Raw genomic sequence first — 56,726 nt, 5'->3', positions numbered from 1 at the left:
CGCAGGTGCAAAAGAAGATGGACCACAAGCTGGAATTCACCGAGGAAGGGTGGGAAGAACTCAGCCACTTCCACGCCATGGTTCTGGCCAATGCGCATCTGGCGTTCAACGTGGTCGTCTCGCGTGACGGGCGCACGGCGCGCCAGCTCGTTCAGGAAAAGGATCGCCTGCGCGAACTGGAAAAGCAGACCAGCCTGCGCCACTTCTCGCGTCTGCGCGAAGGCTCAACCCGCAGCATCGAGACCAGCACAATCCATCTCGATACCATCCGCGACCTGAAGCAGATCAATTCGCTGCTGGCCTCGATGGCCTATCCCGTGCTGGAAGAACAGGGCCTCCTGAGCGAAACGCGACTCAAGACCGCCAAGCAGAGCTAACGCCGTTAAAACGCGATATCGGCAGCGTTAGCCGTGCGTCCGCGGGTGCTTCCTGCCCGGAACCCGTTAAGCGTTTCATTGTGATGCGCCACGATATCGGCGAACTGCAAGCTCGCCGTATCGCCCGTCGTGTGCCCGTCGGCAATCAATGTCACATCATAGCCGAGCGAGATCGCGTGACGAACCGCTGTATCAACGCAATATTCGGTCTGGCAACCGCCGATGACCAGATGCGTTATCGCCAACGCACGCAGCCGGTCCTGAAGCTCTGTTTCGTGGAATGAGTCGCAGCTCGTCTTTTCAACCACAATGTCGTTGGCCAGCGGCGCCAGTTCGGTCCGGATTGCCCAACCCGGAGTGCCTTTTTCAAGCACGTCGCCCGGCCCGCCGTCATGTTGCACGAGAATCACGGGAATGCCCGCAGAACGCGCCCGCGCTTTCACGTCGCTCAATCGGGCGACAACTTCCTCCAGCGCGCGATCAATCACAGGCTGACGCTCAGGCGTACCCATCCCGGCTACAATATCGTTTTGGACATCAATGATAAGCAGAGCGGTGGCCATGACAAACAATCTCGCTGACTGATTTCGATTGCGCCCGCATAACATCCAGATAGCGCGAACAACAAGAAGGCCCCGCTTTGAACGGGGCCTTCTTATTGCAGTATCAGAACAGCTTTCTACTGCAAAAGCGATTTCACCAGTGCGCTTGCCTTGGTGAAGTCCATCTGGCCTGCATAGCGTTCCTTGAGGATCGCCATGCACTTGCCCATGTCGCGCAGCCCCTGCGCGCCGATTTCGGCGATAACGTCCTCGCAAGCCTTCTTCACTTCTTCCTCGGTCATCTGCTGCGGCAGAAACTCGGAGATAATGACGATTTCCTCGCGCTCGGCTTCCGCCAGCTCAATGCGGCTGCCTTCTTCATAGATGCGCGCCGATTCTTCGCGCTGCTTGACCATCTTGCCGAGAATACCCAGCAATTCCTCATCTCCGACCGGGTCCTTGCCGGCGGAACGGTTGGCGATATCGCGGTCCTTCACGGCGGCCAGGATGAGGCGCAGCGTCGATGTGCGGCGCTTTTCATGCGCCTTGAGCGCGGTTGTGAGGGCCTGGGAAATCTCCTGGCGAAGCATCGAATGTCTCCTGACGGTGTTTGTCTCTTATTACCCGCAACGTGATCGATAAAGCAATCGCGTGCTGCTACGAGCTGTCCGAACTACCCGCCCGTAGAACAATAATGCGATAATTATCGCGATTATTTCCCGATTGGGTGCGCTCGGACGATTGACCCGGCAACCAAGTTTCTTTATTGATCAAGGCTTAGCAGGACATCGGTACATGCTGGCAGTGGGAGGTTTGAAATCCCCGCTGCTTTTTGGCGCATATATGATCCCGTCGCCCGTTGGCGCGTATATGACCATTGACGCCCCATCTTTCAAGCCATTCGCCCGGTAACAGGGGTGGAGCTGGCGGGTTGGAACGCGAGCGTGTGCGGAAGCTAAAACATTAAACGTGGCACGGATTTAGGTGCTGCAATTTAAACAGGAGTGCAAACATGACCGAAACGACCCCGAAAACCGCACCCTGGACAACCGAAAAGCGAACCGCCGTTCTGGTTCTTGCCGACGGCACCGTGATCGAAGGCAAGGGCCTCGGCGCGACCGGCGCAATCGAAGCGGAAGTTGTCTTCAACACGGCGCTTACCGGTTACGAAGAAATCCTGACCGATCCGTCCTATGCCGGACAGATCGTGACCTTCACCTTCCCCCATATCGGCAATGTCGGCACCAATATTCAAGACATCGAAGACCTGACACCAGCCAACCGCCACGGCGCAGTCGGCGCGATCTTCAAGGCCGATATCACCGCACCATCCAATTATCGCTCGAGCGAAGATCTTGACGCATGGCTGAAGGCGCGCGGCGTCATCGCGCTGGCAGGCATCGACACCCGCGCCCTCACCGCGCTGATCCGCGAACGAGGCGCGCAGAATGCCGTCATCGCGCATGACCCGAACGGCAAGTTCGACATTGACGCCCTGAAAGCCCGCGCGGCTGGCTGGAGCGGTCTGGAGAATCTTGATCTCGCCAAGGATGTCACCATCGGCCAGAGCCAGGTCTGGAACGAAACGCCCTGGATCAAGGGCGAGAGCTTCGGCGAGCTGAACAACCCGCAATATCATGTGGTCGCGCTCGATTTCGGCGTGAAGCGCAACATTCTACGTCTGCTCTCGGGCCTCGGCGCCAAGGTCACGGTTCTGCCCGCAACGGCAACCGCCGACGACGTGCTGGCTTATAATCCCGATGGCGTGTTCCTGTCGAACGGCCCCGGCGATCCGGCAGCCACCGGCGAATATGCCGTGCCGACCATCCGCAAACTGGTCGATAGTGGCCTGCCGGTTTTCGGCATCTGCCTCGGTCACCAGATGCTGGCACTGGCGCTTGGCGGTCGCACCGAGAAGATGCATCAGGGCCATCACGGCGCCAACCATCCGGTGAAGGACTACACGACCGGCAAGGTGGAAATCGTCTCGATGAACCACGGCTTTGCAGTCGATTCCGAATCGCTGCCGGAAGATGTCGAAGAAACCCATGTCTCGCTGTTCGACGGCACCAATTGCGGCCTGCGCGTCATCGGCAAGCCGGTCTTCTCCGTCCAGCACCATCCGGAAGCTTCGCCCGGCCCGCAGGACTCGCACTACCTCTTCCGCCGGTTCATCAATCTGATCCGCGAAAAGAAGGGCGAAGCTCTTCTGCCGGAACGCGAACAGGCTGCGTGAATCCAAAACTGAGGTTTCGCGGTTAACTTATTGTGAGAAAAATAAAAAGCCGGGGCAAACACCCCGGCTTTTTTCATACTCCAATGTGGGCGTCTAAGCGTCCACAGGCTTCGACTTTGGCTTCGGATGCACCCGCGCCACCACCACGACCAGCGCAATGAAGATCAACCCAGCTGCAACCGCATAGGGCATACCGGCGAAGTCGAACGGGGCATTCGCGCCGGTAAAATGGCTGAACAACTGCGTGAAGAGCAGCGGCCCGATAATCGTCGTGATGCTCGAAACGCTGGTCAGCGCGCCCTGCAACTCACCTTGCGCGGAAGGCGGCACCTTGCCCGCAGCGATACTGCGCAGCGGTGGATCGGCGAAGCCTTCCAGAGCGGTCAGGAAGATGACCGCATAGACCATCCAGCCCTCCCAGGCGATTGCATAGCCCGTCAGACCGAGACCGGCAAACAGCACGCCGATGATCGCCGTGCGCCGTTCGCCCAGAATAGGCAGAGCGCGCGGCAGCACGACTGCCATAACGAACGCTGTACCGATACCGAACATGCCAAGCGACAGGCCGATCTGTGCCTCGTTCCAATTATAGCGATAGGCGCCGACAAAGGCCCAGACCGACGGATAGACCGCATGGGCCAGCCAGTACAGGAAGAAGACCGCCATCACCCAGCCGATGCCGGGATAGCTGCGCAACTGCTTCAGCGCACCGAGTGGGTTGGCGCGTCCGATCTGGAAACTGCGCCTGTTTTGCAGGGATAGCGTTTCCGGCAGCAGGAAGTAGGCCAGCACGAAATTGATGAAGGACAAGAGCGCCGCCCCGTAGAACGGAACGCGCGGACCGAATTCACCAAGCAGGCCCCCGAGAACCGGCCCAAGCGCAAAGCCCACGCCGAAGGCAATGCCGATCAGGCCGAAATTGCGCGCGCGATTGCTGTCATCGCTGACATCCGCAATATAGGCGGATGCGGTCGCAAAGCTTGCGCCGCTGATGCCCGCCAGCACACGTCCGACGAACAGCATCCAGAATGAGGTTGCCAGCGCGCATATGAGATTGTCGATTGCAAATGTCAAAATTGAGGCCAGCAGAACGGGCCGCCGTCCGAAACGGTCGCTGAGATTTCCGATCAGCGGCGCGAACAGAAACTGCATCGCCGCATAGACCAGAAGCAGCCAACCGCCATCGACTGCAGCGGTGCTGACATCCGCGCCGGTCAGTTCTTCGAGATAGGCTGGCAGAACCGGCATGATGATCGCGATCCCGATAATATCGAGAAACAGCGTCATGAAGACCAGCCAAAGGCCCCGCTTTACGAATTTGGGGTCAAGCATTGGAACACCTGAAATATGCTCATGCGGATGTGCCGCAGAAAGCATCATGTTTTGATTGTTGGAAAGGATCGCGCGTCATCGCCGCTCAAAACTGAGCGTCACGCATGATTTGGAAAAGGGCCGCGCCGATGCAGACCCTTTATAGGGAAAATTATTCTACGACAAGCCTGCTTGATGAAAGTCGGCAGAATTGCTGCCAAACACCGCTTAAGCTGCAAAGAAAAAGGCGGCCGTAGCCGCCTTTTACCGCATATTTCGAGCGGATTAGACGTCGCCGCTGAATGTATCGCAGGATTCGAGCTTGCCTGTATCAAAGCCGCGCTTGAACCACTTGGCCCGCTGAGCCGATGTGCCGTGGTTGAAACTTTCCGGCACGACATAGCCCTGACTGCGGCGCTGCAAGGTATCATCGCCGATCTGGTGCGCCGCATTAAGCGCATCTTCAAGATCACCCGTTTCCAGAATGCCCTTCTGCTCGGTGTAATAGCCCCAGATCCCGGCGAAACAATCAGCCTGAAGCTCGACGCGTACCGACATCTGATTGGCCTGCACTTCGTTCATCTGCTGACGCATCTGGTTGAACTTCGGCAGAATGCCGAGCAGGTTCTGGACATGGTGCCCGACTTCATGCGCCAGCACATAGGCCTGCGCGAAATTGCCCGATGCGCCGAAACGGTTCGCCAGTTCGTCATAGAAGCTCAGATCGATATAGAGCTTGCGGTCGCCGGGGCAGTAGAACGGCCCGGATGCAGCCGAAGCGAAACCACAGGCCGAACGCACCTGCCCGCTGAAGAGAACCATGGTCGGCTTGGTATAGGTCTGGCCACGCGACTGGAAAATACCGCTCCAGACATCTTCTGTTTCGGCAAGCACCGTGCGGGCAAACTGGGTCATCTCGTCATTGGCGACGGCGCCGCCCTCGGCAGCCGTGCGACCACTGGACTGCTGTTGCGTCTGCACGGACGAGTCCATGCCGCCGCTGCCGAACAGAATCGGTATCGGATCGATACCGAAGGCGCGCAGCACGAAGAACATCACGACCAGAATGAGAATGCCGGAAAGCCCGCCTCCGCGCACGACCTTGAAGCCCGGCCCGCCACCGCCGAAACCGCTGCCCTGGCCACCGCCTATGCCGCCACCGCCGCTACGCTGGTCTTCCACATTGTCACTTTGCCTACGACCTTGCCAGCGCATGCACCCACTCCCTCAACACCGGCCGCTGTAAACCCCGCGGCGCAAAATATTATCTCGTATAATTGTCGCATAAAGAGTTGCCACCGCAATATAAAAAGTAAATGGCACGCAAATCACAAACGGCAACTCCGGCGTAACAAAACCACACCAATTATGGCACGCTAACACGCCATCTGTCATGGCTGGTGGCTGATCGTGATCGAACTCGACCGGCATAAGACAGATAAATGACGAAGATTTTTCGTGAATGCCCGCATTTTCTTTGAAATAAGCGTATTTGTGGGGTTCCGCTTTGGGTCATCATTGCCTATAAGGCCCGCTTAGCCCACAGAATTCATAAGCTGCCAACCCGCCGGAAAACCGTGCGGGCTTTTCTGGCAGGCTAAGCAGCATGTCTCTCGAAAGTGGGAACCGGTTTCGAGACCACGACATGCGTGAAACAAGAGCATGATCCCGAAAATGGGAACCGGTTTTCGGACAAGATCATGCGCGCGAAGAAGATAGGATGAGCGCCCATGCCGAAACGTACAGATATCAAATCGATCCTGATTATCGGCGCGGGCCCCATTGTCATCGGCCAGGCTTGCGAATTCGATTATTCGGGCACGCAGGCTTGCAAGGCGTTGAAAGAGGAAGGCTACCGCATCATCCTCGTCAACTCCAATCCGGCCACGATCATGACCGACCCCGATCTGGCGGACGCGACCTATATCGAGCCGATCACGCCGGAAGTCGTCGCCAAGATCATCGCCAAGGAACGTCCGGACGCGCTGCTGCCCACCATGGGCGGCCAGACCGCGCTGAACACCGCATTGTCGCTGCGCCGCATGGGCGTGCTGGAGCGCTACAATGTCGAGATGATCGGCGCCAATGCCGAGGCCATCGACAAGGCCGAAGATCGCGCGCTGTTCCGTGAAGCCATGGACAAGATCGGCCTCGATACGCCGGAATCCCGCCTCGCCAACGCCACCGAAATCAAGGACGAAGACCGCAAGCGTCATGAAGCCAAGCGCGCTGAAGTGAAGTCGCAATATTCGGGCGACGCGCTGGACAAGGCCCTCGACAAGCTGGAAACCGAATGGCAGCTCGGCGAAGTCGAACGCAAGCAGCGCTACATGACCCACGCGCTCGCCAAGGCGGCGCAGGCGCTCGACGTGGTTGGCCTTCCGGCCATCATCCGCCCGAGCTTCACGCTCGGCGGCACCGGCGGCGGCATCGCCTATAACCGTCAGGAATTCTTCGAAATCATCGAACGCGGTCTGGACGCATCGCCGACCACCGAAGTTCTGATCGAAGAGTCGGTTCTGGGCTGGAAAGAATATGAAATGGAAGTCGTCCGCGACAAGGCGGACAACTGCATCATCATCTGCTCGATCGAAAACCTCGATCCGATGGGTGTACACACCGGCGATTCGATCACGGTCGCGCCTGCGCTGACGCTGACCGACAAAGAATACCAGATCATGCGTAACGCCTCGATTGCGGTGCTGCGCGAGATCGGCGTTGAAACCGGCGGCTCCAACGTACAGTTCGCGATCAACCCGGCCAATGGCCGCATGATCGTCATTGAAATGAACCCGCGCGTCTCACGTTCTTCGGCGCTCGCTTCCAAGGCTACCGGCTTCCCGATTGCCAAAGTCGCGGCCAAGCTCGCTGTCGGCTACACGCTGGACGAACTCGACAACGACATCACCGGCGGCGCGACGCCAGCCTCGTTCGAACCGTCGATCGACTATGTCGTCACCAAGATCCCGCGTTTCGCTTTCGAAAAATTCCCCGGCTCCTCGCCGATCCTGACCACCGCCATGAAGTCGGTCGGTGAAGTGATGGCCATTGGCCGCACTTTTCAGGAAAGCTTGCAGAAGGCGCTGCGGGGTCTTGAAACCGGCCTGACCGGCCTTGACGAAATCGCCATTCCCGGCATCGAGGACGGCGACGAGAAGAACGCCATCCGCGCCGCCATCGGCACGCCGACGCCGGATCGTCTGCGCATGGTCGCGCAGGCCATGCGCCTCGGCCTGACTGTCGAGCAGGTGCATGACGCCTCCAAGATCGACCCATGGTTCCTCGAACAGATCGAAGCCATCGTGTTGACCGAGGAGCGCATTCGCGAACATGGTCTGCCGCAGGACGCTGAAAACCTGCGCATGCTGAAGGCAATGGGCTTCTCCGACGCGCGCCTTGCCAGCCTGACGAACAAGGACGCTGCGGACGTGGCCAAGCTGCGCGCCGATCTCGACGTGCATCCGGTCTATAAGCGCATCGATACCTGCGCCGCCGAATTCGCTTCGCCGACTGCTTACATGTACTCGACCTATGAAACGCCCTTCGTCGGTCAGCCACGTTCGGAAGCTGAAGTTTCGGATCGCAAGAAGGTCGTCATTCTCGGCGGTGGGCCGAACCGTATCGGTCAGGGCATCGAGTTCGATTATTGCTGCTGCCATGCTGCCTTCGCGCTCGGCGACGCCGATTATGAAGCCATCATGATCAACTGCAACCCGGAAACGGTTTCGACCGATTACGACACCTCGGACCGCCTCTATTTCGAACCGCTGACGGCGGAAGACGTGCTGGAAATCCTGCGTGTTGAACAGGAAAAGGGCACCCTGCACGGCGTGATTGTCCAGTTCGGCGGCCAGACCCCGCTCAAGCTCGCCAATGCACTTGAAAAGGCCGGCATTCCGATCCTCGGCACCTCGCCGGACGCCATCGACCTTGCGGAAGATCGCGACCGCTTCCAGAAGCTTCTGGTCAAGCTCGACCTGAACCAGCCGAAGAACGGCATTGCCTATTCGGTCGAACAGGCTCGCCTCGTCGCCGCTGACCTCGGCTTCCCGCTGGTCGTTCGCCCGTCCTATGTTCTGGGTGGCCGCGCCATGCAGATCATCCATGACGAGCGCACGCTGCAAGCCTATCTGCTCGACACCGTGCCGGAACTGGTCCCGGAGGACATCAAGGCGAAATATCCGAACGACAAGACCGGCCAGATCAACACCCTGCTCGGCAAGAACCCGCTGCTGTTCGATACCTATCTCACCCAGGCCATCGAAGTGGACGTCGATTGCCTCTGCGATGGCAAGGACAGCTTTGTGTCGGGCATCATGGAGCATATCGAAGAAGCCGGTATTCACTCCGGCGACAGCGCCTGCTCGCTGCCGGTTCACTCGCTCTCGGCTGAAACCGTCGCCGAACTCGAACGTCAGACCGAAGCATTGGCCAAGGCGCTCAATGTCGGCGGCCTGATGAACGTGCAGTTCGCGATCAAGGATGGCGAAATCTTCATCCTCGAAGTGAATCCGCGCGCTTCGCGTACGGTGCCGTTCGTTGCCAAAACCATCGGCACCCCGATTGCCAAGGTCGCGGCCCGCATCATGGCTGGCGAAAGCCTTGAAGCAGCGCTCGGCGCTTATGGCGGCAAGCCGCAGGCCCCATCGCGCCCGCATATCGCGGTCAAGGAAGCCGTGTTCCCGTTCGCTCGTTTCCCCGGCGTCGATACGCTGCTCGGACCGGAAATGCGTTCAACCGGCGAGGTCATGGGCCTCGACTACGACTACGCACTGGCTTTCGCCAAGGCGCAGCTTGGTGCCGGCGTGGAACTGCCGCGTGAAGGCACGGTGTTTGTGTCGGTGCGCGACGAAGACAAGGAACGCGTTCTGGCACCTGTGCGCAAGCTCGCAAGCCTCGGCTTCCGCGTGATGGCAACCGGCGGCACGCAGCGTTTCCTCGCTGACAATGGCGTCGAGGCGATCAAGGTCAACAAGGTCATCGAAGGCCGTCCACATGTGGAAGATGCGATCCGCAACCGTCAGATCCATCTGGTCTTCAACACCACCGACAGCGCCAGCGCCGTGTCCGACTCCAAGTCGATCCGCCGCGCAACGCTGATGCAGAAGCTGCCTTACTACACCACGATGGCAGGCGCAGAATCAGCGGCCGAAGCCATCGCGGCGCTGAAGGCCGGTTCGCTGGAAGTGCGTCCGCTGCAGGATTACTTCCGCGCATAATCTGTTTTACAGATAATGAAAAAAGCCGCCGGAGCGATCCGGCGGCTTTTTTCATGCGCTCTTTAAAGCGGGAATTTCCAGCGGCTTGCCATCGGGATCATCTTCCAGATTGACCTGCCGGGAGAAAAACCCGTTATGCAGATGCGGCTTGCCCAGATGGATCACAGCAGCGTCTTTCAGCTCAGTGGTCAAAATGTCCCGGATGCGATCATAGGCTTCGGCATCGAGACCATCCAGCGCGCCATCGATGATGATCCATTGCGGCTTTTGCAGAATGAGGCGGGCGAAAGCGAGACATTGCCGCTCGTCATCGGTCAGCACCCGTTCCCAGCGTGTGGCGTAGTCGAGACTGCCGATAAGCCGGTCAAGCCCGGCGCGCTGCAACACGCCCTCCAGCGCTTCGGGCGAGAATTTCTTCAGGTCGAATGGATAGACGATGACGCTCTTCAATGTCCCGGGCGGGAAATAAGGCGCACGTGGCATGAAGGCTACGCCGTCATTGGCTGGCATGCCGATCCGCCCCTCGCCCCATGGCCACAGACCGCCAAGCGCCCGAAAGAGCAAGGTGCGTTGGGTTTCGGTGCCGCCGGTTACCAACACCCGTTCGCCCGGCTTGACCGCGAAGGCGCTCTTCGACAGGCGCAAACAGCCATCGGGTGCCGCAATCGACACATCATCGAGACTGATCCTATCGCCTTCGTTGACGGCCAGATCGACGTGCCGGTCGAGATGACCCAACTCATCCATGCGCAGAATTGCCTGACGGAAAGTGGCGACACGAAGCAGTGTGGCGCGCCAGTCGGCAATGGCACAGAAATTATCCACGAACCAGCGCAGTGAATTATGCACCTGCGTAAACGCGCCGACGGCCATCATCAGACCACCGAAGGTCAGTCCGCCAGAGAAATACACCGGTGCGGCGACCAGAATCGGCGCGACGATGGTGAGCCAGCCATAACCAGCCGTCACCCATGTCAGTCGCGTGGTCGCATAGACGATCTTGCGGATCGCAGCCAGCACGGCGTCGATATCGAGGTCGAGACGGCGGCGCTCATCCGCCTCACCGCGCGAAAGGGTGACCGAATCGAGATGCTCATTGACGCGCATCAGCGAGGCGCGGAAATCCGCCTCGCGCGCATAACGATTGGCATTGATATTGACGAGGTTGCGCCCGACGATCCATGTCAGCCACGATGCGGACGCGGCATATATGATCACCGCCCACACCATATAGCCGGGAATCGGGAAGCTATAACCGCCAATATTGAAAATAAATCCGCTCGACAGCGACCACAATACGCCGACAAAGCTCAACAGAATGACGGTCGATTGCAGCAGGTTGATACCGAGATCGCAGGATGTTTCGGCAAGGTGGCGCGCATCTTCATGCAGGCGCTGATCGGGATTAATGCCGATCTCGCCCGCATTGGCGAGCCGAAAGGCGCGCCCCGGCACCAGCCATTGACCAACGAGATCGCGCGCCAGCCCTTCACGCATCTTCAGCTTGAACATCTGGTTCAGCCATGTCTGGGCGACATTGAGCACCAGCAATGTGCCCGCAATACCGAAGAACACCATCAGCTGCTGGAAGAACGCCTGCAAATCCTTGCGCGCCAGCGCATCGTAAAACGGCTCGTTCCAGCGGTTGATGGCCACCTGCCCAATCGCAATCAGCACGATCAGCACGAAAATGCCGGTTCCGAGTGCAATCAGCGTGGTGCGCACTGGCGAATTCCAGAAAGCGCCGGTCATCATCGAGACCTGTGAGAACAGATCATTGCCGTCCCGGACCGGCTGACGGGTGAGCAAGCCCTTGATACCAACGCGCTGGGACTTCCCTCGCTTGCGGCTTTTCCTTTGCGCGCTGCGCTTCGGCTGCTTCTGTTCCGGTTCAGACGTCATATTTGCCTCGCCACGTGCCGTTCGCGAATCCCTGTGACGAAATCGCGGGCCATTCGCAACATGCGCATTATGCATATCACGCAAAAGTCAAAGAAAAGCGATGTCTCGTTCGGGCTCTGACTTTAGATCTGTCTTTTCTGGCAGGACCGATCTATTGCCCGTCTTAATAGTAAGGTCGCAACACCTTCAAAAAAGAGCGACCATGCGCGCAATCGCTGATACGGCGGCGTTTTAGATAAAAAATACCTAGCGTTGACGTTAAAGCTGCGATTTTTTTAGCAAAACCATGGCCAGACACACATCCTAGCTCTCTTGTGCTGGTCAAATTTGTCGCATATAGTCCGGCAATCGATTTTTCGGTCGAGTGACTTTGAGACCCGTGCGGCCTGCCGTGCTTCCTGACGATCTCCTGTCCATAAATTCGATCCACAGGGACGTATGCGGAGCATGCGGACTAAAAATTACTATCGTTACAAAGGACATTCCCATGGCTACGGGAACAGTTAAATGGTTCAACACGACCAAGGGTTTCGGCTTCATTCAGCCTGACCAGGGCGGCACGGACATTTTCGTTCACATCTCTGCCGTTCAGCGCGCTGGCCTTGCCACGCTCAACGAAGGCCAGAAGGTCACCTACGAGATCGTGCAGGACCGCCGTTCGGGCCGTTCGTCTGCCGACAACCTCGTCGCAGCCTAAGACATTTTGCCGCCGGATGTTTCATCTGGCTTGTGCACGAATGTGACATGAAAACATTGGAGCGCCGGTCTGACCGGCGCTCTAATTTTTTGGAATCAGAGAAAATTCTCCGAGCCTGAATCAAAAAGCGGCATGTGTGTGCGAAAATGGTGATTTTCGAGTACCGGAGCGGAGCGTACTTTGGGTACGTGAGCACCGGAATGGAGAAAATTGCCATTTGCAGCCACACAGGGCGACTTTTAGAACAGGCTCTCAAGGCAGCCAGTCGAGCGCCACATGGCCCGGATGGGCCGCAACGCGCTTGAGCCAGGCCTGAACCGCGGGATATTGCTGCATGTCGAAGCCGCCCAGATGCGCCTCATGCGTATAGGCATAGAGCGCGATATCGGCGACCGTATAAGTCTCGCCCGCCAGATAGGGCGTCTTTTCAAGCTGTGTTTCCATGACGCCAAGCGCCTTGTTGCCACCGGCGAGCGTTGAGGCCAGACGTTCCGGCGTCGCATCCCGTGCCCGCTCCGGATAGAGCATCAGCGCCCGGCGCACGGCCACATGGGGCTCATGGCTATATTGTTCGAAGAACAGCCATTGATAGACAAGCCCCCGCTCATAGGCGTCCTTGGGCAGAAACGGCGTTCCTTCCGCCAGATAGAGCAGCATGGCGTTCGATTCTGCCAGCAGTCGCCCGTCCTCCAGCTCCAGCAATGGCACCTTTCCGTTGGGATTTTTGGCGAGATAGTCCGGCTTGCGCGTCGAGCCGTCGAGCGACGAAACCGTGACATGCCGAAAAGGCCTGCCCAGCAAGGCAAGCAGAAGGCGGGGCTTGTAGCAATTTCCTGAATCGGGTTGGGCGTAAATGGTCAGCATGAAAATCTCCTGTTTCAAAAAACCATATCGACGCGCGGACAGCATCCTGTCTAATCAGTTTCATTGAGATATTATGTCAGCAAGACTGATCTATCCGACACTTTTCGCAACACAATTTCGAGAAAACCCGGATTCACGGGCGAAAAGTCAATCCATCTGTTGCGATTCCCGTGCCGATGCGACATAGAAAATCCGCAAAACCGCGCCGTTCCCAGTGCGGTTAACAGAGCCTGCCATCTATGGAGATCTATCATGGCATTTCTCGCCGACGCCCTTTCCCGTGTAAAGCCATCTGCGACCATCGCGGTCAGCCAGAAAGCACGCGAACTGAAAGCCAAAGGCAAGGACGTGATCGGTCTTGGTGCGGGCGAACCCGATTTCGACACGCCGGACAATATCAAGCAGGCCGCCATCGACGCGATCAATCGCGGCGAAACGAAGTACACGCCTGTGGCCGGTATTCCTGAGCTGCGCAAGGCCATCGTCGCCAAGTTCAAGCGCGAAAACGGCCTCGACTATACGCCGGATCAGGTCATCGTCGGCACCGGCGGCAAGCAGATTTTGTTCAACGCCTTCATGGCCACGCTGAACCCCGGCGATGAAGTCATCGTGCCTGCCCCTTACTGGGTCAGCTATCCGGAAATGGTTGCGATCAACGGCGGTACGCCGGTGTTCATCAACACCAAGATCGAAGACAATTTCAAGCTAACCGCTGCCGATCTGGAAAAGGCGATCACGCCGAAGACCAAGTGGCTGATCTTCAACTCGCCGTCGAACCCGACGGGCGCTGCCTATACGGAAGCCGAGCTGAAGGCGCTGACAGACGTTCTTGTGCGTCACCCGCAGGTCTGGATCCTGACCGACGACATGTATGAGCATCTGGTCTACGGCGATTTCGTCTTCACGACCCCTGCTCAGGTCGAGCCGTCGCTCTATGACCGCACGCTGACCATGAACGGCGTTTCCAAGGCCTATGCCATGACCGGCTGGCGCATCGGTTACGCCGCTGGCCCGCTGCAACTCATCAAGGCCATGGACATGGTGCAGGGTCAGCAGACTTCCGGTGCCTGCTCGATCGCCCAGTGGGCAGCGGTTGAAGCGCTGAACGGCACGCAGGACTTCATCCCGAAGAACAAGGAAATTTTCCAGGCTCGTCGCGATCTGGTCGTATCGATGCTCAATCAGGCCAAGGGCATCCAGTGCCCGACACCGGAAGGCGCATTCTACGTCTATCCGTCCTGCGCTGGCCTGATCGGCAAGAAAACCGAAGCTGGCAAGGTCATCGAAACGGACGAAGATTTCGTCACCGAACTGCTGGAAGCAGAAGGCGTTGCCGTGGTTCACGGTTCGGCTTTCGGTCTTGGACCGAACTTCCGCATTTCCTATGCAACGTCCGATGAGCTGCTCGAAGAAGCCTGCACCCGTATCCAGCGCTTCTGCGCCAGCCTGCGCTAAGCATTTCTCCCGAAAGTGGGAACCGGTTTCGAGACAAAGACATGCGTAAGAACAAAAGCTTCTGAATAGCGAATAACAAAGGGGCCGCAAGGCCCCTTTGTCGTATCCGCACTTTCACGGAAAAACAGCACGTGGCTTCGCCCTGTCAGAACAGACAGCTGGAAGGTGATCAGCATTTGTAGTTTGTTGTGTTCAGCCGTCGCGGCCAATAACAGGCGAAAAGCCAAAAAAAAAGCCAGACAAATGTCTGGCTTTGAGTTTTGAAGGTGCCTTTGAGGCAAACCTCCAGAGGGGAACACTCAGCCCGCGCAAATGGGAGGAGGAAACGCGGCGCTGAGATGATTGTTATATGCTCCCTGCTCATCATTTTTGCAATGCAACTTTAGCGCAAAGCTGCCATGCATCCTGCGCATAGCTCGTTCAGGCACTTATTTTAAATACAATCAAATAGTTAGCTAAATCTTGCCCGCCCAATGAGCGGTTGGATGCAAATCAGAGCGCCTATGGAACAGGCATCGATACAACCTAACTGCCTGCAAAATCAGCAAATCACCTTCCGCTGATTCCCCACAGAAGATGTCATCCAACTGTCATTGCGGCGCATCAGGACTGTCACAAAACAGGCCTAAAAGCCCCGGCAGAGCCGATGCGGGGAGAACGCATCCGGCGTGAAGCGGCCACCGGAGAAGACGGTGATCGCTGCGAACATCTCACAAGCCATGAGGGAGCGCGCCCATGCGGATCGTTCAAATCACCGACACCCATCTCAGCCCGATCAAGACACATTTCAACCCGAACTGGGAACCGCTCGTGGCGTGGATCGAGCAGCAGAAGCCCGATCTCATCATTCACACCGGCGATCTTGCCGTCGATGGCGCCGATATCGAAGCTGATCTCGAATTCTGCCGCAGTTGTTTCGAACAGCTCTCCGCGCCCGTCCTCAGCGTGCCGGGCAATCACGACATCGGCCATCTGCCGGAAAGCCACCAGCCGGTCAATGCCGAGCGCCTTGCGCGCTGGCAGCGCCATATCGGTCCAGACCGCTGGGCCAAGGACCTCGGTGACTGGCTGATCGTCGGCCTCAACAGCCTTATCATCGGCACCGGCAGCGAACAGGAAGAAGACCAGTTCCAGTGGCTGGAAAACGTTCTGGAAAACGCAGACGGCAAGCCCGTCGCCGTTTTCGCGCACAAGCCACTCTTCGTCGACGATCCGGAAGAAGGCGACAGCGGCTATTGGGGCATCCGCCCGGTGGCGCGCCAGCGTCTCTATGATCTCTTCGCGCAGTATAACGTGCAGCTTCACGCCAGCGGCCACCTGCACCGGGCATGGAAGGGCGAAGCGTTCGGCACGCGCTATGTCTGGGGACCGGCGGCGGCCTTCATCGTCGGCGCGATGGAACGCGATCTGCCAGGCGAGCGTATTCTCGGCGCTGTCGTGCATGAACTTGGCGAAGCAGCCACCAGCGCCATCGTGCGCATTGATGAACTGACGCCCTACGTGATCGACGATGTGGTGCATGAGGTCTATCCGCATCATGCGGGCGACGGCGCGAAAGTCACGGAAGAGGCAACCCAATGAGCACGCTTGCCATCCGCGATATCGGGAAGTCCTATGGCGGCAACCGCATTCTGGACGGCATCAGCATCGACGTGGCGGAGGGCGAATTCATCGCCCTCGTCGGCCCGTCTGGCTGCGGCAAGAGCACGCTTTTGCGCATTCTTGCCGGGCTCGACCATGCCGATGAAGGCAATGTCGCGCTGGCTGGCCGCGACATCACCGGCGCGCATCCCGCCGACCGCAATATCGCGATGGTCTTCCAGTCCTACGCTTTGTATCCGCATCTGACCGCCGCGCAGAACATCGCCGTGCCGCTCGCCATGCGCGACATGACGACGACCGAACGCCTGCCCGTCGTTGGACCACTGGTTCCAGGCCAGCGCGCCAAGCGCGCCGCGATCCAGAAACAGGTGAAAACCACCGCCGCCAGCCTGAAAATCGACCATCTTCTCGACCGCAAGCCCGGCCAGATGTCGGGCGGCCAGCGCCAGCGCGTTGCACTTGCCCGTGCGCTCGTGCGCCAGCCCGGCGTTTTCCTGATGGACGAGCCTTTGTCCAATCTCGATGCCAATCTGCGCGTTCATACCCGCGCCGAGATTGTGGAACTGCACCGCCGCGCTGGCGTGCCGACGATCTATGTCACCCACGATCAGGCTGAGGCGCTGAGCATGGCCGACCGTGTGGCGGTGATGATGGGCGGCAAGCTGCTCCAGATCGACACGCCCACCGCGATCTATAACGATCCGCGCCATATCGAAGTGGCCCAGTTCATCGGCACCCCGCGCATCAACATTCTGGACGCCTTGGTCAGCGATCAGGGCAGTGTCCATTTCGCGGGCCGCCCGATCCTGCAAAACGTCGCCGCCTATGCGGGCACAACGATCCGTGTCGGCATCCGCCCGGAACATTTCCGTCTGCGCCCGCATGACAAGACCGGCATTAGCGGAACCGTCTCGCGCATCGAATTCCTCGGCTCCGAAGTGTTGGTTTACCTGAAAGCGCCCGGCTCCGCGCAGGAACTGATCGTGAAGCTCGCCCCTGTCAAGGCCGATCACATTGCACCCGGTCTGCCTGTCGGCCTGCATTTCGATGCGGAAAACGCCTATCTCTTCGGCGATGACGGCGCGCGCCTGCGCCAGCCTGCCGGAAATGTGGTGACCCTCGCACCGGCGGAAAAGGCTCCGGCTCATGTCTGATCTCGCTCTTGCTAGGCCCGGCGCAGTCAGCGCCCGCACTGCCGCCGAAAATGCGCGGCGGCGCGAGGAGCGACTGGCCTGGAAACTCGCCTCCCCCGCCATTCTCCTGACGGTGCTGCTGATCCTTCTGCCGACCGCAGCAGTCTTGTTCTGGAGCTTCACCAATTACGAACTCGGCTATGCCGGTTTCGAATTCATCGGCCTCGACAATTATGTCGAACTGTTTAGCGACCGCACTTTTCTCATCTCTTTGAAGAACACGGCGATCTATACGGCCATTGTCGCACCGGCCTCGGTGTTTCTCGGCCTCGGCGTCGCGCTTCTCATCGAAGGCGAAGTGCGCGGAAAGTCTTTCTTCCGCACTGTCTATTTTCTGCCTGTTGCCTCGCTTCTCGTCGCCATGGCGACCGTCTGGCAATATCTGCTGCATCCGACCCTTGGCCCCGTGAACACCCTTCTCGGCATGGTCGGCATTACCGGCCCCAACTGGCTCGGCTCCAGCGATACGGCGCTATTCAGCCTTGCGCTGATCGGCGTCTGGCAGAGCGTCGGCTTCAACATGGTGCTGTTTCTGGCCGGGCTGACTGCCATTCCGCGCGAACTCTATTCCGCCGCCGAAGTGGACGGCGTGAAAAGCAGCTGGGAGCGCTTTCGTCTCGTCACATGGCCGCTGCTCGGCCCCACGACGCTCTTCGTGACGACAATCAGCATCATCAATGCGGTCAAGGTGTTCGAAACCGTCAAGACGCTCACCGAAGGCGGGCCAAACAAGGCCACCGAAGTCCTGCTCTGGAGCATCTATCAGGAAGGCTTTGTGTTCCTGCGCGTCGGTTACGCCTCGGCCATGACCGTGATTTTCCTCGCCGTGCTGATCGTCCTGATGCTGCTCCAGTTCCGTGTGCTGGACCGCCGCACGCATTATTGAGGAAACGGATATGTCATTCGCCCGCTCGTTTCGCCTCGGCCTTCTCTCGTTCGGCGCGCAGCTTTTCCTCGCGCCATACATCTTCATGCTGTCCACCGCAGCCAAGTCGCAGCAGGACATTTTCTCGTCGTCGCTCTCGCTGATCCCGCAGAACTGGGCGCTTTGGGACAATGTCGCCAAAGCCCTCACCCGCGTACCCATGGGGCTGCTGCTCTTCAACGGCGTTGTGGTCTGTGGACTGGTGCTGGTGGTGCAGGTGGTGATCGCCATTCCATGCGCCTATGCCATGGCGAAACTCAACTTTCGCGGCCAGCGCACCATGATGGTTCTCGTCATGCTGGGACTGCTGGTGCCGATCCACGCAACCGCGCTGCCCATCTATGTCGGCTTCAACCAGCTTGGCGTGCTGAACAGCTATTTTGCGCTCAGCGCACCGTTCTTCATCTCGGTATTCGGCATATTCCTGTTCCTGCAATTCTTCCGCGCCATGCCCGACGATCTCATCAGCGCCGCCCGCCTCGACGGCATGTCGGAAGCAGGCATTGTCATGCGCGTGATCGTGCCAAATGCATGGCCTGCTATCACGGCATTCTCGATCTTCTCGGTTGTTGCGCACTGGAACGATCTGTTCTGGCCGCTGATCGTCGTCAACGGCATGGAACGCGCCACGCCGCCGCTCGGCCTGCTCTATTTCCGCGCCGCCGAAGCCGGTGACGACTACGGCGCGCTGATGGCGGCAACGCTCATCATCACCTTGCCTTTGCTGCTGGCCTTTCTCGCCGCCCAGCGCCGCTTCATCGAGGGCATCACCCTGACCGGTCTCAAAGGCTGACCTCTTTCGCCTATCTCACATACAGGAGTTATCCATGAAACGACTCGCAAGCACTTTTGCCGCTCTGGCCATCGCAACCGGCCTCGGCTCGCCCGCTTTCGCAGACACCACGCTCAATGTGCATTATCCGATGCCCGGCTTCTTCAAGGATGTCATGGCCGACATCTCGAAAAAATTCATGGAAGAAAATCCGGACATCAAGATCAACTTCGTCAGCCCTTCCGCCACCTATGAAGAAGGCATCCAGACGATCATGCGTCAAGCTGGCACGTCGGAAATGCCGGATATCACCTTCACCGGTCTCAATCGCCTGCGCGTTCTGGCCGAACGCAATATCGGCGTCGACATGAAGCCACTGGTCGAGAAGGAAAAGGATATGGAAGCGCAGGGCTTCACTGATCATATCCTCAGTCTCGCCCGCGTCGGCGACCGTCAGGTCGGCCTTGCTTTCGCGACCTCCAACCCTATCATGTACTACAATGCCGATCTGGTGCGCGCTGCCGGTGGCAACCCCGACACGCCGCCCACCACCTGGGACGAAGTGATCGCGCTCGGCGGCAAGATCAAGGCGCTCGGCAACGGCAATGAAGGCATCGACTTCCGCTGGCAGGGTGACGACTGGATGTTCTCCGCTCTTCTATTCGGCGCAGGCGGCACCATGCTGACCGAAGACGAGAAGAAGGTCGCTTTCGACGGACCCGAAGGCCTTGCTGCGCTGAAGCTCGTTGACCGCATGGTCAAGGAAGGCGGCATGCCGGTTCTGACCAAGGCTGCGGGCGAACAGGCCTTTGCCGCTGGCAAGGTGGGCTTTGCCTTCCAGACCACCGGCGCACTGCGCAACACGATCAAGAATGTCGGCGACAAGTTTGATCTGCGCACCGCAAAGATCCCGCTCATCAACCCGGAAAAGGGTCGTCTGCCGACCGGTGGCAACGCGGTCGTAATCCTCACCGAAGACCAGTCCAAGGTCGATGCCGCCTGGAAATTCGCCAAGTTCGCCGCCGGTCCTTATGGCGCTTCGGTCGTGGTTCCGGGCACCGGTTACGTGCCGAACAACGATCTCGCCGCCAAGTCGGATGAATATCTCGGCAAGTTCTACGAAGAAAACCCGCTCTTCAAGGCCGGTCTCAGCCAGATGTCGATCATGGTGCCGTGGTATGCCTTCCCCGGCTCCAACGGCGTGAAGGTAACGCAGACCATCGTGGACGGTCTCTCCCGTCTGGTCGAACAGTCCGCCACCCCGGAAGACATCCTCGCCGACACCGCCAAGGACGTGCAGCGCCTCCTGCCGCGCAAGTAACGCAAACGGGCGCTCCGCGTCAACGCACGCCCTCATCCTGAGGTGCGGAGCGGAGCGAAGCCTCGAAGGGTGAGGTGCGGAGCGGAGCGAAGCCTCATACTGAGCCCGTTGAAGGATCGAAGGGGGAGGTCCAGTCTAGGCTCCCTCGCCCTTCGAGACGCCGCCTTCGGCGGCTCCTCAGGATGAGGGAGCGCGGGCGGCGGTGTCAGCTCTGCCTTAATAGCTGGCCAGCACATCAGCAGCCACACCAAAAACAAAAGGCCGCGTTGGTTGCTCCAACGCGGCCTTTTGCATTCATATGGATGAGATCAATAGGTCCAGTTGCGCGCCTTGGAGAACAGGAAATCCCTGAACGCATGCAGCTTGGCGGAATTCTTCAATGCTTCCGGGTAGCAGAAGAACGTATCGAAGGACGGGATTTCCTCCAGTTCCGGCACGAGCTGCACCAGACCGGATTCCTTGTCGGCCATGTAATCCGGCAGCACGGCAATGCCGACGCCACGCTGTACGGCGCGGCGCACCGACAGAAGATTATTGACCTGCAAGGCCGGGATGCGCGTGCTGCCATCGGTGCGGCCTGCCACTTCCAGCCAGTTCAGGCCGGTCAGATAGCTCGGAGCCGGTTCGCCAAATGTCACGATGCGATGCTGGTCGATCTCATCGATCGAGTTCAGCTTGCCGTATTTCGAGACATAGCCCGCCGAAGCGTAAAGGTGCATATGCACTGTAAACAGGCGGCGCTGGATGAGGTCCGGCTGCTGCGGCTGACGCAGACGCAGAGCGCAATCCGCATGGCGCATCGTCAGGTCCAGCTCTTCATTGTCGAGAATGAGCTGGAGCTGGATATCCGGATAAAGCTCGACGAATTCCTGAATACGCTCGATCAGCCAGCCGGAGCCGAGCCCCACCGTCGTGGTGACGCGCAGGCGTCCCGTCGGCTTTTCCTTGCTCTCGGCCAGTTTGGAGCGAACATTTTCCAGCTTCATCAACACGTCATGCGCCGTGCGATAAAGCGTTTCGCCCTGTTCCGTCAAAATCAGCCCGCGCGCGTGGCGGTGGAACAGCGGCACGCCGACATCCTGTTCCAGCGCACTGACCTGACGCGAAATGGCCGATTGCGACAAATGCAATGTCTGCGCGGCATGGGTGAACGACCCTGCTTCTGCCGCAGCATGAAAAATGCGCAGTTTATCCCAGTCGAGCGGTGCGACCACGATTTCCCCCTCGTTACTCCGCTGCTTCGTGCAGCGGTTCCTGTGCGGCCAGCCAGCGCTCGGCTTCGAGCGCTGCCATGCAGCCCATACCGGCGGCGGTCACGGCCTGACGGTAGATATCGTCGGTGACGTCGCCAGCGGCATAAATGCCCGGAACATCCGTGGCGGTGGAATCGGGCGCCGTCCACAGATAGCCGTTCGGCTTCTGCTTCAGCTTGCCTTCGAACAGCGACACGGCAGGCGCATGACCGATGGCGACAAAGACGCCATGTGTATCGACTTCCGTGGTCTCGCCCGTCACGACATTCTTCAGCCGCACACCGGTAACGGTCGCGCCCATCGGAGGCTTGGCCTCGGTACCGAGAATTTCATCGATCACGCTGTTCCAGACCACACTGACATTGGCGCGCGACAGGAGACGATCCTGCATGATCTTTTCGGCGCGGAAACCGTCGCGGCGATGCACCACGGTCACGCTCTTGGCGATATGCGACAGGTAAAGCGCTTCTTCGACAGCCGTATTGCCGCCGCCGACCACAACCACGTCCTTGCCGCGATAGAAGAACCCATCGCAGGTCGCGCAAGCCGAGACGCCACCGCCCATGAAGGTCTGTTCGCTGTCGAGGCCAAGCCACTTGGCCTGCGCACCAGTCGCGATGATCAGCGCGTCACAGGTATAGACTGCGCCGGAATCGGCCTTCAGGCGGAACGGGCGCACCGTGGTTTCAACCTCGGTGATGATGTCGTGCACGATTTCCGCGCCGACATGTTCTGCCTGCTTGGCCATCTGTTCCATCATCCATGGGCCCTGCACCGGCTCGGCATAGCCCGGATAATTTTCCACATCGGTGGTGATCATCAGCTGACCTCCCTGCTGCAGACCGGCAATGACGATAGGCTTCAACATGGCGCGCGCTGCGTAAATCGCGGCGGTATAACCAGCAGGACCTGAGCCGATAACAATAACGGGCGCATGACGCTGTGACATGAGGTTCCTCTCCGGTCCTAAAATCGATTTAAAGCAGCGGGTGCACGACTGACCGGAATCGCCTGCGCACCCGGCCTAACTGTGCCCTGATATTATGGCCAAGGTAGGTCTGCCCTTTTCCGTTTGCAAGGTTTGACGGGCATTTGCTGCGCTTTAGCCACAGCTTGTGACAGTTAGGCGATAGGAAGCGCCTCCCCGCATTGCGACCGGGTCGATCTCGCGTTAAACAGACAGGAAAAACAACGCTCAACTGTCCGCCAATCGCCCCACAAACGGCCGGAGACGACCGCCATCTATAAGACTGTCGCCAACATATGCGCGCGCTTCGGCCTCATCATGGCGGCCGCCATGCTTTTGCCCGCCGCAATCGACTTGCGCGACGGCAGCGACGACTGGCTGATTTTCCTGCGTTCGGCAGCAACGACGGGCGCGCTTTCCGCGCTCATCCTTTTTGCGACGCAGAACCAGTCCGTGCGTTTCACGCCCCGCCTCGGTTTTCTGCTCACGGTCTGCATCTGGCTGACCGCAGCTTTCCTCGGCTCGATACCGCTTTATTTCTCGCATCTGCCGATCAGCTATGCCACCGCTTTTTTCGAAGCCATGTCCGGCGTGACCTCCACTGGCGCAACGGCGCTGACCGGCCTGGATAATATGCAGCGCGGCATTCTGCTCTGGCGGTCGCTGCTCTGCTGGATCGGCGGTATCGGCTTCATCGGCCTGGCGCTTCTGATGCTGCCGTCGCTGCGCGCCGGTGGCCTTGCGCTCTTTCACATGGAAAATTCCGACAAGTCAGAAAAAATCCTGCCGCGCATGAACCAGATCGCGCTTGGCATTATTCTCGCCTATCTGAGCCTGACGGCTGCCTGCATCATCAGCTATTTCATGATTGGGATGAGCGTGTTCGACGCCATCAACCACGGCCTGACGACGGTGGCCACGGCTGGCTTTTCCACGCATGACAACTCGCTCGGTTTCTACCACGGCAACCGCCTTCTGCTGGTTGTCGCGACGGTGTTCATGATTCTCTCGGCCTTGCCCTTCGTGCTCTACATCAAGGCTTTCATGCCCAAGCGGCTGGAATCGCTGGCAGATCCGCAGGTCAAACTGTTCTTCAGCATCGTCATCGGCTTCAGCTTCATCCTCGCCGTCGTCTTGCGGCTTGGTCTGGACGTGCCTTTTGGCGACGCGCTAATTTCGGCCTCGTTCCATTTCGTGTCCGTCATCACGACCACCGGCTATGCGACCGAAGACTATTCGCTCTGGGGGCCACCCGCTCTCGGCATTTTCTTCCTCGCCTCGTTTCTGGGAAGCTGCGCGGGCTCCACGTCGGGCGGTATCAAGATGAACCGCCTCATCATCCTGTGGAGCCTGACACAAGCGAGCCTGTCGCGCCTAATCGTGCCGCATGCCGTCACCAAGATGCGCTATGGCTCATCGGAAATCTCCGGCGAAATCGCCCAGAACGTGCTGCTCTATCTCTTCCTCTATTGCGCATCGCTGGTGATCGGCGCGGTGCTGCTGGCGTCACTCGGCCTCGACTTCGTATCGGCCTTCACTGGCGCACTGACCGCCCTGTCCAATATTGGCCCCGGCCTTGGTGAAACAATCGGTCCGGTTGGCAATTTTTCCACCATCCAGGACCCGGCTCTCTGGGTGCTGTCCTTCCTGATGCTGGCAGGACGACTGGAGCTTGTGACGGTATATATCCTGTTCACACGCGCTTTTTGGGTGCGTTGACAGAGCTTTAGACGGTTTACACGCCACGGATTCATTTGATATTAGCATGATTAGATTGCGCCATGACGGCGTCACATATTCTATAATTACCCTTGAATGAAATTTCCTTGCGCGCGGAGTCATGCATGCCGATCAAGGCCGATCTGGACGAAATCGATTGGAAAATCCTGCGGGAGCTCCAGAACAACGGGCGCATCACCAATGTCGAGCTGGCCGAACGGGTCGGCATTTCGGCACCTCCCTGCCTTCGCCGGGTCCGTAAACTCGAGGAAAGCGGCGTCATTCGGGGCTATCGCGCCATTCTCAACGGCAATGCGCTGGGTCAGGATCTGGTCGCATTCTGTTCGGTCGGTCTGCACCGTCAGGCTGATGCCGATCTGAAGGCTTTTGCGGAGAAAACCAAGCAGTGGCCGCTGGTACGCCGCGCATGGATGGTTTCGGGCGAGTCCGACTTCCTGCTTCATTGCGTTGCACGTGATCTGAACACGTTCCAGACCTTCGTGATCGAGGAACTGACCGCAGCACCAAATGTGGACTCCGTCCGCACCGCGCTGACCATTCGTCCGGTCAAGGACGAACCGCTGATGATTCTCTGAACACCACGGCCTTTAAAGCGCGTCGCGTTTTATCCCACCCATACGACGCGCTTTATCTATTTGTTTCTACGCATGTCGGTACCGGAAAACCGGTTCCCACTTTTCCGCGACATGCTTTAGTGTCTGAATCAAAAAGCGGCAGGCCGTGGCGAAAATGGTGATTTCGAGAACCGGAGCGCAGCGTACATTGGGTACGTGAGCACCGGAAGCGCAGAAATCGCCATTTGCAGACCGGCATGGCAACTTTTGGATCAGACACGCCCGGCGAATACGCGCTCATAGACACCGCTGATCGCAGCCGCTTCCTTCTCGAGCGGGAAATTGGCGCGCACATGCGCAAGAGCGGTTTCGCCGTCACGCTCGGCCATGGCCGGGTCTGCGAGATAAGGCTCAATAGCCTCGCGCAAGGCTTCGCCATCTCCAGCGGGCACGAAACTGCCGGTTTCGTCGACGATCATTTCGGCATAGGCCCCGGCATCGCTTGCCACTACAGCGGTCTTCGACGCCATGGCTTCCAGCGGCGTCAGGCCAAATCCCTCATTGCGCGACGGCGCAACATAAAGCGTCAGGCGGCGATACCAGACCCGAATATCGGGGACTTCACCCAAAATGAGAATACGATCCTGCAAACCGGCGGCGGCAATCTTCGCCTTGAGGTCATCCTCGAAAGATTGATGCTCAGCGGTGGTTCGTCCGGTGATGATCGCCGTCCATTCAGGATATTTCGGCAAAAGCGCAATCATCGCATCGACGAAGAGATCGGTGCCCTTGGAATGCCGCACGCGCCCGAAACAACCGACAGCATATTTGCCCGGAAGACCAGAGGCGGCAAACATGTCTTCCTCACCAACCGGGGGATGAAAGCGTTCCAGATCGACGCCATGCATGATGACCTCATGCGGCACTTCCAGAAAACTGCCCGAGCGCCCGCTGGTGGCGATGACCGCATTCATGCGGCGGATGAGCCATTTGGTGAAAGGCTTGTGGTTGCGCTGGGCAGCCGAGGTGAACACCAGCCGCAGCTTCATGCGCAAGACATCGCGCATGAAAATACCGGCAAGCATTTCGATATTACGCCGCGCATGCCAGATCCGGAAGCGGCGGTTTTTCGGTGCTGACCAGAAGGACAAAAGCGCGCCCCAGCCCAAATGCGGCAGGCTTTCCGGCAAACCCGGTCCCATTGTGGCAATGTTCAGCCCCTTCGCACGTTGCAAAGGAATGAGCTGCACAATCGTCGAGGTCACGCCGGAAAGGCGCTGCTTGAAGTTGGGAGCTACAACCTCGACGCTCTCAACCGGAACCGGATTTGAATGGGGCACGGTGATCAGATGAACTTCAGTGTCACGATCTCGTAGGAACGCGAGCCGCCCGGTGCATTGACCTCGATCGTATCGCCTTCGGTCTTGCCAATCATGGCGCGCGCGATTGGCGACGAAATCGAAATGCGGCCTTCCTTCACGTCAGCTTCCTGGTCGCCAACGATCTGGTAGATTTTCTCATCTTCGGTGTCTTCGTCGATCAGCGTGACCGTCGCGCCGAATTTGATTCGGTCGCCGCTCAGCTTGGTAACGTCGATCACTTCGGCACGCGCAACGACATCTTCCAGTTCGTTGATGCGGCCTTCGTTGAGGCTCTGGGCTTCCTTGGCCGCGTGATATTCGGCGTTTTCCGACAGATCGCCATGGGCACGCGCTTCTGCGATAGCCTCGATGATCCGAGGACGCTCGTTTTGCTGACGCCAGCGGAGCTCTTCCTTGAGCTTTTCGAAACCGCGAGGGGTCATAGGGAACTTTTCCATACCCAGTCCTTTCCTTCGCCCGGCGCCCGTCTCTTCCCAAGAACTGAACGCGCCGGCAGTTTGGTTGCCCGCCGCACCCTGCCTGCACAACCGCGCTGCAAGGTGCCCTTCCGGGAGCTGCAACACCCCCCGATACACAAAAAGAAAACGGTCACCGAAACACCCGTTTCGGAACCGTTCAAACGACTAATTCGCCGAACTATAGCATTTCTGGCGATCTTTTCACGCGGAAAAATCGAACCCTGTCAAATCTCCAGACAAGAAGCCAGCTCAGAGCCTGAATCAAAAAGCGGCATGTGTGTGCGAAAATGGTGATTTTCGAGTACCGGAGCGGAGCGTACTTAAGGTACGTGAGCACCGGAATGGAGAAAATTGCCATTTGCAGCCACACAGGGCGACTTTTGGAACGGGCTCTTAAAGACGCATCTGCACCATTGTCGCAGAATACAGACGCCGCTTGCCGCGAGGCCCGGCTAATGCCTATAGGACAGACAATTTCCGGCGATCCTATGGGGCCGGACCTTCTTCTTCGCAATCCGAGGCCATGATGACGCGCACGCAAGCCAATATTGTCCTGCTTCTGGCTGGCGTGATCTGGGGCATGGGCTTCGTCGCCCAGTCGACCGCCATGGCCAGCATCGGCCCGTTCCTGTTTATCGGCGTTCGTTCCGGCATTGCCGCTCTCACCGTGCTGCCCTGGGCGCTTGCCGAAGGCCGCCGCTCGTCCGCCCGTCTGAAACCTTCCGACTATCGTTCCTTCATGCTGGTGGGCGCCGTGCTTTTCACCGGCCTGCTGCTGCAACAGATTGGCCTCATCACCACCTCGGTCACCAATGCCGGTTTTCTGACTGGCCTTTATGTCGTGATGGTGCCGGTTCTGGGGGTGTTGCTGTTCCGCACATGGCCGCACCCGGTTGTCTGGCCCTGCGCCGTCATCTGTCTGGCGGGGATTTTCCTGCTGTCGGGCGGTGAACTGACCGCGCTCAAGACCGGCGACTGGCTGGTCATCTGCGGAGCAATTTTCTGGGCCATGCAAGTGCTGCTGATTGGTCGCGCCAACCGCGCCGGACGCCCGATCATGCTGAGCTGCGTTCAGTTTGCCACCGCAGCCATTATCGGTCTGGCTAGCGCATCGCTGCTCGAAGGCTTCAACTGGAACGCCATCGCCCTGACATGGAAGGAAATCCTGTTCACCGGCGTGATGTCGTCCGGCATTGCCTTCACCCTGCAAGCCATCGGCCAGCGTTATACGACCTCGGCGCAGGCTGCGATCTTCCTGTCTTCGGAAGCGCTGTTTGCGGCGTTGTTCGGCGCGATCTTCCTCGGCGACCGGCTGACCTTCATCGGCTTCATCGGCTGCGGCATGCTCTTTGCGGCCATGCTAGCCGTCGAACTTGTCCCGATGTTCTGGAACCGCAAGGCGGAACCGGTCCCGGCAGCGGAACCGGCAGAATAACCATCAAGCCTTGAAAATCAGCGCCGCGCCGCCTGCGATGAAGGCAAAGCCCAGCAGGTGGTGCCAGGTGAAGGCTTCCTTCAGATAGAACACCGAGAACAGGCTGAAGATCACCAGCGTGATGACTTCCTGTATCGTCTTGAGCTGGGCCGCCGAATAAACTTCGTGCCCGATACGGTTGGCTGGAACCGCGAGGCAATATTCGATCAGCGCGATACCCCAGCTGATGAAAATCACCGCAACCAGCGGCGTGTTGGTGAATTTCAGATGGCCGTACCAGGCAAAGGTCATGAAAATATTCGAGCCGACCAGAAGCAGGATCGGCAGGATGCTTGGCGAAATCAGTGCTGACATGGGTGAAACTTTTGGGACCGGGAGGATGGTCTGATGCGCGGTTTGGCCCTGAACCACGGCGGTAAGCGATAGAACATTTCCGACAAAAGTGGGAAGCGATTTTACATGGCGCAGTGCAAAAAACAGCCGTGCCGTCAGTCAAAAGATAGAGAGCATCACAAGCTCGCCCTTTCGTTGCCCTGATTGCGCCACAGCGCTTAACAGAGGCACTGACTCTTCCTTTACGCTTCTCTCATAGGATACAGGAAACACCGCCCCACAAGCAGAAGGCAAGGACATGAGTTTTGCGTTGTCCGCCACAACAGATCACGATCATGCGCGTTCGCGATTGCGCCGTCTTGGTCCGGCGGCGTCCGTGCTCCTGCTGATACTGGCCGCTGGCTGTTCCGGCGACCGCCCGCCGCGCCCGCAAGCCGATGTGGGAAACTCGGATATCATGGTGCCAAGCACCGACGTGGCCAGCGCTCCGATGCCATCCGCTCGCTTGGCCGATGCACCGATGCAAGCCGCGCCGGTAATGAGTTCGCCGATACCCGAGCCCCCCATGACGCATACGCCGCAGCAAGACCGTGTTGTGGGGCTGGCCGAGGAAGAAGAAACCCACACCGCGCAGCCAGCACCGCAAAGCGAGCCGCAATATGCAGGCGATTACGGCTTTGCGACGCCGGTTCAGAACCCGGTTACGGCGGCTGAAAACATCTACACCAGGTCGAATTCCGAAGCGGCGTGCCGCACACGCCTTAAAAAACTCGGCGTCGTCTTCAAGGAAAAGCCGCCGATCTATCGCAGCGCATCCTGCAATATCGGCAATCCGATTGAGGTGTCGGGCTTCAACAGCGGCTCCATCGCCTTCAAACCGGCGGCAACGCTGAACTGTCAGGTGACGGAAGCCTTTGCGCGCTGGATCAAGGGCGATCTGCAACCGGCGGCGCGCCTGCGCTATCTGTCCGGCATCAACACGATCTATAATGCGGGCGGCTATTCCTGCCGCACGATGAATCATCGTCGCGGCGCGAAAATGTCGGAACATTCACGCGGCAACGCCATCGACGTGACGCGGATCAAGCTGAACAACGGCAAGGATATTTCGGTGCGCAGACCCGGTTTCTTCGCTTTCCGCGAAAAAGGCCTGCTCAACAGCGTTCGTTCCGACGCCTGCGATTATTTCACCACGGTGCTTGGGCCGGGCTATAATCCTGAACATGCAGATCACTTTCACTTCGACCTGATGCAGCGTCGAAGCGGCTATCGCGCCTGCAAATAAAGCCCGGTCGAAACCGGGCTTTTCTGCGATGTAGATGGAGAGCGGCTATTCTTCCGGGACCGGAGACGGCTTGCCGTCCTTGTCCAGCGCCACCATGACGAATTCGCCATGCGTCACCAGTTCCATGCGCTGCTGGGATGCGCGCTGCGCCCAGGCTTCGACACGCAAGGTGATCGAAGTGCGGCCCACCTTGGTGATTTCCGTATAGACGCACAAAACGTCGCCGATCTTGACCGGCTTGGCAAAGGACATCTCGCGCACGGCTGCGGTGACGACGCGGCCACGGGCGCGTTCTTCCGCACGAATGCCGGAGGCCGAGTCCATCTGTGACATGACCCAGCCGCCAAAAATATCGAATGCCGAATTGGCGTCCTTCGGCATGGCCGGAACGCGCAAGGTCAGTTCGCCTTTGGGCTTATCTGCAACGCTCATCAATCAATCCTTTAAACACAAATGATTCTGCCGGAGTATGGGACAAACCAATCCTGAAAAACATGCGGCATCGCAACCTGCATTTATCGGGCGCGACTTCCTGACAACCTTCTGTCAGGAGCCACCTGCCAGGATCCGGCAACAGGGCTGATTTTGCCGCCGTGCTCTTTTCATTTGCATGTCGAAATTCCATATTAGCGACATGGCTTCCTCCAAAGACAAATACACACAGGATTCGCACGATACGGCTGACGGCTTCAGCGAAATGCCGCAGGCCGAGCTTTCTGGCGCGCCGTTGACCGGCTCCATCGCCGACTGGGCGAAGGAAATCGGCGACGAAGCGGCAAAGCCTGCTGCCAAAGCAACCAAATCCGCCAAGACGCCGAAGAAGATCCCCGAACGCAGCAAGGAAGCATCCCGCAGCGGTCGCGGTACGTCGATGGGCGGTGCGGCTTCCGCCAAGGAGCGCGCAGCCGCAGGGCTCAATCCGGTCGCCGGGCTGGATATCAGTCTGGAAGATGCTGCCGGGCTCAATGCGTCGGGCGCCACTGCCACCGTGCAGGCGCTGTCCGATCTGATCGAATCTGGCAATCCGCTGTTCAAAAACGGCCAGCTCTGGACACCGCACCGCCCTGCCCGCCCGGAAAAATCCGAAGGCGGCATTTCCATCGAGATGGAGACGCCATTCGAACCGTCCGGCGACCAGCCGACGGCGATTCGTGATCTGGTCGAAGGGCTGACCAATGACGACCGCACACAGGTGCTGCTCGGCGTCACCGGCTCCGGCAAAACCTTCACCATGGCCAAGGTCATTCAGGAGACCCAGCGCCCGGCGCTGATCCTCGCGCCCAACAAGACGCTGGCGGCCCAGCTTTACGGCGAGTTCAAGAGCTTCTTCCCGAACAATGCGGTCGAGTATTTCGTATCCTATTACGATTATTATCAGCCGGAAGCCTATGTGCCGCGCTCAGACACCTATATCGAGAAGGAATCCTCGATCAACGAGCAGATCGACCGTATGCGCCACTCGGCCACGCGCGCGCTGCTTGAGCGCGACGACGTGATCATCGTCGCTTCGGTCTCGTGCATCTATGGTATCGGTTCGGTCGAAACCTATACGGCCATGACCTTCGAAATGAAGATCGGCGACCGGCTCGACCAGCGGCAATTGCTCGCCGATCTCGTGGCGCAGCAATATAAGCGGCAGGATATCAATTTCGTGCGCGGCTCGTTCCGCGTGCGTGGCGACACGATCGAACTTTTCCCGGCCCACTTGGAAGACCGGGCCTGGCGCATTTCGCTGTTCGGCGACGAGATTGAAACCATCACCGAATTCGACCCGCTCACCGGCCAGAAGACCGGCGATCTGAAATCGGTCAAGATCTACGCAAATTCGCACTATGTCACGCCGCGACCGACGCTCAATCAGGCCATCAAGTCGATCAAGGACGAGCTGAAGCATCGCCTTGTCGAATTGAACAATGCCGGGCGTCTGCTGGAAGCGCAGCGTCTGGAACAGCGCACGACTTTCGATCTAGAAATGCTGGAAGCCACCGGCTCCTGCGCGGGCATCGAAAACTATTCGCGCTATCTGACGGGTCGCAATCCCGGCGAACCGCCGCCGACCCTGTTTGAATATATCCCGGACAACGCGCTGGTTTTCATCGATGAAAGCCATGTCACCGTCCCGCAGATCGGCGGTATGTATCGCGGCGACTTCCGCCGTAAGGCGACGCTGGCCGAATATGGCTTCCGCCTGCCGTCCTGCATGGATAACCGCCCGCTCCGTTTCGAGGAATGGGACGCGATGCGTCCGCAGACTATTGCCGTTTCGGCAACGCCGGGCAGCTGGGAAATGGAAGAAGCGGGTGGCGTTTTTGCTGAACAGGTCATTCGCCCGACCGGCCTGATCGACCCCCCCGTGGAAATCCGTCCTGCCAAGACGCAGGTGGACGACGTGCTTGGCGAAATCCGCGACACGGCAAAGAAGGGCTACCGCACGCTCGTCACGGTGCTGACCAAGCGCATGGCGGAAGACCTGACCGAATATCTGCACGAACAGGGCGTGCGCGTGCGCTACATGCACTCGGATATCGACACGCTGGAGCGTATCGAAATCATCCGCGATCTGCGTCTTGGCGCATTTGACGTGCTGGTGGGCATCAACCTGCTGCGCGAAGGTCTCGACATTCCCGAATGCGGCTTCGTCGCCATTCTCGACGCCGACAAGGAAGGTTTTTTGCGGTCTGAAACCTCACTGGTTCAGACCATCGGTCGCGCCGCGCGTAATGTCGACGGCAAGGTTATCCTCTACGCTGACAACATTACCGGCTCGATGCAGCGTGCCATGGATGAAACCAGCCGTCGCCGTGAGAAGCAGATTGCCTATAATGAAGAACACGGCATAACACCGGCCTCGGTGAAGAAGAACATTTCGGATATTCTGAACTCGGTCTACGAACGCGACCATGTCCGCGCCGATATTTCGGGCTTTGCCGAAGAAGGCGGCATGATGGGCAACAATCTGCAAGCCCATCTGGAATATCTGGAAAAGCAGATGCGCGATGCCGCCGCCGATCTGGATTTCGAAAAGGCCGCGCGTCTGCGCGACGAAATCAAGCGCCTGCGCGAGACGGAACTCGCCATTGCCGACGATCCGATGGCGCGGGAGGTGGAACTGGAAAGCCCGGTCACCGGGCGCACAAAGGGCCGCCACAATGCCGGGCGCAAGGTGCATAGAACGGTTGATGACACCAGCGGAAAGTCTCTGTTCCAGAAGCCGTCGCTGGACAATATGGGACCGGGCACGGACATGGCGAAGCCACGCCACGATGGCCCGCTGCCCGCAGCGCCGGACACGAAATTCCGCAAGAACTCGCTGGATGAAATGACGGTGAAGCGGACGGAAGTGCCCGCCGGTGGAGAGGCCCCGGTCCGCCGCGAACGCGCCGGTATCGGCTCTTACGAAGACCCGGTGGACGTCGCCCGCAAGAAGCGGCGGCCCGGCAAGACCGGTCGTCCGGGAAGATAAAAATGCGGCTCCACCCGGAGCCGCATTTATTTTGCCATCAATATTCCTGCGCGGTTGGACGATACAGGATTTCGTTGACGTCAACATTGTCCGGCTGGCTCATCGCGAAAGCCACCATGGACGCGAAAGACTCCGCCGGAATAGCAACATTGTTATAAAGCACCTTCACGCGCTCGGCCTGCTGCGGGTCTGTGACGCTGTTGGGAAGCTCCGTCGCCACCGCGCCCGGCGATATCACCGTCGTGCGGATGTTGTACGGTTTCACTTCCTGACGCAATCCTTCCGAAATGACCCGCACCGCATGTTTGGTTGCCGAATAGACGGCCCCGCCCGGTCCCACCTTATGTCCCGCCACCGACGAGACATTGATAATGTGACCGCTCTTCTGGTCGCGCATATGCGGCAAGGCGGCGGCGATGCCATAAAGCACGCCCTTGATATTGACGTCGATCATGCGATCCCAGTCATCCACCTTGCCCATTTCGAGCATCGAATGCGGCATCAGCCCGGCATTGTTGATCAGCACATCGACACGACCGTGCAGCTTCACTGCCTGATCGACCAGATGCTGAACCTGAAGGCGGTCGGTCACGTCCGTTCGCAGAACCGCGCCTTCGGCCAGTTTCAGTTCACCGGCCAGCGCCTTTAGCCGATCGAGACGGCGCGCGCCGAGCACAAGCTTGGCCCCGCCTTCGGCCAGCCGCCGCGCAGCCGCTTCACCGAGACCGCTGCTTGCGCCAGTGATAACGACGACCTTGTCCTGAATTCCCTGCATGGTCCTGTCTCCTGTTGAACGGGGCTACCGGTCGACACGCTGTTGCAAATGCGCCGGATAGCGGTCGCCCTGCACAGTGATGTCGGCAAGCGCGGCTTCGATGCGGTTCAAATCCTCGGCACTCAATTCGACATTGGTGGCACCGATGTTTTCTTCCAGACGATGCAGCTTCGTCGTACCGGGAATCGGCACGATCCATGGCTTCTGCGCCAGCAACCACGCAATCGCGATCTGGGCACGGGTAACACCCTTGGCTTCTGCGATCTGGCCAAGCATATCGACCAGCGCCTGATTGGCATCACGGGCTTCGGTCGAAAAGCGCGGCACGACATTGCGGAAATCATTGGCCGCAAAGCTCGTCTTGCTGTCGATGGTTCCGGTCAGAAAGCCTCTGCCCAGCGGGCTGAACGGAACAAAGCCGATGCCCAGCTCTTCCAGAACCGGCAGGATTTGCTGTTCCGGCTCACGCCACCACAGCGAATATTCGCTTTGCAACGCCGTGACCGGCTGCACGGCATGGGCGCGCCGGATGGTTTGCGGACCAGCTTCCGAAAGGCCGAAATGCTTGACCTTCCCCTCCTGGATCAGATCGCGCACCGTTCCGGCCACGTCCTCGATGGGCGTCGCCGGATCAACGCGATGCTGATAGAACAGGTCGATCACATCCGTCTTCAGCCGCTTCAGCGATGCTTCAGCAACCGCACGAATATGTTCGGGACGGCTATTCACCCCATTCTGACCACCCTTGTCGTCGAATTCGAAACCGAACTTGGTGGCGATCACCAGCCGGTCGCGAATCGGCGCCAGCGCTTCGCCCAGAACTTCCTCATTCACATAGGGTCCATAGACTTCCGCTGTATCGAAGAACGTGATGCCCTTGTCGAATGCAGCTCTCAGCAGCCCGACCGCCTGTGCCTTTTCCATGGCCGGACCATAGGCGAAACTAAGGCCCATGCAGCCGAGACCGATGGCTGAAACCTCAAGGCCGCTACGGCCCAATATTCTCTTCTTCATGGTCAATATCCTTATGCGTGATAATCTTCGTCGCTGACATGTTCCAGCCAGTCCACCACCTTGCCGTCGAGCGCTTCCGCTATAGCAATATGGGTCATGGCCGTGGTGGCCGTCGCGCCGTGCCAATGCCGTTCGCCCGGCTCGAACCAGACGATATCACCGGGGCGGATTTCCTCGACAGGGCCACCCTCGCGCTGCGCCCAGCCAAGCCCTGCGGTCACGATCACCGTCTGGCCCAGCGGATGCGTGTGCCACGCCGTGCGTGCGCCCGGCTCGAATGACACGGTAGCGCCGCCAACACGCGCCGGTGCCGTCGTGCTGAACGGCATGTCGAGCCGGACCGTACCGGTGAAATAATCGGCGGAACCCTTGGTCGAAGGCTGAGACCCGATGCGCTTGATCTGCATGATGTGTTTCCTTTCTTTCCCCGCCTGAAATCGCGGCAAACTTAAAAACTTCTGCTGCCGATGATTAGACACTATAATCGGCATGAACTCATGAAGTGGATTCATCAATGCGGCGCGACAATATTCACGATCTGCTGGCTTTTCTGGCCATTGCCCGCGAGGGCAGTTTCACCCGCGCGGCGGCAAAACTTGGCGTTTCCCAATCAGCGCTCAGCCACACAATGCGCGGGCTGGAGGAACGGCTCGGCCTGCGTCTTCTCACCCGCACCACGCGCAGCGTCTCCCCGACCGAGGCTGGCGAAAGGCTGTTGCGCACCATCGGGCCCCGTTTCGAAGAGATCGAAACCGAACTCGACGCCCTGAGCGAATTGCGCGACAAGCCTGCCGGAACCATTCGCATCACCACTCCCGAACATGCGGCGCAGTCCATCCTGTGGCCCGCTCTGGAACGACTTCTGCCGGACTATCCCGATATCCACGTCGAAGTGGCCGTCGATTCCGGGCTGCGCGACATCGTAGCCGATCGTTATGACGCCGGTATTCGCCTTGGCGAGCAGATCGCACAGGACATGATCGCCGTGCCCATCGGCCCTGACGTGCGCATGGCCGTGGTCGGCGCTCCGTCCTATTTCAAGCGATATCCGGTGCCCCGCACCCCGCAGGAACTGACCGCGCATCGTTGCATCAATCTGCGCCTGCTCACCTATGGCGGGCTTTATGCCTGGGAATTCGAGAAGAACGGGCGAGAGCTGAAGGTGCGCGTCGAAGGCCAGCTCATTCTCAATTCCCCGACCATGATCGTCGAAGCCGCCAAGGCCGGTTTCGGCCTCGCCAGCTTGCCGGAATACTATATGCGGGACGGTATTGCCGATGGCACGCTGGTGCGCGTGCTGGAAGACTGGTGCCCGCCCTTTCCGGGCTTTCATCTCTATTATCCAAGCCGGAGACAATCTTCCCCGGCCTTCGCGCTTCTGGTCGACGCGTTGCGTTACAGAGAGGCGGAGCCGCTTGTGAACGCTGATCCGCCTCGCCGTTCACCTAGCAGCGACCGCCGCCCGTGACGCGGAAACCGGCCCGTTCCGCTTCGCAGCGATTGGAGAAGCTGCGCCGTTCACTGCCGCGCCGCGCGCAAACCGGTGCATATTCCCGCGTGCATGCGCCCATGCCCGGTCGGACGCCGTGCTGCGGCGGACGAGCCGGACCGACGCCGGGGCCATTCCAGCCCGAACCCGGGCGACTGCTGCACTGACCATTCGACACCACGCGGAACCCTTCCGCCCGTGCTGAACACGCATTTCCGAATGTCCGCCGGATACCCCTGCTCTCGCCGCAAACCGGCGAATAGATCATTGGGCAGGCCTGCACATGGCCCGGATTACCGGGCCGGACCGGCGGTGGCCGGTGATCAGGACCACCTTCCGCAACACAACCGCTCAACACCATCACACCGGCAATCAAGCCGGTCCATGACAAACCCCTCGACATGTTTCCTCCTCTCCAGAAACGTCTATCCGTCTTTTGTCCCCATCTAGAATGGAGCAGATGTTCCGAAGGGCAAGATTTAAATGGGAAGATTAGACGCCACGTATCGACAAGTCGCCAAGTTGCGTTACTCTGCAGTCAAGCTTTCGGCCCGAACAATCCGGGTCACAGCATGGGGCAAAAGCGAACAGAAAGACGACATGCGGCGTTTCGGAACTTTTCTGGCGGCATCGTTTCTGATCGTCCCGCTGTCACTCATTCCCGCCGAGGCAGAACCGGCACCGGCAAGCTTTAGCGAACCCAATCCGCGCATATCGGCGCCACCATTACCGCCGGAAAAGAAAGCGCCCACCGTCAATCGAATCTGCCAGTTGATCGAGACCAGCGCCTCCACGCATGGCATACCAAAAGATTTCTTCGCCCGCCTGATCTGGAAGGAAAGCCGGTTCGACCATCAGGCCGTCAGCCCGGTCGGCGCGCAAGGCATTGCACAGTTCATGCCCTATACGGCAAAGGAGCGCAGTCTGGCCGACCCGTTCGACATCGAGCAGGCAATCCCGGCCTCGGCCAGTTTCCTGTTCGACCTCAAAAAAGCTTTCGGCAATTGGGGTCTCGCCGCTGCGGCCTATAATGCCGGGCCGGGGCGTGTTTCCAGCTGGATGCGCTCGGGCGGTTTCCTCCCGCTCGAAACCGAGGACTATGTGCTGGACATCACCGGCGCACCCGCCGACGATTTCGCTTCCGGCAGGGAGGTGCAGAACCGGCCTCTTGATTCGGGGCGTTCCTTTACGGAAGCCTGCCGCCGCCTGCCGATCATCCGCTCGGCGACGATACCCATGTCGCGCGTCAAGCCGAAGCCATGGGGAATACAAGTTGCGGGGAATTTCCGCCGCGGTGCGGCTGTCAATCAATGGAGCCGCCTGCGCAAGCAATTCGCCTCTGTACTGAGCGGCCATAGCCCGGTCATCAGCCGCATTCGCACCCCGATGGGGCGGCGCGGCATCTATGCGGTGCGGATCGGCGCCAACAGCCGGGCGGAAGCCGATGGTATTTGTAGCAAGTTGCGCGCAGCCGGCGGCGCATGCATTGTTTCGCGCAATCGTTAGGGCATCGATGAAAGTGACCATTTTTGCGCCCGCAAAGATGGGGCACTTTATTAAACGCACCAATTAATCCGGCTATTTAAACACGCGGCTTCTCTATAAGATCTCTTATATATCAAGGATAGGCTGTTCTATTTCGGTATACCGCTTCAGAAATTCTAGAAATAATCGGAAAAATAAACCCGCGTTCCGGTTCAAAGATAACAAAACATCGGGGGCGCAAAGAATTTGCTTGCCAAAATTCGCGTCATAGATCAGTCTCCACTCGTTCGGGCATTTAGCGAACAAATGGAAGACTGGAAGAACGGCGCGCCGGGGCCGCTATAAGTTCCGGGTCTGGGAATACCCAGACAATGATCGGTTCCTTCCCAATGTCGAGAACTGCCTGCATGACCCTCTGTCGGGTGTGTGGTGCGCTCGGCAGAAGACGTAATTCCATCGTTTTTGAAAGAAATGGTGGCGCCAAGGAAAAGGAACGGATCCAATGGCACAGACCGGACTGGTCAAATTCTTCAATAATGAAAAGGGCTTTGGTTTTATCAAGCCCGATGATGGTGGCGCGGATATCTTCGTGCACATCTCTGCTGTACAGGCTTCGGGCCTGACGGGCCTCGCAGACAATCAGAAGGTTTCCTACGAAACCGAACCGGATCGTCGCGGCAAGGGCCCGAAGGCCGTTAACATCACCGTTACCGGTTGATTGTTCTCAATACCAATTATGACCCCGGTTCACGCCGGGGTTTTTTATTGCCCCAATTTCTTCAATGGAGTGTCGGCGGTCCGTAAGAGCGCATCCGGCAATTAACGAGCCAGGGCCCCCTCATAACCCGCCCGCGAATTGTTACAGACGCTGCGCGTATTTTACCGACGATTGAGAGCTCGGCGCCCTATTTCACCATTGTTCAGCCTCCATTCATGTCGAAAGAGTTAACCCATTATCCATGATTGGTGCTCCGTCTTTCGAGCGGTCTGCACCAGAGGAATTGCAGTCGAGCTTCTGAAGGAGCGAACAATGAACCGATTTGCGAAGACAACCATTCTGACCGTTGCATCTTTGGCAGCGATTGCTGCTCCTCTTGCTTCCGCTTCGGCAGATTCCTGGGGCCGCCGTCATCACCATGGCAGCGGCGATGCAGTTGCCGCCGGTGTGATCGGACTTGCAGCCGGTGCGCTGATCGGCAGCGCGCTGAGCCAGCCGCAGCCGACCTATGTGCAGCCGGAACCGATCTATGATGCGCCGCCTCCGCCACCTGCGTATTACCCAGCGCCACGTGCTTACTATCCGGCACCTCCACCGCGCCGCGTGACTTACTATCGTCCGCGGAATCTGGAGCCATGGACCGAGGGTTGGCAGGACTACTGCATGGAAACTTACCGCTCGTTCAATCCACGCAGCGGTACCTATCGCGGTTATGATGGTCGCGACCATTTCTGCACCGCCAACTAAAGCATACCTCCCGAAAGTGGGAACCGGTTTCGGGAGAAAGACATGCATAAAAACAAAAGCTTAAAGCGTGCCTCGTGAATATTATTGAACGCGATACGCTTTAAGTGCAAAATCGATAAGGAAAAAGCCGCCCAATGGGCGGCTTTTTTGTAACCTTTACGCAATTCCGATCAGAAACGGGTTGTTGCGGCGTTCTTCGCCGAACCGGCCGCCGGGACCATGTCCGCAAATAAAGCCGATATCGTCGCCCAGCGGCAGAAGCTTCTCCCGGATCGACCGGATCAGCGCAGTATGGTCGCCGCCCGGCAGGTCGGTGCGTCCCACCGAACCGTTGAACAGCACATCGCCCACAATCGCAAAGCGGGCTTCCGGGCTGTAGAAGACGACGTGGCCGGGCGAATGACCGGGGCAATGAAACACGTCGAAGACATGTCCGGCGACGGTGACCTTGTCGCCCTCTTCCAGCCAGCGGTCCGGCGTGACGTTGCGCACACCGTCGACAATTCCGTATTTCAGGCCGGTCGCCACCAGATTATCGAGCAGAAACTGATCGTCCACATGCGGGCCGATAATCTCCACGCCGAGCTTTTCCTTCAGATCGGCCGCAGCGCCCGCATGATCGATATGACCATGGGTGATCCAGATGGCCCCGATCTCGATGTCCTGCGACTGGATCGCTTCCTCGATCTTCGGCAGATCACCACCCGGATCAATGACGACACCCTTCTTGGTCTCGCCGTCGAAAAGAATGGTGCAGTTTTGCTGAAACGGGGTAACGGGGACGATAATCGCCTGTAGCTGGCCCATGGTGGATACTCCATCGCATCTGTGGATCGGCGAAGATCGCATCAACCGCCGCCTGTGTTGCTCCACACATAATGGCCCCGGCCCGATACGGAAAGAGCTTAAAATCTCGCACCGCCCCAACAATCGTCGCGATCGCTGCGGATATTTCAACTCGCAATTAGAGCGCGTTTCGATCTGATTGGATCAGATCGGCGCTCTAAATGTTTGCTTTAACGCGCATCTTTTCTGATCGAAGCAGGATCAGAAATCAGTCCAGTGAACTGATTTCCCTGCGGAGGCGTTTCACACTTTTCGGGATGCGCTCTAAAAAACGGACGGCGCATGGCCGTCCGTTCTATCCCTCTCAAACAGTTCGTCTTGCCGGTGGCTTTGAAAACTGTGCCGTCTACCCGGAGCGCTTGCCGGAAATTGGCGCGCGCTCCAAGTTGTTTATTTCAAGTGCATCCTTGCGCGACCCGATGTTTCCACCCGGTCAAATGCATTCCTCAGGCCTTGGCAGCCATTGCGTTTTTGATGAGCCCCACAACTGCAGTCAGAACGATACCGCCGATACCGCCGCCAGCGAGCTGGCCGACAACACCATTGAGAACCGAGTCCAGACCACCGCCGGAGAGCATCGGAAGAAGCTGGCCGAGAATGACCCCGCCAATACCGCCAGCCACGGTGTTACCCGTTGTCCCAAGGCTGATGTTCTTGGCAGCGCCAGCAATATTGCCACCGACAGCGCCGGCAACCAGCTGGAGAATGATAGGCAATAGAGATTCCATAGTCGTCACCCCATCTCTGTTAGAGCGCTTTCCGACAAGAATGAACCGTTCGGAATATTTGCGCGCCTGATCAAAAATCAGAGCGTCGATTTGAGGTCATCAGATCTGAGGCCGCTCCAATACCGGAACAACGCGATTCCGGCACAAAGATGTTGAGCCGAAACTTTCCAATGTCAAACAGTAAGCAGTAAAGATACTAAAAAGCGGCCCGAAAGCCGCTCTTTTTCTGTTTAAAACCCAGTCACTCGGCCGCCTGGCGCTTTGGCTGCACTTCCGCTGTATAAGCATCCATCAAAACGGCAGTGATTTTACCAGGGGTGAACCGGTATTGGGCGATTTCCGAAACCGGCGTAACTTCGGCAGCCGTGCCGCACAGGAAGCATTCAGTGAAATCGGCCATTTCTTCGGGCATGATTGCGCGCTCGATGACTTCGATACCACGACGCTTTGCCAGATCGATAATAGTGCGACGGGTGATGCCGTCGAGGAAGCAATCCGGCTTTGGCGTATGCAGCGCACCGTCCTTGACGAAGAACACATTGGCGCCAGTCGCTTCCGCCACTTGGCCCCGCCAGTCGAACATTAGCGCATCGGCATAGCCCTTGGCTTCGGCTGCGTGCTTGGAGATCGTGCAGATCATGTAGAGGCCGGATGCCTTGGACTTCGACGGCGCGGTGCGCGGATCCGGGCGGCAATATTCAGCGATGTCGAGGCGAATGCCCTTCATCTTTTCTTCCGGCGAGAAATAGCTTGGCCATTCCCAGCAGGCGATTGCCACGTGAATGCGGTTGTTCTGGGCCGAAACGCCGAGCGAATCCGAACCGCGCCATGCAAACGGGCGCACATAGGCATCGACATAGCCCATCTTCTTGATCAGCGCCCGGCAGGCATCGTTGATTTCTTCAACGCTGTAAGGCAGCGCAAAACCGAGAAGCCGTGCCGATTCATGCAGACGCTCGGTATGTTCGTTCAGCTTGAAGATTTCGCCGCCATAGGCGCGCTCACCCTCAAAAACCGTGCTTGCATAATGCAGGCCATGGGTGAGGACATGAATTTTCGCATCTTTCCAGTCGACGAATTCACCGTCCAGCCAGATATATCCGTCCCTTTGATCGAATGGAATCGCAGCCATTTTCTTGCTCCTAAATATTACACTTGCGGCGCTGTCTCAGGGCAGATTCTGCTCGGGCAAACGTCTCCGCATTCCCATTTTGTCGGTTAAATCGATATTACCGGCAAAACAGGCGCCTTTTTCCACGCGAATACTGGCCTTTTGGTGCGAAATGCTTAGAGGTTGAGCAAAGATTTTGCACAAAACCTTATCGGAGCACGCATGGACAAAAAATAATCCTCCCGACCAGCGGGATCATGCGGTTGCAGATTTCCTTTTCACGGCCTTGACGGCAGTGATCGGAAACCCGGTCGCGTAATTATCTCTCCTCCAGCATGCGCCAGCGTAAACATTGTTCCAAAAAGCCAGCTCACGCTTATCGAAAATTATCTGGGCGGTTGAATTATGTCAATAATGCTGACATATTTATCGCAGCAGTACGGAGCCTCGATGTGAATTCGACGAACGACATGAATTATATAAGCAATCCGTTGACAGCCGAGGAGGCGGCCGATCTCAACGTCATCGAACTTTTGTTCTTTTCCTATCGCGACTTCACCGCCGATCCCGATCTCATTCTCGAAAAGATCAGCTTTGGCCGCGCTCATCACCGGGTGCTTTACTTCATCAATCGCAAGCCGGGCATGACGGTGGCCGAACTTCTGGAAGTTCTGCGCATCACCAAGCAGAGCCTGTCGCGTGTTCTCAAGCAGCTGATCGATACCGGCCATGTGGTTCAGGCAACCGGTCTCCACGACCGTCGCCACCGCAAGCTCTACCCCACGAAAAGCGGCCGCCAGCTGACGCTTGCCCTCGCCTTGCCGCAGTCGCATCGCATTGCCCGCGCCCTTGAGGGATGCGCTCCGCAGGATCGCGCCATCATCGAGCGCTTTCTGTATAATATGGTCAATCCTGAGCGCCGTGCCCAGATCGACAGCTTTTCCGGTGAAGAACGGCAGTGAAATAAGTGTTACGCGGCGGAATACTAAGTGCTTGTGTAAAAACATATACACAAGCACTGCGAATAGACGCGCCACATTCCAGTCGATAATATGCGCCTCCGACGGCTATGTGTCGTCAGCGAACAGAAACTGAATGGGATCGAAAGACGCCATGACCGTAGAAGAACAAAAATCACTCTCGGATGACGCCCCGCATCTGCTCGTTGTCGATGACGACACGCGAATTCGCAGCCTGCTTTCGCAATATCTGACCAATAGCGGCTTTCGCGTCACTATTGCCGCAAGCGCTGCCGAAGCGCGCCGCAAGCTGGAAGGTATCGATTTCGACCTTCTGATTCTCGACGTGATGATGCCCGGCGAGACCGGCGTTTCTCTGACCCGCTCGCTGCGCGAACAAAAAAACGTGCCGATCCTAATGCTGACTGCGCTGTCGGAAACCGACAACCGCATTGACGGCCTTTCGGCGGGCGCAGACGATTATCTGCCAAAACCGTTCGATCCGCGCGAGCTGACGCTGCGCATCAACAATATTCTGCGCCGCGGCGCACCGCCTGCCCAGCCCAAGATCGAACAGATCGTGTTCGGGCCTTACACATTCTTCATTCCGCGCCGCGAATTGAAGAAGGGCACCGAAACCATCAAGCTCACGGATCGTGAGCAGGACATCATGGCGATCTTCGCGGAACGCGCGGGGGAAACCATTCCACGTCATGAACTGACCGGACAGGACGGCGATGTCGGCGAACGTACAATCGATGTTCAGATCAATCGTCTGCGCCGCAAGATCGAGCAGGACCCGGCCAATCCGGTCTGGCTCCAGACTGTGCGTGGCATCGGCTACAAGCTCAGCATCGAATAGTTGTGATTTGACGCAACCGGCCGCTGTTTGGGACGTTCTGAGACGATGACGCTCTGGAAAAATCTCTCGCGCTGGCTGGCGCGCCGGATGCCGAAAGGTCTCTATGCGCGGTCGCTCATCATCATCATCGCCCCGATGGTCCTGCTGCAATCCGTGATCGCCTATGTGTTCATGGAACGCCACTGGCAGATGGTGACCGAGCGGCTTTCGACGGCTGTCGTGCGCGATATTTCGGCGATCATCGACATTCTGGAAACCTATCCGCAGGAACCGGGTTACGACAATCTGATCCGCCTCGCGCAGCAACGCCTTGCGCTCAACATTTCCATCCTGCCGCCCGATCCCCTGCCCGCGCCGGGACCGAAGCCGTTTTTCGCCATTCTGGATTACTTCCTCAGTGAAGAGATCACCCGTCAGATCAACCGGCCCTTCTGGGTCGATACGGTGGGCGATTCCGACCTGATCGAAATCCGCATCAAGCTCGATGACAAGGTGCTGCGTGTTTTCGCCCGGCGTAGTCAGGCTTATGCGTCGAATACCGGCATCTTCCTGACCTGGATGGTGGGCACTGCACTTGTGCTTCTCATCATCGCCATTGCCTTCCTTCGCAACCAGATCAAGCCGATCCAACAACTGGCAGACGCCGCCGAAAGTTTCGGCAAGGGCCGCTCCATGCCGGAAGGTTTCAAGCCGCACGGCGCGGAAGAAGTGCGCAAGGCTGGTATCGCCTTCATTCAGATGCGTTCCCGCATCGAGCGCCAGATCGAACAGCGCACAGCGATGCTGTCGGGCGTCAGCCACGATCTGCGCACCATTCTCACCCGCTTCAAACTGCAATTGGCGCTGACGGGGCACTCGATCGATGTCGAGCCGCTCAATCAGGATATCGCCGACATGCAGACCATGCTGGAGGGCTATCTGGCCTTTGCGCGCGGCGAAGGCGCGGAAGAAACCGCAAGCTACGATGTGAAGCGCCTGTGCGAGAAGCTTGAAAACGAAGCACGCCTGCGTGAGCGCGGGTTCAAATATTCCATCGACGGCGACAGTGAAATCCACGTTCGCCCTAATGCTTTCTCACGGCTCGTCAGCAATCTGGTGTCCAACGCCTTTCGCCATGCGCAAAATGTCGAGCTTTCGATTTCGCATGAGGATGGTTGGCTGAAGGTCGTGGTGGACGATGACGGACCGGGCATTCCGGAAGACCGGCGCGAAGATGTGTTTAAGCCTTTCGTGCGGCTTGATGAAGCGCGAACGCAGGATTCGGGCGGCACAGGCGGCCTTGGCCTTGCCATCGCGCTCGACATTGCGCGTAGCCATGGCGGCGACATTACGCTGGCCGACGCCCCCACCGGCGGCCTGCGCGCCATCATCCACATTCCGGCGTGACGAGAGACACCGCCCCTCACCCTGAGCTTGTCGAAGGGTCCCTCATCCTAAGGAGCCGTTGAAAACGGCGTCTCGAAGGGCGAGGGAAAACGCACTAAAATCCCTCGTCCTTCGAGACGGTTCCTTCGCAAGCTCAGGAACCTCCTCAGGATGAGGGGGGACGTGATTATTCGGAAAGCGTAGTTTGCTAAAACAGCTTGCCGCCGTTCGGCACTTTTTTGTCGATTGCCGCAAGAACAACGTCGCCATTCTCATCGGGCAAGCCCAGCGTCAGAACTTCTGACATGAACGGTCCGATTTGGCGCGGTGGGAAATTCACCACGGCTAGCACCTGACGACCGATCAGCTCTTCCGCCTGATAATGTTTGGTAATCTGTGCGGAAGACTTCTTCACGCCGATCTTATCGCCGAAATCGATCTTCAGCTTATAGGCGGGCTTGCGCGCTTCCGGAAAGGGCACCGCCTCCACAATCGTACCCGTCCGGATATCGACCTTTTCGAAATCAGCCCAGGTGATGGTCGCGTCTTCGCTCATATCCGTCCGCTTTCGTCTGCCGTGCATAGCCCCGCGCTTTTCCCGCCGGGCTATCGTTTGATTCTGATCAGGCGCGTCCGACTGTTTCGAACACAACGCTTTCCAGCGACTCCCGCGCGCTGACACCCGACCAGACCACGAACTGGAAGGCCTGGAAATAGGTCTCGCAAGCTTCAAGCGCTGCGGCCAGCAGCACTTCCACCTGACGGCTGGTCGGTTCTGCACCACCGGCCAGCAACAGCGACTGGCGGTACATGATGGCACCTTCCTGTTGCCAAAGGTCGAAATGCCCCATGAGAAGCTTTTCGTTGATCAGCGAAAGCAGGCGCATCACCTCGTTCACACGCGGTTCCGCCACCTTGATGTCGAAGGCGCAAGCCAGATGTAGCGCCTCGAAATCTTCCATCCAGGAAAATGAGATGTGATAGTCAGTCCAGTTGCCCGCAACCGAAATTGCGATTTCATCGTCGCCAGTCCGCTCGAATGTCCAGTCGTTTGAATGCGCAACCTGCTCGATCACATCCACCGGATGCGCCTCGCGTGCGAATTCAAGCTCAAGAAGGCTCATGTCCGTTTCCTGTTCTGTGAGACACCCTCAAGCTGGATATCTCAAATTCCCGGCGTGCAAGAATTGCTCGCCCGCACCCGCCGCCGCGCAAGAACAAGCGCAGAAAAACAGGCACGAATTGATCGGTCGAGGAACCGGCATGCCAAACAGCATGCAAGCGCCTCAATGGCACACGCACATACGCAACTGATACTGGAAAGCAGCCTGAAGACGCGAAAACTAGAACTACAGCCCCTCGCCGCCGCCTACATGACCACACTTCGAATCATGTAGTGTTTTCAGTCTATTGATGCTGAATCTGAACGCCAGTCCCTTTTCAGAAAAGAGACATGAAAGCATGTGGAAACATGAAAGGGACTGGCCGCGAGCATTGCCTTAAGCGACTCTAAGACAAGGGTTTTTACCGCCCGCGGCCTGTTAATAAATAATCAGGAATTATTTTTGGATTTTGCCGTCGAAGAGGCCGATTTTGCCGATTTGGCATCAGAATCAACTTCAAATTTGGCAAGTCGTGCTTCAAGTGCTTCGATTCTTGCCAGCAATGCACTGTTTTCGGCACGTGCCTTGATGGCCATTTCGCGCACCGCTTCGAAGTCTTCGCGCTGCACGACGTCGAGCGTGTTGAGTACACGTTCCCCTTGCGAGCGCAAGGCCGTTTCCACTTCACGGCGCACGCCTTGCGCAGCGCCTGCCGCATCCGTCACAAGCTTGGCGAGTTCGTCGAGAACCCGGTTTTGTCCGCTGGTCATGGCAATCGTTCCTTACTTTGCAGGAGAGACCTGTTGAAAACATAAAATTGAAATAGGGCCGTCTCAGATCCGATGCAAGCGCAGCTATAGAAAGTGATCGTGTTGTAAGGCGTTTGCGGGACAGCTTGACCGTTGCCGGTTCGTCCAGCATGTTCCGTCACAAAATGGAGTGATTTCATGATAGAGACGTTGCTGCCCGCGTCGGCCCTCGCCTTTCCGAATATTGATCCGGTGATCTTTTCCATCGGACCGCTGGCGGTGCACTGGTACGGCCTTGGCTATGTCGTCGGCATCATGTTCGCATGGTGGTACGGCAAGAAGCTTTTGCGCAGCCATCGTCTCTGGACACATAACAACCCGCCGATGGCGCCGGAAGCGCTCGACGATTTCGTCATCTGGGCAGCACTTGGCGTCGTGCTGGGCGGTCGCATCGGCTATGTGCTGTTCTATAATTTCTCCTATTATCTCTCCAACCCGCTTGCCATTCCCGCTGTCTGGGATGGCGGCATGTCGTTCCATGGCGGCATTCTCGGCACCACCATCGCCATGATCCTGTTTGCCCGCTCACGCGGCATCAAGGTGTGGAGCATGTTCGATGTGGTCGCCGCCGGTGTGCCGGTCGGCCTCGGCGTGGTGCGTGTCGCCAACTTCATCAATTCCGAACTCTGGGGCCGCGTCAGCGATGCGCCATGGGCTGTCTATTTCCCGAATGGCGGGCCGCTGCCGCGCCATCCAAGCCAGCTTTATGAAGCCTTCCTCGAAGGTTTCGTGCTGTTTTTCGTTCTGCTCCTGCTGGTCTGGGTCGGTCGCAAGCTGAAGAAGCCGGGCTTTATTGCGGGCGCATTCGTGACCGGCTATGGCCTCAGCCGCATTGCGGTCGAGTTCTTCCGCGAGCCGGATGCACAGCTCGGCTATCTGGTTGGCGGCTGGCTGACCATGGGTATGGTGCTTTCGGTGCCGATGGTGCTGATCGGCCTGTGGGCGATGTGGCGCGCCAACCGCGCAGCAGCCAAAGATGCCTGAAACTTCGCTCAAAGACCGGCTGAAACGGCTGATCGCCACGACGGGACCGATCAGCGTTGCCGACTATATGGCCGCATGTCTCGGTGACCGGGAATCCGGCTATTACACGACCCGCGAACCGTTCGGTCGCGAGGGTGATTTCATCACCGCGCCAGAAGTGAGCCAGATGTTCGGCGAGTTGATCGGCATCTGGTGTGTCGCGCAATGGGATGCGCTTGGCCGCCCTGCCAACACCGTGCTGTGCGAAATCGGACCCGGACGCGGGACGCTGATGGGCGACATGTTGCGCAGCATTGGCAAGCTTGCCCCGCAAATGCTGGCGAGCCTGCAGGTTGCGATGGTCGAGACCAGTCCGCGCCTTGTCGAAAAGCAGAAGCAGAAGCTCGCCGATACGGGCGTCTCCGTCACCTGGTTCGAACGTTTTGCCGACATCCCCACCGGCCCACTGGTCCTCGTTTCGAACGAGTTGTTCGACGCGATCCCGTTCCGGCAATTCGTCAAGTCGAACGGACGTTTTGTGGAACGGCTGATTTCGCTTGATGAAAATGAGGAATTTCATTTTGTCAGCGGCGTAGGCGGGATCGACCTGGCGCTTCTACCAAAAGACCATGCGCAGACCCCTGACGGCACAATCTTCGAAGCTGCTCCCGCACGAACCGCTCTGTTGCAGGAAATCGCGCAGCGTATCGCTAAGACGCGCGGCGCGGCGCTCAGCATCGATTACGGCCATCTTCAATCCGGCTTTGGCGACACGCTGCAAGCGATGCTCAAACACGGCTATGACGATGTTTTTGCTCACCCGGGGGAAGCCGACCTGACCAGTCATGTCGATTTCGATATTCTGGAGCAGACTGCACGCGCCTCGCGTTGCAAGACCGGCACCATGACCCAAGGCGAATTCCTGCTGGCCATGGGCCTGCTCGACCGCGCAGGTCGTCTGGGTAGCGGGCGCGACACTGCTTTTCAGGAAAAGATCCGGCAGGATGTGGAACGCCTGGCAGCACCTGAACAGATGGGCACCTTGTTCAAGGTGCTGGCGTTCAGCGATCGCGACACCCGGCTCATACCGTTCGAACAAAGCTAGCGCCAATTGCCCTTCAAAAAGCTGCAATTGACAAGCCACCCTGCCTCCCCCACCATCCCGCCGTTTAATAAGGCCAATATGCTATGACCGACATGCCGCAACCGCTCCGCTCGCCTCTGCTCGACAAGCCCGCCGGTCAGGCCGGCAAGCGCATTGCGCACGGCTTTTTCACGCGAAAAGGCGGCGTTTCGGACGGTATTTATGCCGGGCTGAATGTCGGAGCCGGATCGGATGATGTGGCCGAACATGTCGCGGAAAACCGCCGCCGTGTGGCAGAATCGCTTGGCGTCGCACCGGATCATCTCCTGACGGTGCATCAGGTTCATTCGCCCGACGTGCTGCATGTGACCGCGCCTTTTGATTCGCCACGCCCCAAGGCCGATGCCATGGTGACCAATGTTCCCGGCATTGCGCTCGGCGCGCTGTCTGCCGATTGCGGTCCCGTCCTGTTTGCAGACCACGAGGCCGGTGTCATCGGTTCCGCCCATGCGGGCTGGCGGGGCGCATTCAGCGGCGTGCTGGAAAACACCATTGACGCGATGATCGGGCTTGGCGCTAAGCGCGAGAACATCGTCGCGGTTCTTGGGCCGACAATCGGCCCCGACAATTATGAAGTCGGACCGGAGTTCTATACGGAGTTTCTGAGCAAAGACCCGGCCTATGCACGCTATTTCCGCGCCTCGGACAAGCCGGATCACAAGCTTTTCGATCTGTGGACCTTCATCACCGACCGTCTGACCAAAGCGGGCGTACAGGCAGAATCCCTTCGCCAGTGCACCTATGCCGACGAAGACCAGTTCTATTCCTACCGGCGCACGACGCACCGCAAAGAGCCGGATTATGGACGCCAGATTGCAGCCATTGCTATTCTGGACACCAAAGATTCCATTTGAGGAGAACCGCATGGCCCTTCACTTCGAGCCGGAAGAATTCGCCGCACGCCGCGACCGTCTGATCTTGAAGATGGAGGAGGACAAGCTTGATGCCCTGCTGCTGTTCGCACAGGAAAGCATGTATTGGCTGACCGGCTATGACACGTTCGGCTTCTGCTTCTTCCAGTGCCTTGTTGTGAAGGCCGACGGCTCGATGGTGCTGATGACGCGCTCGGCGGATCTGCGCCAGGCGCGCCAGACATCCAATATCGAGAACATCGTTGTCTGGACCGACCGCGACAATGCCAATCCGGCAGCGGATTTGCGCAATATCCTGACCGAGCTTGATCTGCTCGGCACACGCATCGGCATCGAATACCAGACCCACGGCCTCACCGGCGCGAATGCCCGCAGGCTCGACGAGCAATTGCAGAGCTTTGCCAAATTGTTCGACGCATCCGGCATGGTGGACCGCCTGCGCCTTTTGAAAAGCCCGGCGGAAATCGCCTATGCCAAGCGCGCAGCGCAACTGAGCGACGATGCGCTCGACGCCGCGCTGAAAACCACCCGCGCGGGCGCAAGCGAAGCCGATATTCTGGCCGCCATGATGAGCGCCAATTTTTCCGGTGACGGCGACTATCCGGCCAATGAATATATCATCGGCTCCGGCGAAGACGCCCTGCTCTGCCGCTATAAATCCGGTCGCCGCACGCTTGCTGCCACGGACCAGCTTACGCTCGAATGGTCGGGCGTGTTCCGCCATTATCACGCGCCGATGATGCGCACGATCCTGATTGGCCAGCCGACAGAACACCACGTCAAGCTTTACGATGCCGCCCGCGAGGCGCTGGAGGCCGTAGAGGCGGCGATAACACCGGCTTCGACATTCGGTGATGTGTTCGACGCCCATGCCCGCACCATGGAAGCGCACGGGCTGACCCGTCACCGGCTGAATGCCTGCGGCTACTCGGTCGGGGCACGCTTCACACCCTCCTGGATGGACCCGCAAATGTTCTATGCGGGCAATCCGGAAAGCATCCAGCCGGACATGACGCTCTTTGCGCATATGATCATCATGGACTCCGACAGCGGCGCTGCAATGACGCTCGGACAGACATATCTCACAACAAATGGTGCGGCTCAGCCATTATCCCGCCATTCTCTTGATATGCTTATCGCCTGACATCATTGTCAAACGGCCCACGATCGGCGATAAATCGGCCTGACGTGAGAACCGCCTGTATTTTCAGGACCATGTGTTTTCAGGAGCATGAAGCCGACCATGAACAAGGCACATATTTCGATGATGCTGTTGCTTGCCGGAGCGCTCGCTGCCTGCAACAGCACCGAATCCGCACTGAATGTGCAGGGCTCTGGCCAAACTGCCGGACAACCGGCTAACGGACAGGCGACCTCGCCCGCCGGCACGACTGCGCCCGCAACTGCCAATACGACAACAACGCCTTCCACAACACCGGCCACGACATCGGCGCGAACGGCAACACTGAAGCCGGGCAAATTGCACATCGCGCCCATTGTCGGCGCGCCCGTCAATGTGGTGACGCCGCTGACGCACCGCATGAATGACGACGCCAAAGCCAAGGGCGTCGAGCTGGCAGGCTCCAATGACACCAGCGCAGCCTATGTCATGAAGGGGTACTTCTCGGTTCTCTCCGAGGACAACCAGACGACCGTTCTCTATGTCTGGGATGTGCTGGATGCTTCCGGCAACCGGCTGCACCGCATTCAGGGACAGGAGAAAGTGCAAGGTGCAGCGGCAGACTCATGGAGCGTGGTGCAGCCCGCCACCATGCAGGCCATCGCCGACCGCACCATGCAGGAATATTCTACCTGGCTTGCGGCAAATCGCGCATAAACTTTGAGCATTTTCAGCAAGGAACTGAAATCCCTTACTGAATCCCCGCTTTTTGACACGCGGAAAGGCCGGATTTCCGGCCTTTTTCAACAATTGTGAACAGTCGGGCCTTGCAATGACGGTGACTCTTTGCAATAGGCCCCACATTCGAGAAAACCTTGTAAGCTGCTGTACTTAACCTGACCGGCCAAAAGTACGCGGCTTTAAAGTTTTTAAAGGATGACGTTGCTGGGCCCCGCATCGTTGCGGTCCATGCGCGAAACAAGATTACGTCCGTTATACGGACTTTTTGCGACAGAACGAAACCGCAAACCTATCGCATCGGCTCAGAGGCAAAAAGAATGAAACTTTTCGCAGGCAACTCCAACCGGGCACTTGCCGAATCCGTTGCTAAATATCTCAACATCCCGCTCGGCAAGGCAAGCGTTCGCCGCTTCGCCGATCAGGAGATTTTCGTAGAGATTCAGGAAAACGTGCGCGGCGAAGACGTGTTCGTTCTGCAATCGACGTCCTATCCGGCAAACGATCACCTGATGGAACTGCTCATCATGATCGACGCCTTCCGCCGTTCGTCGGCGCGCCGCATCACCGCCGTCCTGCCCTATTTCGGCTATGCCCGTCAGGACCGCAAGCCCGGCCCGCGCACGCCGATTTCGGCAAAGCTGGTTTCCAACCTCATCACTGAAGCCGGTGCAAACCGCGTTCTGACCCTTGATCTTCATGCCGGTCAGATTCAGGGCTTCTTCGACATTCCGACCGACAATCTCTATGCCGTTCCGGTTATCGCCCGTGACGTGAAGGCCAATTACGCCACCGGCAACTGCATGGTCGTATCGCCGGACGTCGGCGGTGTAGTTCGCGCCCGCTCATTGGCCAAGCGCATCGACGCGCAGCTCGCCATCGTGGACAAGCGTCGCGAACGTCCGGGTGAATCGGAAGTCATGAACGTCATCGGTGAAGTGGCTGGCAAAGACTGCCTGCTGTTCGACGATATCGTCGATTCCGGCGGCACGCTCTGCAACGCAGCCGAGGCCCTGCTGGCCAAGGGCGCGAACAGCGTCACCGCTTACATCACGCATGGTGTTCTCTCCGGTGGCGCGGTTGCCCGTATCGCTGCGTCGAAGCTGAAGGAACTGGTGATCACCGATTCCATCCAGCCGACCACCGCGATCAACGATGCGCCGAATATCCGCGTGCTCTCGATCTCCGATCTGATCGGCGAAGCTATTGCGCGCACCGCAGCGGAAGAGTCCGTTTCGAGCCTGTTCGATTAAAACACCAGTCGGATAGCAATTCCGAGGCATGCCGCCAGCAACAGCACGAGCGGCATGTTGAGTTTCAAGACGACAAGCAGCAATGCCGCCGCCCCTGCAATGAGGACGGCGGCATTGTCTATTGTGCTCCAGACCGGCAAGGGCACGCTGAACGGCCCCACCGTCTTATCCAGCACCTGTGCAAACAGCACATGCAGCGAGAACCACAGCGCCAGATTGGCGATCACACCCACCACCGCCGCCGTGATGCCACCCAGCATGGCCGAAAGCCAGCGCACCTGACGCAGCCGCTCCACGAATGGCGCGCCCGCCAATATCCATAGAAAACACGGCACGAAGGTAAACCAGAGCGCAATGAAGCCGCCGACAAAGCCACCCAGAATTGGCGGCAGGCCGGACAGGTTAGCCGCCCCCACAAAGCCCACGAAAACCAGCACGAGGATCAGCGGTCCCGGCGTGGTTTCGGCCAGCCCCAGCCCGGTCAGCATTTCGCCCGGCTTCATCCAGCCGAAATGTTCGACCGCCTGCTGCGCCGTATAGGAAAGGGCTGCATAGGCGCCACCGAAAGTAACCGCAGCAAGCTTTGAGAAAAAGGCGGCTTCCTGCACGAAGACATGCGTGCCGCCGAAGGCCAGATAAAGAAGGATGAGCGGCACAAGCCAGAGCCCGCCCCATATCAGGGTTTGCTGCGTGAACTCGCGCAGTGCGCCGGGCGTCGCCTCGCCCAGACCAGTTCCTGCCCCGCTGCCCTGCACGATGTGGCGCAAGCCGCCTGCCAAAGCTGCAAGCAGCACAACAAGCGGAAACGGCAGTTTCAACAGCGCTATGGCAACGAATGCCATAATCGCCACGGCATAAGAAAAGCCTGAAGCCAGTGTCCGCTTGGCCATGCGGTAAAGCGCTTCGAACACCACAGCCAGCACCGCTGCCTTAAGCCCGAACAGCAAGCCGGCCACGACCTCCACATGCCCGAAGGCGATGTAGAGCGCGGAGAGACCAAGCATCACGACAGCGCCGGGCAGCACGAACAACAGCCCCGCCAGCAGGCCGCCGCGCCAGCCTTTAACCGCCCAGCCGGAATAGGTCGCAAGCTGCATGGCTTCCGGCCCCGGCAACAACATGCAAAAGTTCAGCGCATGGATCAGCCTTTCCTGATCCATCCATTTCTTCTCATCGACGATGATACGTTGCAGCATGGCGATCTGAGCCGCCGGACCGCCAAAAGACAGTAGACCCACTTTGCCGAAAGTCGTGAAAAGCTCTCTGAAATCTGGCTGCTTTACTGGCTCTGTCACGTGACCGTCCTGATTGATTCCACCGCAAGCTGTCGGCGATAAACATTACAGGTTCATGACGGTCTTCACAGTCTACTCGGCGGCAGCACCCTCTTCCACCATATCGTCCGGGGCATTGGGATCACCCGGTGCCGTTTCGCAGCCAAGATCAGGGAAATTGACGATGCGCATTCCCTTGAAATCATTGCGGACCACCAGCAGCCCACGCTCCTCGAAATAAGTCAGCAAACGCCGGGCACGGCTGAACGAATGCGTGCCATAGGCCCGCGCCAGCGCCGCGTCGGAGGGGCAAGGCGCACCGGTGACGGCTGCCTGCGCCACGATCAGGAACACGCCCTGCACATCGTCGGTGAGGCTTTCCGACAGCGACAGCGCCTGCTGCCATGTCTCGCCACTCGCCACATCGCTTTCAATGCTGGCCTGCGCCACCGCCAGCCTGCGGCGGAAGGCAGGCAGTGCCAGCGGTTCGCCCGGAACGCGGTGAATGCGACAGCGCACCAGAAAGTCCTGATAGAGAACCGCCACAGACCGGAACGAGGCTTCCGGGTCGTCTACGATCTCGCGCATGACCTTATCGAGAAGCTCGTCGCGTTCCGCTTCCACGATACCGGGGAAAAGCGGCGCTTCCACGGGCTCTGCTTCGGGCTTGGGCTTGGCCACCTGTGCCAGAATTTCCGCCGTGGATGGCGGCGGTGGAGGTGGGGGCGTCCGACGCACGACGGTGCGGATTTCCTGTGGCGCGGGCGTAAAGATCAAATCAAGCGCATCTTCCGGCGCATCGGGCAGCGGCATCAGCTTCGGCGACGACGAACGGGCCGAAGTTTCCACCGTGCCGATGCGGATCGGCAGCGGACGCCGCGACAGCGCCGGTCCAAGCGCCACGAAATGCCCGCGCTCCAGATCGCGGAACATTTCCGCCTGCTTACGCTCCATGCCCAGCAGATCCGCGGCGCGCGCCATATCGATATCGAGGAAGGTGCGGCCCATCAGAAAGTTGGAGGCTTCGGCAGCCACGTTCTTGGCAAGCTTGGCCAGACGCTGCGTTGCAATAACACCGGCGAGACCACGCTTGCGCCCGCGACACATGAGATTGGTCATCGCGCCGAGCGAAAGCTTGCGCGCTTCGTCAGACACTTCGCCAGCAGCGGCTGGCGCAAAAAGCTGCGCCTCATCCACCACCACGAGCATCGGATACCAGTAGTCACGTTCGGCATCGAACAGACCGCCGAGAAACGCCGCCGCCGAGCGCATCTGCTGCTCGACATCGAGGCCCTCGAGATTGAGCACCACCGAAACACGGTGCTGGCGGATACGTCCGGCAATGCGGGTCAATTCGGCTTCGGTGCGGGCGGCGTCAACGACGACATGGCCGTAAAGATCGGCCAGCGTGACAAAATCCCCTTCCGGGTCGACGATGCATTGCTGCACCCATTGCGCGCTCTGTTCCAGCAGGCGGCGCAGAAGATGCGACTTGCCAGAGCCGGAATTGCCCTGCACGAGCAGGCGCGTGGCGAGAAGCTCCTCAAGATCAAGCATGGCCTGCTTGCCACCGCCAAGCGCCGCTGCCGAGGCAGAACCGCTTCCAGCAACAGCACCCATGTCGATACCGACCTGCATCTCGCCTCCTTGTTTGAGAATGTGACCGAAACAAACGACTCGCACGGCAGAGCCTGCGGTCGATCAGGCATTCGCTTAACATCTTTAAAGCCGTCAATGCCACCGGTTATGCGGAATGCCCACAGATGCTGGACCGTAGATTTCAATCAGAAGTTTTGATAGCAATCTGAACGGGGGCAAAAGCAGCAAGCGCCCAGCCAGCGGGCGCGTCGGGGAGGATGAGCCGCTCCGACCTTGGCAAGGGCTTTGCTTTCTATTCGGAGGTGAACTCTATGTGGTTTATACCCATTAGATTCACGCTTAGAATAAAGAAAACCCGCACCAGCTGGCAAGCGACGGTGCAGGTTCAATTCTTTATCTAAGAACACGGTAGCTGGAGTTAGCGCTTCAGCTACCGATCCGAATATAGGCCATCGCGATCATTTTT

52 protein-coding genes (1 of these 52 only partly in view) are annotated in these 56,726 nt (G+C 58.5%); 28 read left to right on the top strand and 24 right to left on the bottom strand.

Annotated elements, in window-relative coordinates; translation table 11 throughout:
• Nucleotides 1-377, top strand: the 3' end of a protein-coding gene (locus tag HWD97_RS09745; RefSeq protein ID WP_109369454.1) for a Na/Pi cotransporter family protein. It extends 1,303 nt beyond the left edge of the window; only the last 377 of its 1,680 coding nucleotides appear in the window; the start codon falls outside the window, past its left edge; its stop codon occupies nt 375-377.
• A gap of 5 nt (nt 378-382) precedes the next feature.
• On the opposite strand, the gene HWD97_RS09740 is transcribed toward HWD97_RS09745, so the two are convergent.
• Nucleotides 383-940: a cysteine hydrolase family protein gene (locus HWD97_RS09740; protein WP_109369455.1), complete on the bottom strand. Its 558-nt coding sequence runs from the start codon at nt 938-940 to the stop codon at nt 383-385.
• Between the two features lie 116 nt (nt 941-1,056).
• A complete protein-coding gene (locus tag HWD97_RS09735) occupies nt 1,057-1,509 on the bottom strand; it encodes a GatB/YqeY domain-containing protein (protein WP_109369456.1) in 453 nt (150 codons plus the stop codon).
• A 422-nt stretch (nt 1,510-1,931) separates the two neighbouring features.
• Between HWD97_RS09735 and carA the strand changes: the two genes are divergently transcribed.
• Nucleotides 1,932-3,155, top strand: coding sequence for a glutamine-hydrolyzing carbamoyl-phosphate synthase small subunit (carA, locus tag HWD97_RS09730; RefSeq protein WP_109369457.1), 1,224 nt, complete (start codon nt 1,932-1,934; stop codon nt 3,153-3,155).
• A 93-nt stretch (nt 3,156-3,248) separates the two neighbouring features.
• On the opposite strand, the gene HWD97_RS09725 is transcribed toward carA, so the two are convergent.
• Together HWD97_RS09725 and HWD97_RS09720 are read right to left on the bottom strand one after the other, a co-directional pair.
• A complete protein-coding gene (locus HWD97_RS09725; protein ID WP_109370268.1) occupies nt 3,249-4,487 on the bottom strand; it encodes a TCR/Tet family MFS transporter in 1,239 nt (412 codons plus the stop codon).
• A 264-nt stretch (nt 4,488-4,751) separates the two neighbouring features.
• Nucleotides 4,752-5,681 carry a neutral zinc metallopeptidase gene (locus HWD97_RS09720; RefSeq protein ID WP_109369458.1) on the bottom strand — a complete coding sequence of 310 codons (930 nt, stop codon included), beginning with the start codon at nt 5,679-5,681 and terminating at the stop codon, nt 4,752-4,754.
• A gap of 515 nt (nt 5,682-6,196) precedes the next feature.
• Here HWD97_RS09720 and carB point away from each other — a divergent pair.
• Nucleotides 6,197-9,685: a carbamoyl-phosphate synthase large subunit gene (gene carB / locus HWD97_RS09715; RefSeq protein ID WP_109369459.1), complete on the top strand. Its 3,489-nt coding sequence runs from the start codon at nt 6,197-6,199 to the stop codon at nt 9,683-9,685.
• Nucleotides 9,686-9,736: 51 nt separating this feature from the next.
• On the opposite strand, the gene HWD97_RS09710 is transcribed toward carB, so the two are convergent.
• Nucleotides 9,737-11,587 carry an ABC transporter ATP-binding protein/permease gene (locus HWD97_RS09710; protein ID WP_371834973.1) on the bottom strand — a complete coding sequence of 617 codons (1,851 nt, stop codon included), beginning with the start codon at nt 11,585-11,587 and terminating at the stop codon, nt 9,737-9,739.
• Between the two features lie 487 nt (nt 11,588-12,074).
• Between HWD97_RS09710 and HWD97_RS09705 the strand changes: the two genes are divergently transcribed.
• Nucleotides 12,075-12,284, top strand: coding sequence for a cold-shock protein (locus HWD97_RS09705; RefSeq protein ID WP_109369461.1), 210 nt, complete (start codon nt 12,075-12,077; stop codon nt 12,282-12,284).
• Between the two features lie 252 nt (nt 12,285-12,536).
• On the opposite strand, the gene HWD97_RS09700 is transcribed toward HWD97_RS09705, so the two are convergent.
• Nucleotides 12,537-13,148 (bottom strand): glutathione S-transferase family protein, encoded by a 612-nt coding sequence (locus HWD97_RS09700; RefSeq protein WP_109370269.1) that lies wholly within the window; start codon nt 13,146-13,148, stop codon nt 12,537-12,539.
• A 252-nt stretch (nt 13,149-13,400) separates the two neighbouring features.
• On the opposite strand from HWD97_RS09700, the gene HWD97_RS09695 reads away from it, so the two are divergent.
• The 6 genes from HWD97_RS09695 (at nt 13,401) to HWD97_RS09670 (ending at nt 20,416) form a co-directional block, all read left to right on the top strand.
• Nucleotides 13,401-14,603 carry a pyridoxal phosphate-dependent aminotransferase gene (locus tag HWD97_RS09695; protein ID WP_109369463.1) on the top strand — a complete coding sequence of 401 codons (1,203 nt, stop codon included), beginning with the start codon at nt 13,401-13,403 and terminating at the stop codon, nt 14,601-14,603.
• Nucleotides 14,604-15,338: 735 nt separating this feature from the next.
• Nucleotides 15,339-16,184 carry a metallophosphoesterase gene (locus tag HWD97_RS09690; RefSeq protein WP_109369464.1) on the top strand — a complete coding sequence of 282 codons (846 nt, stop codon included), beginning with the start codon at nt 15,339-15,341 and terminating at the stop codon, nt 16,182-16,184.
• On the top strand, nt 16,181-17,359 hold the full coding sequence (locus HWD97_RS09685; RefSeq protein WP_109369465.1) for an ABC transporter ATP-binding protein: 1,179 nt from the start codon (nt 16,181-16,183) through the stop codon (nt 17,357-17,359). Before HWD97_RS09690 ends, HWD97_RS09685 begins: the two co-directional genes overlap by 4 nt.
• A complete protein-coding gene (locus HWD97_RS09680; RefSeq protein ID WP_109369466.1) occupies nt 17,352-18,284 on the top strand; it encodes a carbohydrate ABC transporter permease in 933 nt (310 codons plus the stop codon). The genes HWD97_RS09685 and HWD97_RS09680 overlap by 8 nt, the downstream gene beginning before the upstream one ends.
• A gap of 10 nt (nt 18,285-18,294) precedes the next feature.
• A complete protein-coding gene (locus HWD97_RS09675) occupies nt 18,295-19,116 on the top strand; it encodes a carbohydrate ABC transporter permease (protein WP_109369467.1) in 822 nt (273 codons plus the stop codon).
• A gap of 34 nt (nt 19,117-19,150) precedes the next feature.
• Nucleotides 19,151-20,416 (top strand): ABC transporter substrate-binding protein, encoded by a 1,266-nt coding sequence (locus tag HWD97_RS09670; protein WP_109369468.1) that lies wholly within the window; start codon nt 19,151-19,153, stop codon nt 20,414-20,416.
• A gap of 308 nt (nt 20,417-20,724) precedes the next feature.
• On the opposite strand, the gene HWD97_RS09665 is transcribed toward HWD97_RS09670, so the two are convergent.
• Nucleotides 20,725-21,630: a LysR family transcriptional regulator gene (locus HWD97_RS09665; RefSeq protein ID WP_109369469.1), complete on the bottom strand. Its 906-nt coding sequence runs from the start codon at nt 21,628-21,630 to the stop codon at nt 20,725-20,727.
• A gap of 13 nt (nt 21,631-21,643) precedes the next feature.
• On the bottom strand, nt 21,644-22,618 hold the full coding sequence (gene trxB / locus HWD97_RS09660) for a thioredoxin-disulfide reductase (RefSeq protein ID WP_109369470.1): 975 nt from the start codon (nt 22,616-22,618) through the stop codon (nt 21,644-21,646).
• A 336-nt stretch (nt 22,619-22,954) separates the two neighbouring features.
• On the opposite strand from trxB, the gene HWD97_RS09655 reads away from it, so the two are divergent.
• Both HWD97_RS09655 and HWD97_RS09650 read left to right on the top strand, forming a co-directional pair.
• The gene (locus tag HWD97_RS09655) at nt 22,955-24,355 is read left to right on the top strand and encodes a TrkH family potassium uptake protein (protein ID WP_371834972.1); all 1,401 of its coding nucleotides are present in this window, start codon (nt 22,955-22,957) and stop codon (nt 24,353-24,355) included.
• Nucleotides 24,356-24,480: 125 nt separating this feature from the next.
• On the top strand, nt 24,481-24,951 hold the full coding sequence (locus HWD97_RS09650) for an Lrp/AsnC family transcriptional regulator (RefSeq protein ID WP_095447076.1): 471 nt from the start codon (nt 24,481-24,483) through the stop codon (nt 24,949-24,951).
• Between the two features lie 251 nt (nt 24,952-25,202).
• On the opposite strand, the gene HWD97_RS09645 is transcribed toward HWD97_RS09650, so the two are convergent.
• Nucleotides 25,203-26,270 (bottom strand): glycosyltransferase family 4 protein, encoded by a 1,068-nt coding sequence (locus HWD97_RS09645; protein WP_109369472.1) that lies wholly within the window; start codon nt 26,268-26,270, stop codon nt 25,203-25,205.
• Between the two features lie 5 nt (nt 26,271-26,275).
• Entirely contained in the window at nt 26,276-26,749 is a 474-nt protein-coding gene (greA, locus tag HWD97_RS09640) for a transcription elongation factor GreA (RefSeq protein WP_109369473.1), read from the bottom strand.
• Between the two features lie 547 nt (nt 26,750-27,296).
• Here greA and HWD97_RS09635 point away from each other — a divergent pair.
• The gene (locus HWD97_RS09635; RefSeq protein WP_109370270.1) at nt 27,297-28,205 is read left to right on the top strand and encodes a DMT family transporter; all 909 of its coding nucleotides are present in this window, start codon (nt 27,297-27,299) and stop codon (nt 28,203-28,205) included.
• Nucleotides 28,206-28,208: 3 nt separating this feature from the next.
• Here the strand turns inward: HWD97_RS09635 and HWD97_RS09630 are convergent, their stop codons facing one another.
• Nucleotides 28,209-28,559, bottom strand: coding sequence for a DMT family protein (locus tag HWD97_RS09630; protein WP_109370271.1), 351 nt, complete (start codon nt 28,557-28,559; stop codon nt 28,209-28,211).
• Between the two features lie 277 nt (nt 28,560-28,836).
• Here HWD97_RS09630 and HWD97_RS09625 point away from each other — a divergent pair, with 277 nt between their 5' ends.
• The gene (locus HWD97_RS09625; RefSeq protein WP_371834971.1) at nt 28,837-29,823 is read left to right on the top strand and encodes an extensin family protein; all 987 of its coding nucleotides are present in this window, start codon (nt 28,837-28,839) and stop codon (nt 29,821-29,823) included.
• Between the two features lie 45 nt (nt 29,824-29,868).
• Here HWD97_RS09625 and HWD97_RS09620 read toward each other — a convergent pair whose 3' ends face one another.
• Nucleotides 29,869-30,255: an acyl-CoA thioesterase gene (locus HWD97_RS09620; RefSeq protein WP_109369476.1), complete on the bottom strand. Its 387-nt coding sequence runs from the start codon at nt 30,253-30,255 to the stop codon at nt 29,869-29,871.
• 202 nt (nt 30,256-30,457) lie between these two features.
• On the opposite strand from HWD97_RS09620, the gene uvrB reads away from it, so the two are divergent.
• On the top strand, nt 30,458-33,286 hold the full coding sequence (uvrB, locus tag HWD97_RS09615) for an excinuclease ABC subunit UvrB (RefSeq protein WP_109370272.1): 2,829 nt from the start codon (nt 30,458-30,460) through the stop codon (nt 33,284-33,286).
• 37 nt (nt 33,287-33,323) lie between these two features.
• On the opposite strand, the gene HWD97_RS09610 is transcribed toward uvrB, so the two are convergent.
• The 3 genes from HWD97_RS09610 to HWD97_RS09600 are packed head-to-tail and all read right to left on the bottom strand — an operon-like array spanning nt 33,324 to nt 35,482.
• Complete coding sequence (locus tag HWD97_RS09610; RefSeq protein WP_109369477.1) at nt 33,324-34,061, bottom strand: SDR family oxidoreductase; 738 nt, start codon at nt 34,059-34,061, stop codon at nt 33,324-33,326.
• A gap of 24 nt (nt 34,062-34,085) precedes the next feature.
• A complete protein-coding gene (locus tag HWD97_RS09605) occupies nt 34,086-35,075 on the bottom strand; it encodes an aldo/keto reductase (RefSeq protein WP_109369478.1) in 990 nt (329 codons plus the stop codon).
• 11 nt (nt 35,076-35,086) lie between these two features.
• The gene (locus HWD97_RS09600) at nt 35,087-35,482 is read right to left on the bottom strand and encodes a cupin domain-containing protein (RefSeq protein ID WP_109369479.1); all 396 of its coding nucleotides are present in this window, start codon (nt 35,480-35,482) and stop codon (nt 35,087-35,089) included.
• 107 nt (nt 35,483-35,589) lie between these two features.
• Between HWD97_RS09600 and HWD97_RS09595 the strand changes: the two genes are divergently transcribed.
• Nucleotides 35,590-36,543: a LysR family transcriptional regulator gene (locus HWD97_RS09595; protein ID WP_109369480.1), complete on the top strand. Its 954-nt coding sequence runs from the start codon at nt 35,590-35,592 to the stop codon at nt 36,541-36,543.
• Here HWD97_RS09595 and HWD97_RS09590 read toward each other — a convergent pair.
• Nucleotides 36,521-36,967: a Kazal-type serine protease inhibitor gene (locus tag HWD97_RS09590; RefSeq protein WP_109369481.1), complete on the bottom strand. Its 447-nt coding sequence runs from the start codon at nt 36,965-36,967 to the stop codon at nt 36,521-36,523. The two genes, HWD97_RS09595 and HWD97_RS09590, sit on opposite strands and share 23 nt — an antisense overlap.
• A gap of 197 nt (nt 36,968-37,164) precedes the next feature.
• Here HWD97_RS09590 and HWD97_RS09585 point away from each other — a divergent pair, with 197 nt between their 5' ends.
• The 3 genes from HWD97_RS09585 (at nt 37,165) to HWD97_RS09575 (ending at nt 39,514) form a co-directional block, all read left to right on the top strand.
• On the top strand, nt 37,165-38,070 hold the full coding sequence (locus tag HWD97_RS09585) for a lytic transglycosylase domain-containing protein (RefSeq protein ID WP_244597173.1): 906 nt from the start codon (nt 37,165-37,167) through the stop codon (nt 38,068-38,070).
• Nucleotides 38,071-38,551: 481 nt separating this feature from the next.
• Nucleotides 38,552-38,767, top strand: a complete 216-nt coding sequence (locus HWD97_RS09580) for a cold-shock protein (RefSeq protein WP_109369482.1) — start codon at nt 38,552-38,554, stop codon at nt 38,765-38,767.
• Between the two features lie 312 nt (nt 38,768-39,079).
• The gene (locus tag HWD97_RS09575; protein WP_109369483.1) at nt 39,080-39,514 is read left to right on the top strand and encodes a BA14K family protein; all 435 of its coding nucleotides are present in this window, start codon (nt 39,080-39,082) and stop codon (nt 39,512-39,514) included.
• 156 nt (nt 39,515-39,670) lie between these two features.
• On the opposite strand, the gene HWD97_RS09570 is transcribed toward HWD97_RS09575, so the two are convergent.
• From HWD97_RS09570 to HWD97_RS09560, 3 genes are all read right to left on the bottom strand, one after another.
• Nucleotides 39,671-40,321 (bottom strand): MBL fold metallo-hydrolase, encoded by a 651-nt coding sequence (locus HWD97_RS09570; protein WP_109369484.1) that lies wholly within the window; start codon nt 40,319-40,321, stop codon nt 39,671-39,673.
• Nucleotides 40,322-40,806: 485 nt separating this feature from the next.
• Nucleotides 40,807-41,088, bottom strand: coding sequence for a hypothetical protein (locus HWD97_RS09565; RefSeq protein WP_109369485.1), 282 nt, complete (start codon nt 41,086-41,088; stop codon nt 40,807-40,809).
• A gap of 241 nt (nt 41,089-41,329) precedes the next feature.
• Nucleotides 41,330-42,220, bottom strand: a complete 891-nt coding sequence (locus tag HWD97_RS09560) for a branched-chain amino acid aminotransferase (RefSeq protein ID WP_109369486.1) — start codon at nt 42,218-42,220, stop codon at nt 41,330-41,332.
• Between the two features lie 431 nt (nt 42,221-42,651).
• On the opposite strand from HWD97_RS09560, the gene HWD97_RS09555 reads away from it, so the two are divergent.
• The 3 genes from HWD97_RS09555 (at nt 42,652) to HWD97_RS09545 (ending at nt 45,406) form a co-directional block, all read left to right on the top strand.
• Nucleotides 42,652-43,161 (top strand): MarR family winged helix-turn-helix transcriptional regulator, encoded by a 510-nt coding sequence (locus HWD97_RS09555; protein ID WP_109370273.1) that lies wholly within the window; start codon nt 42,652-42,654, stop codon nt 43,159-43,161.
• 151 nt (nt 43,162-43,312) lie between these two features.
• The gene (locus tag HWD97_RS09550) at nt 43,313-44,020 is read left to right on the top strand and encodes a response regulator (protein ID WP_109369487.1); all 708 of its coding nucleotides are present in this window, start codon (nt 43,313-43,315) and stop codon (nt 44,018-44,020) included.
• A gap of 45 nt (nt 44,021-44,065) precedes the next feature.
• Nucleotides 44,066-45,406 (top strand): ATP-binding protein, encoded by a 1,341-nt coding sequence (locus HWD97_RS09545; RefSeq protein WP_109369488.1) that lies wholly within the window; start codon nt 44,066-44,068, stop codon nt 45,404-45,406.
• Nucleotides 45,407-45,593: 187 nt separating this feature from the next.
• Here the strand turns inward: HWD97_RS09545 and HWD97_RS09540 are convergent, their stop codons facing one another.
• The 3 genes from HWD97_RS09540 to HWD97_RS09530 form a co-directional block, all read right to left on the bottom strand.
• Nucleotides 45,594-45,941, bottom strand: a complete 348-nt coding sequence (locus tag HWD97_RS09540; protein ID WP_109370274.1) for a tRNA-binding protein — start codon at nt 45,939-45,941, stop codon at nt 45,594-45,596.
• 67 nt (nt 45,942-46,008) lie between these two features.
• On the bottom strand, nt 46,009-46,509 hold the full coding sequence (locus HWD97_RS09535) for a YbjN domain-containing protein (protein ID WP_078338736.1): 501 nt from the start codon (nt 46,507-46,509) through the stop codon (nt 46,009-46,011).
• A gap of 428 nt (nt 46,510-46,937) precedes the next feature.
• Entirely contained in the window at nt 46,938-47,258 is a 321-nt protein-coding gene (locus tag HWD97_RS09530) for an accessory factor UbiK family protein (protein WP_109369489.1), read from the bottom strand.
• Between the two features lie 177 nt (nt 47,259-47,435).
• Here HWD97_RS09530 and lgt point away from each other — a divergent pair, with 177 nt between their 5' ends.
• From lgt to HWD97_RS09500, 6 genes are all read left to right on the top strand, one after another.
• On the top strand, nt 47,436-48,281 hold the full coding sequence (gene lgt / locus HWD97_RS09525) for a prolipoprotein diacylglyceryl transferase (protein WP_109369490.1): 846 nt from the start codon (nt 47,436-47,438) through the stop codon (nt 48,279-48,281).
• Complete coding sequence (locus HWD97_RS09520) at nt 48,274-49,365, top strand: class I SAM-dependent methyltransferase (protein ID WP_371834970.1); 1,092 nt, start codon at nt 48,274-48,276, stop codon at nt 49,363-49,365. The genes lgt and HWD97_RS09520 overlap by 8 nt, the downstream gene beginning before the upstream one ends.
• A gap of 83 nt (nt 49,366-49,448) precedes the next feature.
• Nucleotides 49,449-50,258, top strand: a complete 810-nt coding sequence (pgeF, locus tag HWD97_RS09515; RefSeq protein WP_109369492.1) for a peptidoglycan editing factor PgeF — start codon at nt 49,449-49,451, stop codon at nt 50,256-50,258.
• Nucleotides 50,259-50,268: 10 nt separating this feature from the next.
• A complete protein-coding gene (locus tag HWD97_RS09510) occupies nt 50,269-51,420 on the top strand; it encodes a Xaa-Pro peptidase family protein (RefSeq protein ID WP_109369493.1) in 1,152 nt (383 codons plus the stop codon).
• A gap of 87 nt (nt 51,421-51,507) precedes the next feature.
• Nucleotides 51,508-52,113, top strand: coding sequence for a hypothetical protein (locus HWD97_RS09505; protein WP_121536504.1), 606 nt, complete (start codon nt 51,508-51,510; stop codon nt 52,111-52,113).
• Nucleotides 52,114-52,454: 341 nt separating this feature from the next.
• Complete coding sequence (locus HWD97_RS09500) at nt 52,455-53,387, top strand: ribose-phosphate pyrophosphokinase (protein WP_109369495.1); 933 nt, start codon at nt 52,455-52,457, stop codon at nt 53,385-53,387.
• Here HWD97_RS09500 and chrA read toward each other — a convergent pair.
• Together chrA and HWD97_RS09490 are read right to left on the bottom strand one after the other, a co-directional pair.
• A complete protein-coding gene (gene chrA, locus HWD97_RS09495) occupies nt 53,384-54,682 on the bottom strand; it encodes a chromate efflux transporter (RefSeq protein WP_371834969.1) in 1,299 nt (432 codons plus the stop codon). The two genes, HWD97_RS09500 and chrA, sit on opposite strands and share 4 nt — an antisense overlap.
• A gap of 72 nt (nt 54,683-54,754) precedes the next feature.
• On the bottom strand, nt 54,755-56,299 hold the full coding sequence (locus HWD97_RS09490; protein ID WP_371834968.1) for a helicase HerA domain-containing protein: 1,545 nt from the start codon (nt 56,297-56,299) through the stop codon (nt 54,755-54,757).
• Nucleotides 56,300-56,726 lie beyond the last annotated feature (427 nt).

The organism is Ochrobactrum sp. C6C9, assembly GCF_022627935.1.
Classification (GTDB): Bacteria; Pseudomonadota; Alphaproteobacteria; order Rhizobiales; family Rhizobiaceae; genus Brucella; species Brucella teleogrylli.
Note: the sequence above shows the minus strand (reverse complement) of the source record. Positions and strands in the feature narration are given on the sequence as shown.

What these genes read in the sequence shown, in the direction of transcription:
- HWD97_RS09635 (WP_109370270.1), top strand. Translation starts at nt 27,297, where the DNA reads ATGACGCGCACGCAAGCCAATATTGTCCTGCTTCTGGCTGGCGTGATC.
- HWD97_RS09630 (WP_109370271.1), bottom strand. Translation starts at nt 28,559, where the DNA reads ATGTCAGCACTGATTTCGCCAAGCATCCTGCCGATCCTGCTTCTGGTC.
- lgt (WP_109369490.1), top strand. Translation starts at nt 47,436, where the DNA reads ATGATAGAGACGTTGCTGCCCGCGTCGGCCCTCGCCTTTCCGAATATT.
- HWD97_RS09695 (WP_109369463.1), top strand. Translation starts at nt 13,401, where the DNA reads ATGGCATTTCTCGCCGACGCCCTTTCCCGTGTAAAGCCATCTGCGACC.
- HWD97_RS09585 (WP_244597173.1), top strand. Translation starts at nt 37,165, where the DNA reads ATGCGGCGTTTCGGAACTTTTCTGGCGGCATCGTTTCTGATCGTCCCG.
- HWD97_RS09675 (WP_109369467.1), top strand. Translation starts at nt 18,295, where the DNA reads ATGTCATTCGCCCGCTCGTTTCGCCTCGGCCTTCTCTCGTTCGGCGCG.
- HWD97_RS09590 (WP_109369481.1), bottom strand. Translation starts at nt 36,967, where the DNA reads ATGTCGAGGGGTTTGTCATGGACCGGCTTGATTGCCGGTGTGATGGTG.
- HWD97_RS09685 (WP_109369465.1), top strand. Translation starts at nt 16,181, where the DNA reads ATGAGCACGCTTGCCATCCGCGATATCGGGAAGTCCTATGGCGGCAAC.
- HWD97_RS09565 (WP_109369485.1), bottom strand. Translation starts at nt 41,088, where the DNA reads ATGGAATCTCTATTGCCTATCATTCTCCAGCTGGTTGCCGGCGCTGTC.
- HWD97_RS09670 (WP_109369468.1), top strand. Translation starts at nt 19,151, where the DNA reads ATGAAACGACTCGCAAGCACTTTTGCCGCTCTGGCCATCGCAACCGGC.
- HWD97_RS09570 (WP_109369484.1), bottom strand. Translation starts at nt 40,321, where the DNA reads ATGGGCCAGCTACAGGCGATTATCGTCCCCGTTACCCCGTTTCAGCAA.
- HWD97_RS09520 (WP_371834970.1), top strand. Translation starts at nt 48,274, where the DNA reads ATGCCTGAAACTTCGCTCAAAGACCGGCTGAAACGGCTGATCGCCACG.
- HWD97_RS09600 (WP_109369479.1), bottom strand. Translation starts at nt 35,482, where the DNA reads ATGCAGATCAAGCGCATCGGGTCTCAGCCTTCGACCAAGGGTTCCGCC.
- HWD97_RS09740 (WP_109369455.1), bottom strand. Translation starts at nt 940, where the DNA reads ATGGCCACCGCTCTGCTTATCATTGATGTCCAAAACGATATTGTAGCC.
- carB (WP_109369459.1), top strand. Translation starts at nt 6,197, where the DNA reads ATGCCGAAACGTACAGATATCAAATCGATCCTGATTATCGGCGCGGGC.
- HWD97_RS09700 (WP_109370269.1), bottom strand. Translation starts at nt 13,148, where the DNA reads ATGCTGACCATTTACGCCCAACCCGATTCAGGAAATTGCTACAAGCCC.
- HWD97_RS09575 (WP_109369483.1), top strand. Translation starts at nt 39,080, where the DNA reads ATGAACCGATTTGCGAAGACAACCATTCTGACCGTTGCATCTTTGGCA.
- HWD97_RS09735 (WP_109369456.1), bottom strand. Translation starts at nt 1,509, where the DNA reads ATGCTTCGCCAGGAGATTTCCCAGGCCCTCACAACCGCGCTCAAGGCG.
- HWD97_RS09610 (WP_109369477.1), bottom strand. Translation starts at nt 34,061, where the DNA reads ATGCAGGGAATTCAGGACAAGGTCGTCGTTATCACTGGCGCAAGCAGC.
- HWD97_RS09705 (WP_109369461.1), top strand. Translation starts at nt 12,075, where the DNA reads ATGGCTACGGGAACAGTTAAATGGTTCAACACGACCAAGGGTTTCGGC.
- HWD97_RS09720 (WP_109369458.1), bottom strand. Translation starts at nt 5,681, where the DNA reads ATGCGCTGGCAAGGTCGTAGGCAAAGTGACAATGTGGAAGACCAGCGT.
- HWD97_RS09490 (WP_371834968.1), bottom strand. Translation starts at nt 56,299, where the DNA reads ATGCAGGTCGGTATCGACATGGGTGCTGTTGCTGGAAGCGGTTCTGCC.
- HWD97_RS09540 (WP_109370274.1), bottom strand. Translation starts at nt 45,941, where the DNA reads ATGAGCGAAGACGCGACCATCACCTGGGCTGATTTCGAAAAGGTCGAT.
- HWD97_RS09530 (WP_109369489.1), bottom strand. Translation starts at nt 47,258, where the DNA reads ATGACCAGCGGACAAAACCGGGTTCTCGACGAACTCGCCAAGCTTGTG.
- HWD97_RS09680 (WP_109369466.1), top strand. Translation starts at nt 17,352, where the DNA reads ATGTCTGATCTCGCTCTTGCTAGGCCCGGCGCAGTCAGCGCCCGCACT.
- HWD97_RS09650 (WP_095447076.1), top strand. Translation starts at nt 24,481, where the DNA reads ATGCCGATCAAGGCCGATCTGGACGAAATCGATTGGAAAATCCTGCGG.
- greA (WP_109369473.1), bottom strand. Translation starts at nt 26,749, where the DNA reads ATGGAAAAGTTCCCTATGACCCCTCGCGGTTTCGAAAAGCTCAAGGAA.
- trxB (WP_109369470.1), bottom strand. Translation starts at nt 22,618, where the DNA reads ATGTCACAGCGTCATGCGCCCGTTATTGTTATCGGCTCAGGTCCTGCT.
- HWD97_RS09505 (WP_121536504.1), top strand. Translation starts at nt 51,508, where the DNA reads ATGAAGCCGACCATGAACAAGGCACATATTTCGATGATGCTGTTGCTT.
- HWD97_RS09545 (WP_109369488.1), top strand. Translation starts at nt 44,066, where the DNA reads ATGACGCTCTGGAAAAATCTCTCGCGCTGGCTGGCGCGCCGGATGCCG.
- HWD97_RS09725 (WP_109370268.1), bottom strand. Translation starts at nt 4,487, where the DNA reads ATGCTTGACCCCAAATTCGTAAAGCGGGGCCTTTGGCTGGTCTTCATG.
- HWD97_RS09560 (WP_109369486.1), bottom strand. Translation starts at nt 42,220, where the DNA reads ATGGCTGCGATTCCATTCGATCAAAGGGACGGATATATCTGGCTGGAC.
- HWD97_RS09535 (WP_078338736.1), bottom strand. Translation starts at nt 46,509, where the DNA reads ATGAGCCTTCTTGAGCTTGAATTCGCACGCGAGGCGCATCCGGTGGAT.
- HWD97_RS09655 (WP_371834972.1), top strand. Translation starts at nt 22,955, where the DNA reads ATGGCGGCCGCCATGCTTTTGCCCGCCGCAATCGACTTGCGCGACGGC.
- HWD97_RS09595 (WP_109369480.1), top strand. Translation starts at nt 35,590, where the DNA reads ATGCGGCGCGACAATATTCACGATCTGCTGGCTTTTCTGGCCATTGCC.
- HWD97_RS09605 (WP_109369478.1), bottom strand. Translation starts at nt 35,075, where the DNA reads ATGAAGAAGAGAATATTGGGCCGTAGCGGCCTTGAGGTTTCAGCCATC.
- HWD97_RS09580 (WP_109369482.1), top strand. Translation starts at nt 38,552, where the DNA reads ATGGCACAGACCGGACTGGTCAAATTCTTCAATAATGAAAAGGGCTTT.
- pgeF (WP_109369492.1), top strand. Translation starts at nt 49,449, where the DNA reads ATGACCGACATGCCGCAACCGCTCCGCTCGCCTCTGCTCGACAAGCCC.
- HWD97_RS09620 (WP_109369476.1), bottom strand. Translation starts at nt 30,255, where the DNA reads ATGAGCGTTGCAGATAAGCCCAAAGGCGAACTGACCTTGCGCGTTCCG.
- carA (WP_109369457.1), top strand. Translation starts at nt 1,932, where the DNA reads ATGACCGAAACGACCCCGAAAACCGCACCCTGGACAACCGAAAAGCGA.
- uvrB (WP_109370272.1), top strand. Translation starts at nt 30,458, where the DNA reads ATGGCTTCCTCCAAAGACAAATACACACAGGATTCGCACGATACGGCT.
- HWD97_RS09510 (WP_109369493.1), top strand. Translation starts at nt 50,269, where the DNA reads ATGGCCCTTCACTTCGAGCCGGAAGAATTCGCCGCACGCCGCGACCGT.
- HWD97_RS09550 (WP_109369487.1), top strand. Translation starts at nt 43,313, where the DNA reads ATGACCGTAGAAGAACAAAAATCACTCTCGGATGACGCCCCGCATCTG.
- HWD97_RS09500 (WP_109369495.1), top strand. Translation starts at nt 52,455, where the DNA reads ATGAAACTTTTCGCAGGCAACTCCAACCGGGCACTTGCCGAATCCGTT.
- HWD97_RS09690 (WP_109369464.1), top strand. Translation starts at nt 15,339, where the DNA reads ATGCGGATCGTTCAAATCACCGACACCCATCTCAGCCCGATCAAGACA.
- HWD97_RS09625 (WP_371834971.1), top strand. Translation starts at nt 28,837, where the DNA reads ATGAGTTTTGCGTTGTCCGCCACAACAGATCACGATCATGCGCGTTCG.
- HWD97_RS09710 (WP_371834973.1), bottom strand. Translation starts at nt 11,587, where the DNA reads ATGACGTCTGAACCGGAACAGAAGCAGCCGAAGCGCAGCGCGCAAAGG.